This is a genomic window from Rhodococcus sp. NCIMB 12038 (genome assembly GCF_002165735.1).
In the GTDB taxonomy this organism is placed as follows: Bacteria; Actinomycetota; Actinomycetes; order Mycobacteriales; family Mycobacteriaceae; genus Rhodococcus_F.
Genome location: NZ_NHML01000006.1, coordinates 285,542 through 343,212, shown reverse-complemented (window position 1 = coordinate 343,212; position 57,671 = coordinate 285,542). Strand labels below are relative to the sequence as shown.

The following is a 57,671-nucleotide window of genomic DNA, read 5'->3' as shown; positions in this document are numbered from 1 at the left end:
AGCGTCACCTCACCGCTGGGGTGCGCGGGCATCGGCCCGAGATCCAGCCCGATGCGGTGCAGGATGCTGCCGACGACCTCCCCGGGGCCGGTCGGCACCTGACCGATGCAGGCCGAGAACACGGCGGCGACGGCGAGGGCGATCAGCAGACCGCCGAGGACGGCACCGGTCCGGGTGCGTGACGAGGGCTTGGAAGGAGCGTCGAGGTCTTCGACCGTCATGGAGTGGCGGCCGGGTAGACGGCGTCGGCCAGGGCGCCGAGGACGCGACCGGTGTTGGGGCCGAAACTCAGCAGCACCCCGTCCTGCATGTCCACGACCCGCTGGTTCCGGCCCGCCGGCGTCTGCGCCACCCCGGGGATCTTCTCCAGGCCGTCGATCCCGCCGATCGATTCGAGCCCACCGGTCATCATGAGGAGCACGTCGGGAGCGGCGGCGATCAATGCCTCGCTGGTGATCGGGGCGAACTGCTGGGTGATCCCCGAGGCGGTACCGGCGTCGACGGCGCCGAGCGCGTCGATCAGGGAATCGGCACCCGATCCCGGGCCGCCGATCATGGTGATCGCGGTGCCGCGCAGATAGAGGAATGCGATCTTCAGCGGATTCTCGCCCTGGGGGGCGCGACTGCGGGCCGCCGCGATCTCGCTCTCCGTGCGGGCCGCGAGTTCCCGGCCCTGCTCGGGCACCCCGAGCGCATTCGCCACCGCGGTGATCTGGCCGGGCACACCGTCGAGGGTGCGCGTCGGATCGAAATAGACGACCGGCACCCCGGCGGCCCGCAACTGGTCCTGCACCGCCTGCGGTCCGATGCTGGTGTCGGTGAGGATCACCGTCGGCGCCAGGTCGAGGATGGCCTCGGCGTTGAGGGATTGGCCGCCCGGTGTGACCACCGGCACGTCCTGGGCAGCCGGGAACTCGGACGCGATGTCCCGGCCCACAACGTTGTCGCCGAGCCCGAGCGCGAACACCGTCTCGGTGAGCGTTCCGTAGCGGTCCGCGGTCACGATCCGGCTCGCGTCCGTGATCGTCACGTCCACCCCGTCGAAGCTGCGGACCGTGACGGGCAGCGCCGGTGTCGCCGAGGACGCGAGAGGCTCCGGATTCAGGTCGTCGAGGACCGCCGTGCGCGCGCCGCCCGTGCCGCCCGCGCTGTCGCCGGAACTGCACGCCGACACTGCCACCGCGGCCACCAGGAGCAGGATGAGAACGGTGAACAGCGACCTGTCCGTGCGGGCCCGGAACATCGAGCTCATCGTGCGCGATACCGGTCGATGTCGGCTTCGAGGTCGGCGAACAGGGCGCCGTTGAGGCGGTACGCGAGGTTGACCTCGTCGATCACCCGCTGCTGGTCCTCCGGAGACAGCGGCGCGGCGTCCAGTTTCGCCCGGTAGGTGTCCTTGAAGACCTTCGGTTTCGGGATGTCGTCGAAGGTGTAGAACTGCAGGCCGTCGGTGCTGTACCCATAGGCGCGTTCGAGCATGCGCCGGATGATCTGCCCACCGGACAGGTCGCCCATGTACCGGATGTAGTGGTGCGCAACGAAACCGGCGGGCGATTCGTACGCCACCTCGCGGAGCCGTTCCACGTACCGGGTGGTGGCGGGCAGCGCGGAGACGGTGTCCCGCCACGACGGCCCGCGCAGGAATGCGAGATCCGCTTCCAGCGACGGAACCCGCAACAGCTCGTCGTGGAGAAACGGCGACACGACGGGGCTGCCGGTGTGGGTGCGCCCGGCGTCCTCGAGTTCGCGGTAGACGAGGTACGTCTGCGCGAGCAGTTCGGCGTAGCCGTCCGAGGTGAGCTCGCCGGCGAGCAGGGCCCCCACGAAGCGGGACTGCTCGGTCTCCCGGTGAGCGGCGTCCGTGCCCTCCTTGATGCGCTCGGCGAAGCCGACGGTTCCGCGGTCGGCCGCGTCGGCCTCGTTCAGCGTGGTCATGGACTCTCCTGCGGATCTACGGACGTCGGCCGGTGGGCACCAGGTTAGCCTGCCCTGCACGTGAACTGCAGGTGCACGTCCGCCGGCTCCCGCTCGCGCTACGCGCTGACGTCGTCGAGTGCCGCCGCGATCGCGGCGGGCAATTCCAGCTCCTCGGCGACGAGCACTCCGGTCAGCTGGGCGATGTCCCTGGCCCCGACGACCGCGCTCGCGACGCCGGGACGGTCGCGCGCCCAGGCGAGTGCGACCGCCAGCGGGGACGTGCCGAGACCGTCGGCGGCGGTCACGACCGCATCGACCACCCGCACGGAGGAGTCGGTGAGGTAGCTCTGGACGTCCTGCGCGTGCGCTTCGTCGGCACCGCGTGAATCGACGGGGATGCCGTTGCGGTATTTGCCGGTCAGCACCCCGCGGGCCAGCGGCACGGCCGCGAACACCCCGACGCCGTGATGGGCGGCGGCCGGAACGAGTTCCTCTTCGACGCCCCGGGCGAGGAGCGAGTACTCCACCTGGGTGGCGACGAGCGTGGTGCCCCGGGACGCGCCTGCCGCGGTGGCCAGCTGCCACCCCAGGTAGCCCCTCGCCCCGACATACCGGACCCGGCCGCTCGACACCGCGAAATCGAGTGTGGCGGCGATCTCGTCGACCGGCGTGAACGGATCCCACGTGGCGACCTGCCACATGTCCAGGTAGTCGGTACCGAGCTCGCGCAGGGTCGCGTCGAGCTGGGCGACGAGTCCCCGCCGCGAGCAGTCGATTCGCGAGGGTCCCGCCGGGTTGATGCCCGAACTCGAGCTCAGGACCAGTTCCGTGCGCGGCACCACGTCGTCGAGCAGTTCCGCCAGGATCCGCTGCGCCGCACCGTCGCCGTACGCGGGTGAGGTGTCGACGAGTGTTCCGCCCGCATCGACGAACGCCGCGATCTGCGCGGCGGCCTCGTCGCCGTCGGTGTCCCGACCCCAGGTGAGCGTGCCCAGGCCGAGACGTGACACTCGCAACCCGCTTGCTCCGACCGATCTCTGTTCCATAACCGCCTGCGTCTCGTACCGTAGCTGCAACCCGGGCCTCGGCCCGAAGATGCTGGTGCCCCCCGGGAACGGCCACCACAGGAGCAGAGTAGTGGGGTTCCGCGTGGCAGGGGTCCTGCCACGCCGGATTCTGCCGGAGCACACCCACCCCGGTACCGTGGCGCCGGTGAATTACGAACGCGACATGGGAAATTGGCGTCAGAGCGGCACATTCGGCCTCGGGACCGGTGAGTGATGGGCGAGGCGATGACCTGGCTCCAGGCGATTGTCCTCGGTGCCGTCCAGGGATTGACCGAATTCCTGCCCATCTCCTCGTCCGGCCATCTCCGGATCGTGTCGGAGGTCTTCTTCGGTGACGACGCCGGTGCCTCGTTCACCGCCGTCACCCAGCTCGGCACCGAAGCCGCGGTGCTCATCTACTTCGCCCGCGACATCGGACGGATCATCGCCGGCTGGTTCCGGGGACTGTTCCACGCCGAGCATCGCAGTGATCTCGATTACCGGATGGGCTGGTATGTGATCATCGGCACGATCCCGGTGGGTGTGCTCGGGTTCCTGTTCAAGGACCAGATCCGCACCGGCGCCCGCAACCTGTGGCTGATTGCCACCATGCTGATCGTGTTCGCGTTCGTCATCGCGGCCGCCGAGTACTACGGGCGGAAAGTGCGTCCCGTCGAGGACCTGCGCGCCAAGGACGGCATCATCATGGGTTCGGCCCAGGCACTCGCGCTGATCCCGGGGGTCTCGCGGTCGGGCGGCACGATCAGCGCCGGCCTCTTCCTCGGACTCACCCGTGAAGCCGCGGCCCGCTATTCGTTCCTCCTCGCCATCCCCGCGGTCGTCGCGTCCGGGCTGTTCAGCCTGCCGGACGCGTTCGAACCGGCCGGTGAGGGTCTCAACGCGAGTGGCCCGCAGCTCCTCGTCGCGACCGCGATCGCCTTCGCCATCGGCTACGCGTCGATCGCGTGGCTGCTGCGTTTCGTCGTCGACCACTCCATGTACTGGTTCGTCGGCTACCGCATCATCCTCGGCGTCATCGTCCTGTCGCTTCTCGCGACCGGCGTCGTGTCGGCCACCTGAGATCGGGCGGTCGGGGAGTGCGCGACACTAGGCTGGGCCAATGACAGTTGTGCTGCTGCGCCACGGGCGGTCGACCTCGAACACTGCACACACGCTTGCCGGCCGGTCACCGGGAGTCGAACTCGACGACCGCGGCCGCGAGCAGGCGCAGGCGATCGTGGCCCGGCTCGCGGACGTGGTGATCGAAGAGATCGTGCACTCACCGCTTGTGCGGTGCGAGCAGACGGTGGAACCGCTCGCCCGGGCACGGGGCCTGACCCCGGTGGTGGAACACCGGCTGGTCGAGGTCGACTACGGCGAGTGGACGGGTCGGGAGCTGAAGGTCCTGCTCGAGGAGCCGCTGTGGAAGATCGTGCAACAGCACGCGTCCGCCGCCGTGTTCCCCGGCGGCGAAGGGCTCGCCCAGGTGCAGGCGCGGGCCGTCGCCGCGGTCCGGGAGCACGACGCCCGGCTCGCGGAACTCCACGGCCGCGACGTCGTGTGGGTTGCCTGCTCGCACGGCGACGTCATCAAGTCCGTCCTCGCGGACGCCCTCGGTGCGCACCTCGACGGATTCCAGCGGATCGTCGCGGAACCCGCCTCCATCAGCGTGGTCCGGTACACCGCCACCCGCCCCTACGTGCTGAAGATGAACGACACCGGGGCCGATCTGTCGGGGGTGAACGTGCCCCCGGCGTCGGGAGACGGCGCCCGGGCCGAAGTATCCGGATCGGTGCCCGGCGGGGAGGTCCGGTTGTGATGATTGGGCGGACATCGCCGGTAGCGATTAGGCGGACCCCGCCGGTATCGATTGACGGATAATGAACGCAGCATGCTGCGAGGAACAGTCCGAGACGGAACAACGAGTGGGCAGCGCCGCAGTAGGGCCCGGCTCCAGCTGAAGGAGGTGCAATGTCACGCGCAATTCACGTATTCCGCACTCCTGACCGATTCATTGCCGGGACGGTGGGTGAACCCGGCGACAGGTCGTTCTATCTCCAGGCAGTACACGAGGCGCGAGTGATCAGCGTCCTGCTGGAGAAACAGCAGGTACAGGTACTGGCCGACCGGATGGGACTTCTCCTCGAGGAAGTGCACCGCAGGTTCGGCACGGACGTACCCCCGGAAGGGGCCGAACTCGACGACGCCAGCCCACTCGTCACCCCGATCGACGCCGAGTTCCGCGTCGGGACGATGGGCCTCGGCTGGGACGCGGACGCCGGAGCCGTCGTCGTGGAACTGCTCGCCGTCAGCGAGACGGAATTCGACGAGTCCGTGGTCCTCGACGACTCCGAGGACGGACCGGACGCCGTGCGCGTGTTCCTCACCCCGCTGCAGGCGAGGGACTTCTCCCTGCGGTCCGAACGGGTCATCGCAGCCGGTCGCGCACCGTGTCCACTGTGCGGCGAGCCGCTCGCCCCGGAGGGGCACATCTGCATCCGCACCAACGGGTACCGCCGCGGCCAGAGCTTCGGACTGACCCCGGAAATGGACGAGGAGGACTGACGGTTGCCTGCCGAGGAGTCCGATCCACTGGAGTCCGGCGAGCTGACCCTCATCGGCCAGATCACCCACGCCAGTAACGCCACCCTGGTCTGCGACGCGGTCGCGGGTGAGAACACCGTTCGCTGCGTGTACAAGCCGGTCCGCGGGGAACGACCGCTGTGGGATTTCCCGGACGGCACGCTCGCCGGACGCGAGGTCGCGTCGTATCTCGTGTCCGAGCAACTCGGGTGGGGCGTGATTCCCCGCACTCTGCTGCGGGACGGTCCGTTCGGCCCGGGGATGGTGCAGCGGTGGATCGACACCCCCGACCGGCACGCCGACGACACCGGCGGTCTCGACCTGGTCGACATCTGCGCCCCCGACGCGGTCCCCGAGGGGTGGTTCGAGATCCTGCGCGCCACCGACATGGACGGCGAACCGGTCGCGCTGATCCATGCGGACGATCCGCGGCTGCAGCGGATGGCGGTCCTCGACGTGCTGATCAACAACGCCGACCGCAAGGGCGGCCACGCGCTCGAGGGTCTCGACGGTTCCGTCTACGGCGTCGACCACGGCATCTGCCTGCACACGGAGAACAAACTGCGGACCGTGCTGTGGGGGTGGGCCGGGACGGAGGTGCCGGGCGCCCTCGTCGTCGACATCGCCGAACTCATCTCCTCGCTCGAGGGCGACTTCGGTGCGCGGCTCGGTGAGCACATCACGTCCGACGAGGTCGCCGCGCTGTACGAGCGCGCCGTGGATCTGCTCGCCGCACCGGTGATGCCCCGGCCGAACGGTCACCGGCCCATCCCGTGGCCCGCGTTCTGAGCGACCCGTTCGGAGCCCGGCGGGCGGCGGCTCCCTCCGAGGCGGAAACGCGGGTCCATTAGGCTCGCTGTCATGCAGTCTTGGTCCGAAACCGCTGTCCCGTCCGTTCCAGGCCAGGGGCCTCCGCTGCGGTTGTTCGACACCGCCGACCGGCAGGTGCGCCCCGTCACCCCCGGACGCACGGCCACGATGTACGTGTGCGGTATCACCCCCTACGACGCGACCCACCTCGGTCACGCCGCCACGTATCTGACGTTCGATCTGGTGAACCGGATCTGGCGTGACGCGGGGCACGACGTGCACTACGTCCAGAACGTCACCGACGTGGACGACCCGCTGTTCGAGCGCGCCAACCGCGACGGCGAGGATTGGGTCGTCCTCGGCATGCGTGAGACGGCACTGTTCCGCGAAGACATGGAAGCCCTCCGGGTCATTCCCCCGCGCGACTACATCGGCGCGGTGGAATCGATCGGCGAAGTGATCGAGATGGTCGAGAAGTTCGTGGCGTCCGGCGCCGCCTACGTCGTCGACGACCCCGAGTTCCCCGACGTCTACTTCCGCGCCGACGCGACGGAACAGTTCGGGTACGAGTCCGGCTACGACCGCGCGACGATGGACAAGTTCTTCGCCGAACGCGGCGGCGACCCCGACCGCCCCGGCAAGCAGAATCCTCTCGACGCGCTGGTGTGGCGTGCGGTCCGGCCGGGTGAGCCGTCTTGGCCGTCGCCGTTCGGTCCCGGGCGTCCCGGCTGGCACATCGAGTGCTCGGCCATCGCACTCAACCGCATCGGTTCGGGTTTCGACGTCCAGGGCGGCGGCAGCGACCTGATCTTCCCGCACCACGAGTACTCCGCGGCGCACGCCGAGTCGGCAACCGGGGACCGTCGCTTCGCACGCCACTACGTGCACACCGGCATGATCGGTCTCGACGGCGAGAAGATGTCGAAGAGCCGCGGCAACCTCGTGTTCGTGTCGAAACTGCGCGGCGAGGGCGTCGACCCGGCCGCAATCCGCCTCGGACTGCTGTCCGGGCACTACCGGCAGGACCGTCCGTGGACCGAGCAGGTTCTCGCCGACGCCCACACCCGGCTCCAGTTGTGGAAGGACGCCGCCGCGCTCGAGTCGGCGCAGTCGGCCACCGACACGATCGCCCGGCTTCGCCAGCATCTCGCGGACGACCTCGACACCCCGAAGGCGCTCGACGCCCTCGACGGCTGGGCCCGCCGCGCCCTCGACAACGGTGGCACTGACACCAACGCGCCGAGCGAATTCGGCGCGGCGGTGGATGCCCTTCTCGGTGTGCGGCTTCGCCGCCCGTGAGTACTTCTTAACCGCCCGCGGTTAACAAGTACTCACGGGTCAGGCGAACTCGAACGCGCCCTCCGCCGGCGTCGGGACGCGCCGGCGCAGGGGCGAACCGAGCGCCTGCGCCAGGTCGGTGCCGTCGTGCTCGGCGAGTAGTTCACCGTCGGACCACACGAGCAGGGTGGCGCTGACGCTCTGCTCGGCCGTCGAGTGCGCCAGGTCGTAGTGCGCGCAACCCGGGACGCCGCCGTACGTGATCCACAGGTCGAACCCGGTCATGAACAGGTCGAGGTCGAATTGCACGCTGAGGCCGAGCAGTTCGGCCCGGCCGTTGTCGTCGACGCCGGCGAACGCCTCGTCCAGCGCCAGCAGTCGCGGGGCGTGCGGGTCGGCCGAGTCGAGCATGACGTGTGCTGCGGCGAACAGCGGCAGGTGCAGTGAGACGGACTGCTCGCCGCCGGAGAGTGCGCTGTGCCGGGCGACCGTCAGCCTGTCCTCGTTGCCGTTCCCGCTGATCAGGGTGAACGAGAACACCCGCCACCGCCGGTAGTCGAGGGCGGACGCCAGGATCTCCGGGTACGACCGTTCCGGGTGGGCGGCGCGGGCGGTCCTGATCTGGTGGGCGAAGTGGGCGCGCATCGTGGCGAGTTCGTCCGGGCCCAGCGCCGAGGTGTCGCGCTCGAGCAGCTTGGAGATGGCCTTCGCGCTGTCGTCGAGGTTGTCGGCGAGAACCCAGTGGACGCCGATGGTGTTGCCGGACGACATCCGCCGCTCCCGCATCTCGGTGCCCATCCGGGCGATGAGTTCGCGGGCGTCGACGGTGCGCTCGTGGATCTGCTGGGCGAGACCGGTGAGCAGCGCGTCCTCCAGGATGCGACGCTCGGATTCGGTGAGCAGCAGTTCCTGGTCGGAGCGCGCGGACGCGATGCGGGCCGCGAACTCGCCGATCGACGAGTACCCCTCGTCGTCCTGTACCTGGACCACCGTCAGGCCGTCCGGCGCGTCCCACTGCAGGCGGTAGTCCTGGCCGGCGGCCGCGAGTTGTGCGTCGAAGTCCTGCAGCGCGGTGGTGAGTGCCGTGCGCGTCGACTTGCGTGCCGAGTCGCTGACCCGCACCGATTCGGTGGCGCCGTCCAGTGCGCGGAACAGCGCGTCCGCTTCGGGCGGCAGGATCGGGGTGTCCTGGTCGGCGTTCTGGATGCGATACACCAGCTGTTCGGCGCTCATCCACGCGGCCGCGCTGGCCGGCCAGGTGTGGCCGCCGTCGACGCCGAGGAGTTCGAGCAGGTCGCGCCTGGCGTACGGCGCGAGGTGGGCGGCGTCCGCGTGGGTTTCGGTGAGCGCCAGCCGGAGCGTCTGGACGGCGGTGTTGTACGCGCCCTCGGCCTTACCGATCGCCTCGCCCGCATCCTTGTCCGCTTTGCGGGCGTCGCGCTGCTCCTTCTTGCACGCCTCGATCCGCGCATGCGCCTCCTCGAGTTGCCGGTCCAGTTGCTCGGCCCCCGCGCCCAGCGTGTCGCGGAGCGTCTCGAGGCGCTGGATCTGTTGCGCGAGCACCTCTTCGGCGATGGCGGCCTCCTCCGCGAATTCCTCCGCGTTGCCGCGCGCCTCGTGCAGCCGAGCCTCCGACTGGCGTGTGTGCTCCACCTCCTTGCCGTGTTCGCGCCTGCAGCGCTGCACCATCTCGCCCTGCTTCTCGAAATGCCGCACTGCCGCGGCGAGCGAGTCGATCTCTCGGGCGATGTGGGGAGTCCGGTGCGTGGATGCGGTGGCCCGGAGTTGTTTTTCCTTCGCGGACAGGTCGGCGATGGCCTGGTCGAGTTCGCGGCCGACGGCTGTCGCGGTGTCGGTGCGGCTGCGGAGCGCGCCTGCCGATTCAGTGACCTTCTTCAGCGCGGCGAGGATCGATCCGGTTCGGGGCAGGGCCTGCGCTGCCGCGGTCGTCCGCGTCAGCAGCGCTGCCACCGCATCCGCGGATGCCCTCGTGTCGTCGAGCCGCGCCCGTGCTTCTTCCAGCGTCCTGTCGAGTTCGGTGATGCGAGCGGCACGCCTGCGGGCCCGCGCCGTGGTTCCGATGTACTCCGCATCCGATTTCGTGTGGCGTCCCCGCTGGATCCCCTGGCGGTACGCCCCGTCACCGGCGACTCCGACCGGACCCTCGGCGAGATCGAGGGATTCGAGGGCGATGGATTCGAGGATTGCGCGCACGCGCTCGTCGGGGACCCCCGTGTCCTGCTCGACGTCGAGGACATCGGCGAGAGTTCTGCCGGCCGGCCGCGCTTCGGAGGGGAGGGCCACGAGGAAGTGTTCGGATACGACGTCGGGGAGCGCGTCGTCGACGGTCACCCAGCCGTCGAGGAGATTCGCGGCCTCCAGTGCGGCCTCGATTCCCGCCGCGACCGTGGCGTCGACACCGTCGGCGAACCGGACCAGACGCCACAGCGGCGCACCGGTCAGCCCGGACCGCGTGTCGTGCCTGCCTGCCGGGAGCGGCGGGGCGTCGTCGTGCTCGGATTCGATTGACGCGCGCGCCGACTCGTGTTCGGCGATCGCCGCGGCCGCGGCGGCGCCGTCCCGGTCGTATTGCTGACGACGCATCCGGAGTGCGTCGACGGCGTCCGTGGTCTGCTCCGTCAGCGTCTCCGACAGCGTGGCGGCGTCGTCGTCACCGATCCCGCGGAGGGCGGTGTCCAGTGCGTCGAACAATGCAGCGGGCGCCTCGATCTCGGCGTAGAGAGACGAGTGTTCCGTCCACCAGGAGCGGAGTTCGGTGGCGCATCGGCTGCGGGCCGATTCGACCGCGGTCTCGGCTTCGAGGACGGCCACCTTCGCGGTGTCGAGTTGCTCCTGGCCGCGACGTGCTGCGTCGTCGGCGCGGGTCCGCTCGGTGGCGGCCCTCTCGACGGTGGCGAGCGCGGCCCGGACCGCGCGCAGGTCGCCGTCGCGTTCCTCGGCGTGACCGCGCAGCGCCGCGGTCAACTGGTCGGCGCGCGCGTCGTCGGGGAGTGCGGTCCAGGTGATTCCGGCGTCCTCGGCGGCGGCGTGAAGTTCGTCCTCGGCGTGGGCGAGCGCCTCGACGGCGCGGGTGACGGCGTCGCCCGCCTTCGCGTGCTCCTCGGACCGCTGTTCGAGGGCCGCCTTGGCCTTGCGTGCCTTCTCGGCCTGCAGTTCCGTCGACTTCTCGAGCGTCGACACGGCCTGCGCCAGGTCGTCGAGTTGCGTCCGCCCCTCGTAGGCGGTCGAGCGCTTCAGCGCGTCCAGGGTGGCGTTGGCCTGGTCGAGTGCGCGGTCGGCGGCGGTGAAGCGTTCTTCGGCGGCCTCCCGGCTCGCCTGGCTGCGCGCCCGGTCGGCCGCCGCCCCGTGGAGGGCGGTGATGCCGGACCGCACCGCGTCGAGACGGGTCGCGAGTTGGTCGACGTCCGTACGCGCCTGCTGGCGAAGGTATTTCGCGTACACGCCGACGAAGCTCTGCGCCGCCTGGTCCGCCGCCGCCAGCCCCTCGAGTGCCCGGCCGACCTCCTCCATGTCGCTGAACGAGCGCGCCGCCTCGAGGACCAGTTGTTCGTCGAGGGGGCGCAGACCGTCGGTGAGTGCCTGCGACAGTCCCTTGGGGTCGAGATTCTTCGCGAGCTGTGGGCGGCGCAGGGTGAGGATGAGGTTGATCAGCTGGTCGTAGCGCTGGACACCGAGCCCGAACATGCGGGCGTCGATGGCGGCGCGGTAGTCGAGCGGCCGGTCGGTGATGGAGTCGGTGCCGATCTGCTCGCCGAGTTGCTTCTTCGTGAGCGGACGGTCGTCGCTGCCGAGCAGGGAGAAGTCGACGCCGACCCGGCCGTCGGCCACGAAGTACCAGCGCGTGACCTTGTCGTTGGTGCGGGAGGCGCGCATGCCGATGCCCACGGTGACGGCCTCGGGGTCGTCCTTCGCGCCGCGGCAGAACTCCATCCAGACGTACGAGTACGCGCTCTCCTGTCCGCGGTACAGGAGGTTCGACTTCATGGTCCGTTCCTCGCCGGCGAACGGGTTGAGACGACGCGGTTCGATCCTGCCGTCGAGGACGAACGGGAACAGCACCTCGAGCGCCTTGGTCTTGCCGGAACCGTTGGGGCCGCGGAGAACGAGGCGGCCGTCGGCGAAGGAGAACTCCTGATCCCGGTAGTCCCAGAGGTTGATGATCCCGGCGCGGGTGGGCCGGAAACGCGCACTCGTCATGCTGTGATTTCCTCGCTGTCGTTCGCTGAGCTCTGGAACAGGTCGATCTCCGGTGTGCGGTCGCGGATCGTGACCACCACACCCCGGTAGCGGGCGAGCGCCGGGAGCGCGAGCACGCCGCCCGGCACCGCCGCGGTCAGGCGCAGCCGCTCGAGCAACGCCAGCGCGGCGCGGCCCAGGCCATCCGGGTCTGCCTGCCACCCGGCGGCGAACGTGCGCCCGAATCTTTCGGTCAGGGTCCGGACGGTGCCGGTGATCCACTCGTCCTCGACGAGGGGGAAGTGCCGGTCGGCGGGGGCGGGCTCCGCGGGCTCGACTCCGTCGTGGCCTGCCAGGCTGTCGAAGATCCCGGACTGCGGAATCGCGCTGTCGACCTGTTCGACCAGGTCCTCGGACCGGCCCCGCGGCAACGGCATCCGGTCGATGTCCGGCGTGTCGGGATCCAGGACACGATCGGCGATCTCCCCGGCGAGCAGCAGCGCGACCTGCGCGACCGTCCCCGTCCCGGGGAACCGGACGTCGGAGAGCCGCCCGGACGAGTCGATCATCGCGACGCCCTCCTCGCGCCGTTCCGCGACCAGTCCGGTGAGCAACTCGACATCGGTTGCGGTGCGGGGGAGCGCGAGCTGCACCAGTTCGTGGTCGTCCAGGTCGGCGGCGTAGACGACGGGCCGTTCGACGAGAGCCCGCCGGACCCGCCGCGTCGTCTCCTTCACGTCGACCGTCCGGGACGTCCCGAACTCCGCCGTGTCGTCGTCGGTCACCGATTCCGCGCCGGCGAGCAGACCGCGAATGGAGCGGAGATGCTGCAGCGCGCGCGGCGGTCGGAACAGGGCGATGACGACGGACCGGTCGATGTCGTAGAGCGCTTCGCCCGCATCGGGATTGGCCGCCCAGCCGCCCGCGTCACCGTCGGCGAGTGCGATCGCGCCGCGGGCCGCGAGCCAGCCGACGGCGTCGACGAACGCGTCCCGGTCGGACGCGCGTTCGGTGGACAGGTCCACCCCGTCGACCTGCGCGGCGTCGGCGGCGACGTGATCGGCGAGTTCGGACAGGGTGATTTGGTTGCCGGCACGACCGAGTGCGGCCAGCGCCAACGCGAGGTAGGCGTAGCGGTACCGGTCAAATGTGCGGTCGGTGGCCGTCTTGGCCGGGGTCCCGGCGTCGAGTCGGTCGCTGACCGTGAACAGGCGGGCGGTCGTCTCGGTGACCTCGAGCCGGTACCCGAAGAGCGTCATCAGATCTTCGCGTAGTTCGGTGGCCCACCGGCGGAGCAGGGGAAGCGCGATGCGATCCGGATAGGTCTGCGTCACCAGATGATTCGACAGGATGACGCGGGCGGCGCGCTGATACGAATCGAGGGCGAGCGGTGAGATCTCCCGTGCCTTCACCGAACGCTCACCTGCAGTCCGTCGAGGTGCAAACGTCCGCGGGCGGTGTGCACCACCGTCGATTCGCTGTGCGGGCTGAGGGTGAGCTTCACGCCGTTCTCCGATCCGGTGCTGCTCTTGACGCGGCCGCTGACCGGTACCCGCGCCGTCAGTGCGGCGTTCAGCAGGCTCAGCAGCACGTCGGTTTCGGCCTCGTCGAGTTCCCGCTCGTAGACTCCGCCCCTGGCGAGCGACTGGGCGGCGGCCGCGCGATTTCGTTGTGCGGTCAGCTGTTCCTCTCGCAGACGGCGCACGCTGCCCTCGTTGCGCTGCACCCGCGCGGGCAGGCCCGGGGACGGGGGACGTCCGGTCTCGGCCAGCGTGCGGGAGATCTCCACGGGCTGGGCCTCCCACCACGACCGGGTGTCGGGAATGATGTCGGCGTCCGGATGCACCATCGAGAGATGGCGCGGACGCCCGAGGTCGAACACGGCCTGGAACAACGCGTGCGCGGCGTCCTCGTTCGGAGTCGCGGCGAACCAGCCTGCGAGGTGCCGCAATTGGCTCTCCCTGCTGACGCCGCCCTTGCGGGTCTCGGTGACGCGGCGCAACAGCGACAGGACGGCGGCGATGGCGCTCATCGTGCCCTCGCGCAGGCGTTCCGACTCGCTCGGACCCGCCTCGCTCCCGACGAACCAATGCGTCAACCCGGCCCACCGCGCGCGCCAATCGGCTTTGCGCTCTTCGACATCGAGGAACATCCGCTCGTCGCTGGCGGCGGCCCGCGTCACCATCGCCTCGACGTCGGTGCCTTCCACGAGCGCAATGGCCGCGGCGAGCTTCGGCGCATACCTCGACAGGTCGGAGCTGAATTCGCGCATGTGCGTGAGGAGAGCGTCCTTGTGGGACATGAACGTCTCAGGGGTGATCTCCGTGGTCCGGACGAGATCGCCCAGCGTCAGATAGAACTGGGCCGCCCGTCCGGCCATGTCGGACAGCGTCGCATCGAGACGGTTGAGTTTCCGGTACACCAGGTCGTTGTCGGCGGCGCGATTCGCCGCGGCCAGGTCGTTCATGTCGGCGAGGAGGTCGGGAAGCGCCAGCCGGGACAGCGACGCGTCGTCGAGGCGGGCCGCGAGTGCGTCCTCGACGGCCCGGAACACCTGGTAGCCGGCCTGACTGAACTGGTACACGAAGTGCCGGTTCCGGTATTCGGCGAGCGTCGCGGCGCGCGTTCCGTCGTAGCTGCGCTCGAGCACTTCCCAGACGTGGAGTTGCTCGAGCAGGGGAGTGACGTCGCCGGCCCCGAGCTGCCCGGCCGGGTCCTCGGTGGCGAGGCCGTCCAGGATGCGGGCGACGTCGCCCGCGTGGAGCAGCACGATGTAGTTGGCGCGGGCGTGGTCGAAGGCCCTCAGCACCCACAGGTACTCCGCCCGCTTCTCCGCGGTGGCGAAGGAGAACAGTTTCAGCCGGTCGTCCCGGAGCGGGGGAGCGACCGCCGGACGCGGGGCGCGCAGCCCCGACGGGGACCGACCTGGATCGCTGCCTGATTCACTCACCGTGACAGGTTATGCGGTCGTGCAGTGGTCGAGCGAACGCCGTGCCGACCTGTACCGACATCTCCCGACGACGAGCGGCGGGCAATCAGAGGACGAACAGCACGAAGACGATCGCGACCAGCACGAGCGCCAGCCCGACCGCCGCGGCGACGAGCCAGGACGCCCGGGAGGCACTGTCGGAATCGTCCCCGGACTGCTCGACGGCGCGCGGTTCCGGCGGCGTCGCGACCGCCGTTCCGCCCGACGCCCGTGCGGGGGAGGTGCCCACCGCCGCGGCGGGCGCGGGGTTCTGCGTGCGGGGGGCGGGCCGGTTCGGGGTTGTGGAAGTCGACGGCACGGGCTCGCCGACGACGGCGTCGATCACCTCGGTGACGTCGTACGACGGCGGCAGGCCGATCGGGGTGACCCGGTGGGTGGTCGGATTGAACCCGGCGGCGCGGATGGCGGCGCCGAGCGCCGAGGTCTGCTCGGGGCCCGGGCCGACGACGCACCGGACGTCGAACTTCTCGCCGATCGTGGCCGCGAATCCGTGAACGGCCGCGGAGTCCCTCGCGATCAAGCCGTCGCCCGTGACGACCACGGCATCGAGGTTGCCGGGCAGCCAGCCGAACGCACCGAGCGCGGTGGCGATCTGGGCCGTCGGAGAGCCCCCCGAGGAGAACCGGAACGCCTTGCCTGCCTCGACACCCGAGCGAATCAGCGCGACCGTCGATCCGGTGTCGTCGACGTGATAGATGCCGACCAACTGCCCGGGGCGCTCGGCGATCTCGGATTCGAACCAGGCCGCGGCCGCTTCGGCGTCCGAGACCAGGGACAGGTACGACATGTCGGCGTAGTCCAGCGCGTCGCGGAGCGCTGCGACCGCGGCCGAGTCCCAGCGGGTCGGATAGGTGGCCATGATGTCGGGCGCGCCGCCCGTCCGGCCACCGTGGTCGGGGAGAGGTTCGCACTCGCGGAGCAGGCAGCGCATCGCACCCGCGACCAGGTCTTCTGCGCGATACCGCGATCCGTCGCCCACGGCGACCCCGGCCGGGTCGCCGACGCGGGGAAGAAACCCCGACACGGTGTGGGTGTCGCCGATCGTGTGCGGCGCCGATCCGCCGAGAATTGCGGTGCCGTCCGGGCACATGTGCAGGACGGTGTCGCGGACGATGACGACCGGATCCGGGGATCCTGGATCGTTCGACGCCACCACCGCGGTGGACACGACACTGCCGATCCTGAGCCCGACTCCCATGGACATGCAAGAACCCCTATTCGTGTTGCGAACGGATTGCGACTTCCGTCAGGCCCGTCCGACTCGGTCGGTGAGGCCACAAGATGTACATCCTGCTACTCGAGGGTGCTTGTGCGCGCCATCACGCGCGGCGTGGCGTGGTCGTATTGCACACAGTCGGCGAGTTTCCGCCTGCGGCGAGTGATCGGTCAGGTCACCGTCGGCCGATCCAGGCCGTCCGGCTGCCGCGAACCGTCAGGTCGCCGCGGTGCAGGACGCTGTCGGGGCCGTCGTCCGAGAGGAGGCGATCGAGAGTGTCGCGGTCGTCGGCGGCGAGTTGTCCGTCGAGGGCGGAGCGAACACGGCTCAGAAAGGTGCGTGCGTAGCGTCCGGCGTTCGGCGGCGCCGGAGTTGCCTCGCTGGTGAAATTGCGTTCCTCGACGTCGACGAAACCGGCCCGCTCGATGTGGCCCCGCCAATTCGGGTGCGCGTTCCAATCCATCCGCGCCAGGGCCTCGTGGCAGCGCGACTCCAGGCCTGGACGGCCCATGCCCAGGTTTTCGGGCAGGAGGCGGGGCAGAGCGTCCATCTCGACGACCACCAGCACGCCGTCGGGGTTCAGTGCGGCGTACATGTCGCGGAGCACCCGGTCGGGGTCGGCGACCTCGTGCAACGAGGAAGCCGCCCACACGACGTCGGCGGCCTCGACCGCGGGCCATCCGGCATCCAGATCGGCGTGCACGACGCTCACCCGGTCGGCCGGGCCCTGCTCGCGCGCGGCTGTGCGGATGCGGTCGAGCATCACCTCCGACCTGTCGATCGCGATGACCGCGGCGGCGGGGAACCGCCGAGCCAGCGTCAGGCTGCCGACGCCCGTTCCCGCGCCCACGTCGACGACCCGGCGCGGGGTCTCCCGGACCCGCAGCTCGGCCCAGTCGGCCACCTGGTCCAGATAGGAGCCGAAGATCTCGGCGTCCAGATCGAGGAGGTCCGGCAGAGCGGCTTCGTGGGCCGATGTGTGCCCGTCGTGGTGCCCGCCATGGTGATGCGAATGCTGTGTCATGGCTCCAGGCTAGCCGCGTTCTGCTCTATGCGCATACACTCTTGCGTATGACGCAAGAACTGGGTTTGGACAGTGTGATCCGGCAGCGCATCCGGGGCCTACGGCTGGCCCGCGGCTGGTCCCTCGACGCGCTCGCCGCCCGCTGCTTCCTCAGTCCGTCCACCCTGAGCCGCATCGAGACGGGTCACCGAAGGATCGCCCTCGACCAGCTGGTTCCGATCGCGAGGGCTCTCGGCACCACGCTCGATCAGCTCGTCGAGTCCGTCGACGACGAGGACGTGGTGATCCGGCCGATGCCCGAACAGACGCGCGGCCTCACGACCTGGCTCCTGTCCCGCGAACGCGCCCTCCACGGCGCGACCGTGGCGAAGATGCGTATCACCCCCGAACGGCCCGCGGGCCCGGACCACGTGTGCGTGCACCCTGGGCACGAGTGGTTCACGGTTCTGTCGGGGACGGCCCGCCTGCAACTGGGTGAGCGGACCATCCTGATCGAAGCGGGTGCCGCAGCGGAGTTCTCGACCATGGTGCCGCATTCCATCGGCGCCCACGACGGTCCGGTGGAGATCCTCACGATCTTCGACCACGACGGGGAGCGGGCACACCTGCACGCCGCGGACGACGCGCCGCCGGCGTGACGTACGCGCCGGCGACGCACGGCCCCATACGATGTGGGCGGCATCGGCGCACGCCGAGGAGAAAGGACGGACATGTCGTCTTCCGACACCGCGGGCGAGACGGAGTTCCCGGCGAGCATGGGGAAGGTCTCCCGTCGTGAGCTCGCGTCGCACGGCTACACGCGTTTCGATCAACTGACGACGGTTACCGCCGAGGAGCTGTTGAAGATCCACGGCGTCGGACCGAAGGCGATCCGGATTCTCGGGGAGGAGCTCGCGGAGCGGGGTCTCGGCTTCGCCGGCTGATCGGCGGAGGCGCTACAGCAGGCCGTGCGCGCGCTGATACGTGGCGGGCGGTGTGCCGACGACCTGCGTGAAGACCCGGGTCAGGTGGGCCTGGTCGCTGAACCCCAATTCGTAGGCGAGCGCGGACCAGTCGATCCTCTCGCCCGAGTGGGCGGCCGCGGCCGCGTCGAGGATGCGAAACCGCTGGATCACCCATTTCGGGCCGATGCCGACGTATTCGGTGAACAGCCGTTGCAGGGTGCGCAGGCTACAGCCGGCGTGTGCGGCGAGCTGGTCTGCGCGGACGACGTCCCGGCGGCGCTGGGCGTCGCCGACCAGGGCCGTGACCTCCCGTCCCGTGGGATCCGGAACCGGATCGGTGCGCAGAAGGTACCGCTCGAAGGCGTCGATCATTTCCGCGCTGTCGGTGCCGGCGAGGATTCGTTCCGCGACCGGGCGATCGTCACCGGTGAGCAAATCCCGTCCGGGCTGGACGGTTCCCGAGATCGCGCCGAGACTGCCCTTCAACAGCGGCCGGAAGCCGCCGGCGTGAAAGGCGGCTCCCAGCACGTGGCCGTGCCCCGTCAACGTGCGGTAGAACGGCGACCGGGAGATCCCGTGCACCAGCAACTGCCCGTCCTCGGCGGCGATGTGAACGCGAGGCTGAGGCACGACCTGCTGCCGATGGGGTTTCGGCACCGACCACCTCACCAGCCAGTGGTAGTCGACGAACTCGGCCAAATCTGCTCGGGGAGCGACCCGTTCGACCTCGAACCCCGGTGCGGCGGCGGTCGGGCGGATGATCGCCTCGGGATGTCCTGGCACGTTCGGCACTCGACCATCCTAGTGTCGCGAATGTTCAAGAACGCCATGCCGTCGTGTACCTAGAGTCTCCTGACATGAGCTACTCACACACTGCTCGAAGCAAATTCACCATCGCCGCGTGGTCCGAATCGGTGATCACCGACATCGACGGCGAAGGTACGACCGCCGGCGACACCTACTACCCCGCACGCGGCGCCACCCGAGCGGCCGTCGAATATTCGTACTCCGGGGACATCGAGGGAACGAGCACCGTGGCCTACCTGATCGCGTACAAGGCCGATGCTGCCCCGGTGCTCGGCCTCGAGCGCTTCGAGGGTTCGATCGGCGGGCACGACGGAACGTGCGTGTTCCAGCATCTCGGCAGCCAAGACCAGGGTTCCGTGTCGGCACGGATCGAGGTGGTGCCGGGTATGGGCACGGGCGGTCTGACCGGCCTGCGTGGCAGCGCGGACCTGTCCATCGCCGGACCCGGCGAGGGCGGCTACGAATTCGTCCTGTCCTACGACGTCGGCTGAGTTCGGGTCGTCGGGCGTTCGCTCAGTGGTTTCAGGCCACACGACGCCGCGAGGCCCTGCGACTCGATGCCCATCGCGGTGTTGGAGCGGGTCATGAAGTTCGTCAGTGCGATGAACGCGGTCAGTTCCACCATCGCGGCCGGGCCGAGCGCCTCCAGGAGCCTGGCCGACAGTTCGTCGGTGACCGTCGGCGGGGTCAGCGTCATCGCCTCGGCGTACTCCAGCACGTCACGCTCCAACGGGGTGAAGACGTCGGACTCACGCCATCGGGGCACCTCGCCTGCCTTCGTCTCGTCCAGCCCCTTGTTGTGGGCTTGGAAGTAGCCGTAGTCCAGGCAGAAGGCGCAGCCGACCATGCTCGCGACCGCCATGTGGGCGAACGATTTCAGATTCTCGTCGCACCGGTCCCACTTCTGTACCTGCCGGCCGACGCTGAAGCTGAAGTTCGTCACCTTGCGGTTGTGCCACACGACCCCCACCCCCTCGGGCACGTCCCCGAGCATCTTGCGGGACATCCGCTTGACGACCGCACCGTAGACGCCGGTCAATTCTGCCTGCGGGATTCTGGCCATGATTTCCTCCTCGGTTCGAATGTTCTCGGCATAGAGACACCGGCCACGCGCCGAATGTGACATCCGAACCGGAAATTTTTTCGTCGGCCGCCCCTCAGCCCTGCGCGAGTGCGCGGTCGGCCAGCGCGGCGATCACGGGGGAGAGTGCCTGCGCGTGTTCGAGCGTCAGGTGGTTGTCGTCGCGGTACACGAGGTCGTTGCCGACGACCACCGGGCAGCGCTCGGTGGTGCAGAACAGGGTGGTGAGATCGGCGTACCGTCCGCCGCCTGCCGCGGTGGCCGCCGCCTCGGCCGCGACCCCGGCGTCGTTGACCGCGACCGGCCGCGGCGGCGCGCAGGCAGTCGCGTCGTCGAGGTGCGCGGACAGGCACGTCGGCACTGTCGACTGCGGATCCGGGACGGGCCCGAGGACCAGGACGGCCGCACCCGTGGCCCGGAGTTCCGTGACCAACCGGGTCAGGCTGTCGAGCCAGGGCCCGCCATAGACGCTGAAACCGAAATCGGCGCCGTACCGCCGGGACATGTTCAGCACGACCAACCGGGGCCGCTCGGTCCGCAGCCGGTCGAGGATCTCGCCGCGCCACTGCTCGCACTCACTGTATTCCCGCCCGAGGTAGGGGCTGGTGAGGGGAAGGTCGAGGAGTGGGCAGGTGACCTTGCCCATCGTCTCCAGCCGCCAATGATGCTGTTCGGCTGCCGTTTCGAACGCCGGCGCCCACATCGCGGCATGCGAATCACCGACGAGCGCCACCGTCGTCGCAGATGTCACGTCACCCGATGCGCACTCGTCCTGCCCCACCTCGAGCCACGACCGTACGCAGCCGTTGACGAACACGGCAGGCTTGTCGGCCGTTGCGTCGGCGAGCGGTGGCGACAGGTTCGACGGAACCGCCTGCAGTCCTGCCGATTCCGCAACCGCCGCCTGCACCTGCGTGGTCATGTCGTGCACTGCCGCGTCGCGCGGATCGACTGCGGGAGTGGCCGATTCGACCGGTGCCGTCACGGTGAGGGCCGCGGCCGCGGCGCCGTGTCCGACCGGGACCGGCCGGGCCACCAGCAGTACCAGTGCCGCGCACACGGCGACGGCGGTGACGGCGCCGCCGAGGACGAGGCTGCGTGAGGCCGAGCGACGCAGCGGAGCCGCGAAGCGGACCGGGTTCTCGACCAGGGCCAGTGTCAAGCCGGCCAGACCTGCGGACACCATGACCATCGCCAGCCGATCGGTCAGATCGAGAGAACGGCCGAGCACGATCGGCGCGAGCAGCAGCACCGGCCAGTGCCAGAGATACCAGGAATAGGACACCCGACCGACCGCCCGCATCGGTGGCAGGGACAGGCCCCGGCCGACTCCCAGCCGCGGTGTGGCACAGCCCGCACCGATCACCAGCACCGTGCCGAGAACGGGCAGCAGCGCGGCGGTGCCGGGGTAGGGCGTCTTCTCGCCCAGCCGAAGACAAGCGAAGACGATCAGTGCGAGACCCGCCCATCCGGCGGCTGCGGCGACCACCGGCGGCAGCCGCCGCCAGTGCCGAACCGACAGCGCGACCAACCCGCCCGCGGCCAGTTCCCAGGCGCGGGCGGGCAGGGAGAAGAACGCCCACGGCGGCAGCGTGCGGGTCCAGTCGAGCGAGAGCGCGAACGACACCGCCGCGACCAGCGCGAGGATTACCAGATACGGGGTCGTCGACGGTGCGTGGTCCGGGCCCCGGTGTCGTGTTCTGCGCCGCACGAGCCAGGCGACCCCGATGATCAGCGCAGGCCACAGCAGGTAGAACTGCTCTTCGACGCCCAGCGACCAGTAGTGCTGGAACGGTGACGGGGGTGTGTCGGCGGCCAGGTAGTCGGTGCCGTGCAGCGCGAGCCGGTAGTTGCCGACGTAGAGCGCGCTGGCGATGCCGTCGCCGAGGACCGCACGGGCCTGCAGCGGGGGAAGGAGCAGGGCGGCGCCTACTGCGGTGGCCACCAGCACGACGCACCCGGCGGGCAGCAGCCGCCGGGCACGCGCACCGTAGAACTCGGCCAGCCCCACGCGGCCGGTGGCCGCCACGTCCCGCCACAGCACCCCGGTGATGAGAAACCCGGAGACGACGAAGAAGATGTCGACACCCGCGAATCCGCCGTCGATGCCGGGCACACCCGCGTGAAAGAAGACCACGGCCAGCACCGCGACGGCCCGCAGACCCTCGATGTCCGTACGGAACACGGTTCCCGCGGCCCGGTTACGGGCCTGAGGGTGGTCACCGGATCGGCCCCGTTGTTCCGGACTGGCGACGGTACTCATTCGATCTGCGATCTGTCCACGCGACGAGCCCCTTCAGCTGCAGCACTGGCCTCATGATGACAGCGGTGCCGCAACTTTCCCGAAAGGCACGCCGTACCAGGGCAGAGCGCAATCGGGCGAACTTTCACACGTGCACGACGACCGACCCGTCGCGGACCGAGGCGGGGTACGTGCGGACCGAGCCCACACCCTCGGATCCGCAGGCGCCCGTGTCGAAGGCGAACGCGTACTGGTGGAGCGGACACATCACGCCGGTGGCGTCGATCTGTCCGTCGGCGAGGGGACCGCCCTTGTGCGGGCACACCGCGTCCATTGCCCGAACCGTGCCGTCCGACAGCAGGAATACGGCCACCTGCCGATTCTGCACGACGTACGTCCGGCCCTCGCCCGGTGTCAGGTCGCTGACCGGTCCCACCGCGACCTCGGCCGGACCCTCGATCAGGGCGGTCATCGGACCGGCACCTGGGGGAGCGGCAGCAGCGGAAGCGAGGGAGCGAACTGTGCGGGTGATTTCGGCGCGCTGCGCTCCTTCCAGGGATCCCGGTAGCCGTCGACCGCCGTCTGGATCCGCTCGTCCAATCCCGTCACGATGTCCTCCTCGTCTCGGACCAGTAGCGCCTGAAGATGTTCGAGCCCCACCCGCGGCACGAAGTCGTAGGTGCGTTCGAGCCATTTCGCGTTCTCGCGGTAGTACTGGATGAATCGCCCGCCGAGTTCGATCACGGCGTCCGGTGATTCGACCGTGGCCAGCAGATCGCCCTTGCGGATGTGGGCGCCGGCGGCGCCGCCGACGTAGATGTCCCAGCGGCCGTCGCCGACCGCAACCACACCGAAGTCCTTGCACAGGGCCTCCGAGCAGTTGCGGGGGCAGCCGGCCACCGCGAGCTTCAGCTTCGCGGGCGTCTCCAGGCCCTGGAACCGCTCTTCGAGTGCGATGCCGAGGCTCGTCGAATCGCCGAGACCGTAGCGGCAGAAATCGGTTCCGACGCACGTCTTCACCGTGCGCATGCTCTTGCCGTAGGCGAACCCGGACGGCATGTCGAGGTCGCCCCACACCTTGGGGAGATCCTCCTTCTTGATGCCGAGCAGGTCGATGCGTTGCCCGCCAGTGACCTTCACGAGCGGCACACCGTACTTGTCGGCCACGTCGGCGATCTTGCGGAGCTGATCCGGCGTGGTGACGCCGCCCTTCATCTGCGGGACCACCGAGAACGTGCCGTCGCGCTGGATGTTGGCGTGCACGCGGTCGTTGATGAACAGGGCGCCGCGCTCGTCCACCCAGTCGGGACCCCAGATCGTGCGGAGCAGGGACGCGAGCGGCATCTTCGCGGACGCGTCCTCCTGCGCGTCCGTCGCGAGTTCGGCGAACACCTGGGACACGGCCCGCAGATCGCGGTCCCGGATGGTCGCGATGAGTTCGGGCTTGCTCATCGGGATGCACGGCACGTACCAGTCGGCGGAGGGATCGGCTTCGAGTTCGCCGCCGGCGGCGCAGGCCACGATGTCGGCGACGAGTCCCTTGCACGACCCGCAGCCCTTGCCCGCGCGGGTCTGGGCGCAGACGTCGGTGAGGGTCTTGGCGCCGGAGTGGACGCAGGCCACCAGGTCGCCCTTGCTCACGCCGTTGCAGTTGCACACCTGCAGGTCGTCGGGAAGGTCGGCGACACTCGTCGCGGCGCCCGGCGCCCCGACGTCGAAGAGCATGCTGATGCGCTCCTCGGGCAGCGGCACCTTGCCGTCGAACGCCTGCGTGAGGAAGCCGGCCTTGCTGATGTCGCCCATCAGGGTGGCGCCGATCAGCTTTCCGTCCCGGACGACGAGGCTCTTGTACGTGCCGCTGCGCGGTTCGTAGTACTGGACGAACTCGTCGTCCGCGGTCTCGGGTCCCTTGACGCCCATCGCGGCCACGTCCACCCCGGCGACCTTCAGCTGGGTGGTGGTGCGCGAACCGACGTAGGCCGCTTCCGGATCGGAGCCGGTGAGCACGTCCGCGAGGATGACCGCCTGCTCCCACACAGGGGCGACCAGGCCGTACGTCTCTCCGCGGTGCTGCGCGCACTCGCCGACGGCGTACACGGAACCCTCGTCCTCGCAGCGCATCTGGTCGTCGACGACGATCCCGCGCTCGACCACCAGGCCGGCGGCCCGCGCCAGTTCGGTGTTGGGCCGGATTCCCGCGGTGACGACCACCATGTCGGCGTCCAGTGTGGAGCCGTCGACGAACGACACCCCGGTCACCAGGCCGGCGTCGTCGCGCAGCACGGCGGTGGTCCGCATCGAGGTGTGGACGCCGACGCCGAGTTTCTCGATCTCGGCGCGCAGGACGCTGCCGCCGCGTTCGTCGAGTTGCTGGTTCATCAGGTGCCCGGGGGAGTGCACGACGTTGACGCTGAGTCCCTGGGTCCGCAGCCCGTACGCGGCCTCGAGCCCGAGCAGCCCGCCGCCGATCACCACCGCGGACACGTCGTCGCGTGCCTGCGCCATCTGCAGCATGCCGTTGGTGTCGGCGATGTTGCGGAATCCGAACACCCCGCGGGCCAGGCGTCCGTCGTGCTCCCGCAGTCCGTCCATGTTGGGAAAGAACGTGTTGCTTCCCGTGGCGACGATCAGCACGTCGTAGTCGACGACGCGGCCGCTCTCGCACGTGACGGTCTTCGCGAACCGGTCGAGTGAGACCGCCCGGTCACCGGCGTGGAGTTTCACACCGTTCGCCGTGTACCAGCCCATGGGGTTGAGGATCAGGTTCTCGTCGTCGACGGCCGCCTCCCCGGACAGCACGTGCGAGAGCATGATCCGGTTGTAGTTGCCGTACGGCTCGTCGCCGATCATGGTGATCTCGAACCGCTCGCGCCCGCCACGGTTCAGGATCTCCTCGACGGTGCGGGCGCCGGCCATACCGTTGCCGACGACCAGCAGCTTGCTCGAACTCGGTGTGTGGGCCATGCAAAGAGGCTGCGCCCCGGGAGTGTCGTAACGGCTGCGTGCACGTTACGTCGGAATCAGGAACACCTCACAGCGTTCCCGGAAAGCGTGTCAGACAGGTGGTCGGTCGCGGGGCATCAGCAGTGGGGCCAGCACGGCGAGGAGCAGGGCCGGCAGAAGGAACCCGGCCGCGGGCGACACCGCGTACACCGGGGTGAGGGTGATCGGCGCGAGCGCGTTGCCGGTGAACCGCAACGCCTGCACGACGGACACCGCGCCGCCCCGGTTCGGGCCCGGCGATCCGAGGACGGCGGCGTTGACGCCGACCAGGATGAACTGACCTGCGGTTCCGGCCGCGAACCACGCCACGGCGACGACGGCGAGGAGCGATACGGTCCCGGCGACGGCGACCAGAGCCGCCCCGACGAATGCGCCGATCAACACGGCGGCCCGGGCTCCGATCTTGTCGATGACACCGCCGACGAGTCGTGCGGTGAGGATGCCGGCAATTCCGAACCCGGTGAGCAGCAGGCCGCGCTGGGTGGGGCTCAGACCGAACACGTCCTCGGCGCGGAAGGCGACCAGGAAGCTCAGCCCACCGAGTGCGCCCCAGCCGAGCAGTGCAACCACCCCGATTCTCAGCACCGACGGGGTGAGGGCGTCCCGCAGTCGCGGGCGCGCCGCCCCCGGCTCGGCGGGCGGGCTGTCGGGAACGCCGACGAGACCCAGCACCGCGGCCACGAGGGCGATGACGAGGAACGCGAGTCGCCAGTCGACCTCCGCCGCGAGGCCGCCGACGAGCGGGGCACTCGACTGTCCCGCGGCCTGGAAGGCGCCGAAGATCCCCAGCGCGCGGCCGAGGTGCTTCTTCGGCGTCGAGGCGGCGAGCGCGGCCAGCAGCAGCGGCGTCGTGAACGAGTTGGAACAGCCCTGAAGCACGCGGGCGCCGAGGAAGAGCGGCAGCGTCGGCGCCGCGAAGCAGGCCAGCGACGACAGCAGGTAGACTCCGTACGCGATCCGCACGGTCCGCATCTGTCCCCACCGGGCGCCCAGCGTGCCCGACACCAGCATCAGCAACGCGAACGGCAGCAGGTACGCCGTCAGCGACCCCGCCGCGGCGGATGCGCTCACGCCGAGGTCGTCACCGATCTCGGGGAGGATCGAGGCGACCACACCGCCGCCGAAGGGGCCGAGGAAGCCGCCGGCGTAGAGCGCCGTGCGCTGGAGCGAGGAACGAAGCGAATCGGACGAGTTCTTCGTCACAGCCCGAAGCTGCCGGGCCCACGCCTGCGGAGATACCGTTCGAACTCGGCCGCGAGCGCGTCACCGTCGATCTTCGAGATGGCGTCGGAGATGTCGGTCTCGGCGTCGCCGCGCTCCTCGAGGGAGCGGACGTAGTCGCCGATCTCCTCGTCGTCCGCGGTCATCTCGGTGACGGCTTCCTGCCAGTCGTCGGCCTGAGACGGGAGTTCCCCGAGGGGCACCTCGATGTCCAGGACGTCCTCGACGCGCTGCAGCAGTGCCACCGTCGCCTTGGGGTTCGGTGGCTGGGACACGTAATGGGGCACGGCCGCCCAGAACGACACGGCAGGCACACCCGCCCGGACACACGCGTCCTGCAGCACCCCGGTGATCCCGGTCGGCCCCTCGTAGCGGGTCTGCTCCAGCTTGAACCGCTCGGCGGCCTCGCTGCTGTACGCGCTGCCCGTCACCGGGACCGGCCGCGTGTGCGGGGTGTCCGCGAGCAGGGCCCCGAGGATCACCACGGTGTTGATCTGCAGTTGATCGATCAGCTCGAGAAGATCGTCGCAGAAGCTGCGCCAGCGCATGTTCGGTTCGATTCCGCGTAGCAGCACGACGTCGCGGTCGCTGCCGGGGGGCGAGCACACCGACAGCCGGGTGGCCGGCCACACGATCTCCCGGGTGACACCGTCGACCTGCCGGACCGTGGGGCGATTGACCTGGTAGTCGTAGTATTCCTCGGAGTCCAGCTCGGCCAGCGGCTGGGCGTCCCAGGTCAGTTCGAGGTGCTCGACGGCTCCGCTCGCGGCGTCGCCGGCGTCGTTCCAGCCTTCGAAGGCGGCGACGAGAACAGGGTCACGAAGTACGGGCACGGCGCTGTCGATAGCACCGTCGTCGGCGGTGTCGGGGGTGTCGTCGTCGGGGCCCGCAGGCGTGACGGGGAACTCACTGGAACTCACCCACCCAGCCTACGGCCAGCATTGGTTCGCGCGCCCACTAGTCTGGACGGCATGTCTGCGCCATTTCACTCTGCCCTGCTCGATGCGTTGAACCAGCGCGTTGTCATCGGCGACGGCGCCATGGGCACCATGTTGCAGGCCGCGGACCTCACGCTCGACGATTTCCTCGGGCTCGAAGGCTGCAACGAAATCCTCAACGACACCCGCCCTGACGTGCTGAAAGAGATCCACCGCGCGTATTTCGAGGCCGGGGCCGACGCCGTCGAGACCAACACGTTCGGGTGCAACCTCCCCAACCTCGCCGATTACGACATTTCGGACCGTATCCGGGAACTGGCCGAGAAGGGCACCCGGCTGGCGCGTGAGGTCGCCGACGAGATGGGGCCGGGACGCGACGGCATGGGCCGGTTCGTCCTCGGTTCGATGGGGCCCGGAACCAAGCTGCCGACGCTCGGCCACGCTCCGTTCGCGATCCTGCGCGACGCCTACGCGGAGGCCGCGATGGGCATGATCGACGGCGGCGCCGACGCGATCCTCGTCGAGACCTGCCAGGACCTGCTTCAGGTGAAGGCGGCCATCCTGGGAAGTCAGCGGGCGATGGAGACGCTCGGGTCGCGGCTGCCGATCATCACCCACGTCACGGTCGAGACCACCGGCACGATGCTGCTCGGTAGCGAGATCGGTGCCGCGCTGACCGCGCTCGAGCCGCTCGGCATCGACATGATCGGACTCAACTGCGCGACCGGTCCCGCCGAGATGAGCGAACATCTCCGCCACCTGTCCAAGTACAGCTCCCTGCCCGTGTCGGTGATGCCCAACGCCGGACTGCCGCAACTCGGCCCGAACGGCGCCGAGTACCCGCTCACCGCCGAGGAACTTGCCGAGGCGCTCAGCGGCTTCGTCACGGAGTTCGGTCTCGGTCTGGTGGGCGGCTGCTGCGGCACCACCCCGGAGCACATCCGGCAGGTGGCCGAAGCGGTCCGCCTCGTCGAGAAGGCCGCGCGCAACCCGGTGCACGAGTCGGGGACGTCGTCGCTGTACTCGGCGGTGCCGTTCGAGCAGGACGCCAGCATCCTGATGATCGGCGAGCGCACGAACTCCAACGGCTCCAAGGCATTTCGCGAGGCGATGCTCGCCGAGGACTACCAGAAGTGCCTCGACATCGCGAAGGATCAGACCCGCGACGGCGCCCACATGCTCGACCTCAACGTCGACTACGTCGGGCGCGACGGCGCCGCCGACATGGCCGCCCTCGCGAGCCGGTTCGCGACGTCGTCGACGCTGCCGATCATGCTCGACTCCACCGAGCCCGCGGTTCTGCAGGCCGGCCTCGAACACCTCGGTGGCCGGTGCGCCGTCAACTCCGTCAACTACGAGGACGGCGACGGACCGGACTCGCGGTTCCAGAAGATCATGCGGCTCGTCAAGGAGCACGGTGCCGCCGTCGTCGCGCTGACCATCGACGAGGAGGGCCAGGCACGCACCGCCGAGCACAAGGTCCGCATCGCGGAGCGTCTGCTCGACGACATCACCGAGAACTGGGGCCTCGACGAGTCCGACATCATCATCGACGCATTGACCTTCCCGATCTCCACCGGTCAGGAAGAGGTCCGCCGCGACGGCATCGAGACGATCGAGGCGATCCGCGAACTGAAGAAGCGGCACCCGCGGGTGCACTTCACCCTCGGCGTGTCCAACATCTCGTTCGGTCTCAACCCCGCCGCCCGGCAGGTGCTGAACTCCGTGTTCCTGCACGAGTGCACCGAGGCGGGCCTGGACACGGCCATCGTGCACGCGTCGAAGATCCTGCCGATGGCACGGATCCCCGACGAACAGCGCGAAACAGCCCTCGACCTGGTCTACGACCGTCGGCGCGAGGGTTACGACCCGCTGCAGAAGCTGATGGAACTGTTCGAGGGCGTCTCCGCGGCGTCGGCGCGCGAATCCCGCGCCCAGGAACTGGCGGCGCTGCCGCTGTTCGAGCGGCTGGAACGGCGCATCGTCGACGGTGAACGCAACGGCCTCGACGACGACCTCACCGCGGCGATGGAAGAGAAGCCGCCGCTCGCGATCATCAACGAGACCCTGCTGTCCGGCATGAAGACCGTCGGCGAACTGTTCGGGTCCGGGCAGATGCAGTTGCCGTTCGTGCTGCAGTCCGCCGAGGTGATGAAGGCGGCCGTGGCGTACCTCGAACCGCACATGGAGGCCACCGACGAGGACGGCAAGGGCCGCATCGTCATCGCCACCGTGAAGGGCGACGTCCACGACATCGGCAAGAACCTCGTCGACATCATCCTGAGCAACAACGGGTACGACGTGGTGAACCTCGGCATCAAGCAGCCGATCGCGACGATCCTCGACGCGGCGATCGAGCAGAAGGCCGACGTCATCGGCATGTCCGGTCTGCTCGTGAAGTCGACCGTGGTGATGAAGGACAACCTGCAGGAACTCAATTCCAAGGGCGTCGCGGAGAAGTTCCCCGTCCTCCTCGGCGGTGCCGCGCTGACCCGCTCGTACGTGGAGAACGACCTGGCCGAGGTGTACGAGGGCGACGTCAGCTACGCGCGCGACGCGTTCGAGGGCCTGCACAAGATGGACGAGATCATGGCCGTCAAGCGCGGCGGCGGGCCCGACCCGGACAGTCCGGAAGCGATCGCGGCCCGGGAGAAGGCGGCCGAACGCAAGGCCCGCCACGAACGGTCCAAGCGGATCGCGGAGAAGCGCAAGGCCGCCGAGACGCCGGTCGAGGTGCCGGAACGGTCCGACGTGGCCACCGACATCGTCGTCCCGAGCCCCCCGTTCTGGGGAAACCGGATCGTGAAGGGGGTCTCGCTGTCCGACTACGCCGGGCTGCTGGACGAGCGCGCCCTGTTCCTCGGGCAGTGGGGTCTGCGCGGGCAGCGTTCCGGCGACGGTCCCACCTACGAGGAACTGGTGGAGACGGAGGGTCGCCCCCGCCTGCGGTACTGGCTCGACCGGCTGAGCACCGAGGGAATCCTCGCCCACGCCGCCGTCGTGTACGGCTATTTCCCCGCGGTGTCCGAGGGCGACGACGTGGTCGTGCTCGCCGAACCGGCGCCCGACGCGGAGGAAAGCTTCCGGTTCACCTTCCCGCGCCAGCACCGGCACCGGTTCCTGTGCGTCGCGGACTTCGTGAGGTCCCGCACCGAGGCGAAGGAGACCGGTCAGGTCGACGTGTTCCCGATGCAGCTGGTCACCATGGGGCAGCCGATCGCGGACTTCGCGAACGAACTGTTCGCCGCCAACTCGTACCGCGACTACCTCGAGGTGCACGGCATCGGCGTGCAGCTGACGGAATCGCTGGCCGAGTATTGGCATCGACGGGTCCGTGAGGAACTCGTGCTGCCCGGCGGCCACAACGTCGCCGAGCAGGACCCGTCCGAGGTGTCCGGATTCTTCGACCTCGCCTACCGCGGCGCCCGCTACTCCTTCGGGTACGGCGCCTGCCCCAACCTGGAGGACCGCGCGAAGATGGTCGCTCTCCTCGAACCGGAACGGATCGGTGTGAAGTTGTCGGAGGAACTGCAGTTGCATCCCGAGCAGTCGACGGATGCGTTCGTGCTGCACCACCCCGAAGCCAAGTACTTCAATGTCTGACGCATTCGACGGTCTCGCAGGCGTGCTGTGGGACATGGACGGAACGCTGCTCGATTCCGAGAAGATGTGGGACGTCGCGGTCCGAGAGTTGTCGCTGAACCTCGGCGGGCCGATGACCGAGGAGACCCGGCTGAAGACGATCGGTGCGTCCAGCGCCAACGCGCTCGGTGTCATCTTCGACGCCCTCGGACTGGACCGGGATCCGGCCGCACTCGCCGAGGCCAAGGAATGGATGTTCACCCGCGTCGAGGAACTGTTCGGCGACGGCATCCCGTGGCGGCCGGGCGCCCACGACGCACTGCGGACCGCCCGGGCCCACGGCCTGAGGTCGGCGCTGGTGACCAACACCGAGCGCCGCCTCACCGAGCGGGCACTGGAGACGCTCGGCAGGCACCACTTCGACCACTCCGTGTGTGGCGACGAGGTGCCGGCAGGCAAACCGCATCCCGACCCGTACCTGCGGGGCGCCGAACTGCTCGGGCTGCATCCGTCGCAGTGCCTCGCCATCGAGGACTCGCCCACCGGCGCGGCGTCCGCGCAGGCCGCGGGATGCGTCGTCCTGATCGTCCCGTGCGAGATCCCGGTGGCCGACGGCCCGGGGCGGGTGTTCCGGGACAGTCTCGAAGGTCTCACCGGTTCCGATCTCGCCGAGGCCTGGGCGCAGCCGAGCGGTGTGCGTCTCTAGGTAGTCTGGATTCCCGTGGCTGTCCCGAAAATCGTGCTGTTCTACGTGTTCACCCCGCTCGCCGATCCGGAGGCCATCCGGCTGTGGCAGTACACGCTCGCCGAGGCGCACAACCTGACCGGACGGATCCTCGTCTCCGAGGACGGCATCAACGCGACCGTCGGCGGCGACATCCGCGACGTCAAGCGGTACGTGAAGGGGACACGAGGCTACGCGCCGTTCAAGGACGCCGACATCAAATGGTCGGACGGGCTCGGGGACGACTTCCCGCGGCTCAGCGTGAAGGTGCGGTCGGAGATCGTGACGTTCGGTGCGCCGGGCGAGCTGAAGGTGGACGCGGACGGCGTCGTCGGCGGCGGTACCCACCTGGCGCCGGAAGAAGTGCATCGATTGGTCGAGGGGCGCGGCGACGATGTCGTCTTCTTCGACGGACGCAACGGCTTCGAGGCGGAGATCGGCCGCTTCCGGGACGCCGTCGTGCCGGACGTGTCCACCACCCGCCACTTCGTGCACGAACTCGACAGCGGCAAGTACGACCATCTCAAGGACAAGGCCGTCGTCACCTACTGCACCGGGGGAGTGCGGTGCGAGGTTCTGTCCTCGCTGATGCGCTCGCGCGGGTTCGGCGAGGTCTACCAACTCGACGGCGGCATCGTCCGCTACGGGGAGGCGTTCGGTGACACAGGTCTGTGGGAGGGGTCGCTGTACGTCTTCGACAAGCGGATGACCATCGAGTTCAGTGATCAGGCCAAGACCCTGGGACGCTGCACCCGTTGCGGCGGTCCGACGTCCCGGTACGAGAATCTGCCGGACGACCGGGGCCGCGAACTCGTGCTCGTGTGCGCGGGTTGCACCGAGAACCGGGCCGGCTGAGGTGGCCGGGGCGCCGCTGCCCGTCCGCAACGGTCTCGGTCCCGATCGCATCCGGATGCCGGCCGGGCTCGGCGCGAAGACCGTCGCCGAATTCCTGGTCGACACGTACCCGGACGAGCGGGCGCACTGGCTGTCGCTGATCGACGGTGGGGAAGTCGTCGACGAACACGGCCGGGTCGTCGACCGCGCCACCCGCTATGCGCCGACCCGATTCGTGTACTTCTACCGCGACCCCGCACCCGAGATCCCGGTTCCGTTCGAGATCGACATCCTCCACCGTGACGACCACCTCGTGGTGATCGACAAGCCCCATTTCCTGGCGACCATCCCGCGGGGCGCGCACATCACCGAGACGGCGGTCGTGCGGTTGCGGCGCGCACTCGACCTCCCCGATCTCACGCCGGCGCACCGTCTCGACCGGATGACGGCTGGTGTGCTGGTGTTCCTGATCCGGCCGGAAGACCGAAGGCCGTATCAGGAACTGTTCGTCTCCCAGCAGGTCACCAAGGAGTACGAGGCCGTCGCCGGGCACGATCCCGCGCTGGAGTTTCCGCGCACCATCCGCAGCCGCATCGTCAAGGAACACGGGATCATGACGGCGACGGAGGAACCGGGAGAGCCGAACAGCGAAACCGCCGTCGACCTGATCGAGACCCGAGATGGCCGCGCCCGCTACCGGCTGCTGCCGAAGACCGGCCGGACGCACCAACTGCGGCTGCACATGTCGTCGCTGGGGCTGCCGATCGAGGGCGACAACTACTACCCGGACTTCCGGCGATCCGAGCCCGGCGACTTCTCGACGCCGTTGCGGTTGCTGGCGCGGGCCATCGAGTTCACCGATCCGCGTTCGGGCCGGGTCCGCCGGTTCGAGAGTCGCCGCACACTCGGGTGGTGACCGGTTCGGAGAGGTCCGCGGCGGCGTGAAACAATGGGTCCTCGTGAAGACCTTCGAATCCCTGTTCGCCGAGCTGACCGAGCGTGCCGCTACCCGCCCCGAGGGGTCCGGCACCGTTGCCGCCCTCGACGCCGGCGTCCATTCGCAGGGAAAGAAGATCCTCGAAGAGGCGGGTGAGGTGTGGATCGCCGCCGAGCACGAAAGCGATGAGGCGCTCGCCGAGGAGATCTCCCAACTGCTGTACTGGACGCAGGTGCTGATGGTGGGTAAGGGCCTGAAACTCGAGGACGTCTACCGACATCTGTGATCGGTGATCGAGACTCCTCCACCCGCTCCCGAAAGGAACCCTCAGCCATGCTGCGCGTCGCAGTCCCGAACAAGGGCTCGCTGTCCGAGTCCGCCGCCGAAATCCTCTCCGAGGCCGGCTACCGCCGTCGCACCGACTCTCGCGACCTGACCGTCCTCGACCCGTCCAATCAGGTCGAGTTCTTCTTCCTGCGCCCCAAGGACATTGCGATCTACGTCGGATCCGGCGAACTCGATCTGGGCATCACCGGCCGCGACCTCGCCCGTGACTCGGGCGCCCCGGTCGCCGAGCGGCTGTCGCTCGGCTTCGGCCGCTCCACGTTCCGGTACGCCGCCCCCGCGGGCAAGGACTGGAAGGTCGAGGACCTCGCCGGGCTCCGGATCGCCACGTCCTACCCCAACCTGGTGCGCGACGACCTGTCCGCGCGCGGGATCGAGGCGTCGGTCATCCGTCTCGACGGTGCCGTGGAGATCTCCATCCAGCTCGGGGTCGCCGACGCCATCGCCGACGTCGTCGGGTCCGGCCGCACGCTGCGCCAGCACAACCTGGTCGCGTTCGGTGACACCCTGTGCGACTCGGAGGGTGTGCTCATCGAGCGCGCCGGTTCGCCCGCCGACGATTCCGCTCGCAACCAGTTGGTCGAGCGGGTGCGCGGCATCGTCTTCGCGCAGCAGAATCTGATGCTCGACTACGACTGCCCGAAGACGATCCTCGACGACGCGCTGAAGATCACCCCCGGACTGGAGTCGCCGACGCTGTCCCCGCTCGCCGACGAGAACTGGGTCGCGGTCCGGGCGATGGTGCCGATCAAGGGTCACAACGGAGTGATGGACGAACTCGCGGATCTCGGCGCGAAGGCCATCCTCGCGTCGAACATCCGGTCCTGCCGCGCACTCTGATCTCGTTCCGCCGCAAGACGATCCGCGCCCGTTCCGATCAGGAGCGGGCGCGGACCTGTACGGTCTGGGCGATCCGGCCGACCGCACCGGTCTCGTCGTACAGCACGCCCGCGCACATTCCCACGCCGTCGGGGCCGATGGACGTTTCGGAACCGACGCCGACCCACTCGCCCTCGGGGACCCGGAAGATGTGCACGGTGAGGTCGGTGTTGAGGAACGTCCAGTCCGCCGGGTCCAGTTTCGATCCCACACCGTTGGCGACGTCCGCGATGGAGAAGAGCCGCTCGAGCGGCGTCATGGTCTCGCCGAGGACCAACGCGGGCCGCGGCCTCGCCCACAGCTTGCCGGGACCCTCGCACCCCATCTCGGCGATCCACCGCCAGTCGAGGGTCGTCAGATAGCCCGAATTCCAGCCCTCGCTGAACTTGCCCTCCCGGCCGGTGGACCGCGGTTCGAGTGGCGGGTCGACGACGTGGACGGCGTCGCCGGTGTCGACGGTCTCCATCCGCCACGCCGAGCCCCGCGCCACGGCACGCGGCCGGTCGCCGACGGTCCACAGTTCGGCGACCACCAGTTCCACCCGGCGGCCCGGCCGCTGCACCCAGGACCGGACCTCGAGTTCGGCGATCGGGATCGGGCCGAGGATTTCGACCACGACCCGCGTGATGCGCGCGTCGTCACGAGGGGCGCACCGTTCGAGTGCCCGCACGAGCAGCGCGGACGGGGGAGCACCGTGCTGCATCGTCTCGGCCCACACGCTGATCGTCAGGTCCGTGCTGTCGAATCGCTCGACCGTGACCTTCTGGTCCGAGTCCACTTCCGACGCACCCAGTGCTTCCGAACCGAGTGGTACGTAGTAGGACTCGGAACTCATTCGACAATCTCCTCGAAACCTGGTGCGTCTTCGGCGGGCCCCTCCGGCCATCCCGGGTAGGGAGGCGGCGTTCCTCCGAACGAGGGGCACAGGGACTTATGATCACACCAGTCGCAGAGCCGGCTCGGCTTGGGTCGGAAATCGCCGGTGACGCCCGCCGCCAGGATGGCCTTCCAGATCGCCGACAGCGTGCGCTCGAACCGCAGCAATTCGTCCTCGTCGGGCGCGTAGGTGAGGACCGTCCCGGACGCGAGGTACAGCAGCCGCAGCTGCGCGGGGACGATGCCGCGGGTGCGCAGCAGGACCAGCGCGTAGAACTTCATCTGGAACAGCGCCTTGGACTCCGACATCTCGCGGGGTGCGCGACCGGTCTTGTAGTCGACCACCCGCACCTCACCGGTGGGGGCGACGTCGATGCGGTCGACGAATCCGCGGAGCAGCACCCCGTCGGCGAGTTCGGTCTCGACGCGCTGTTCGCACGATTCGGCCTCGAACCGGGTGGGGTCCTCCAGCTGGTAGTAGGCGGTGACGAGCGACCGTGCCTCGTCGAGGAACGACTCGCGCTGGTCCTCGGGGACCAGGTCGATCAGGTCGGGAGCGTCGGCCAGGAGGCGCTCCCAGGACGGGAGGATCAGCTCGACCGCCTTCTGCGGGACCCGCTCGGCTGCGGGCAGCCCGAACAGGGATTCCAGGGCGGCGTGCACCACCGTGCCCTTCACCTGCGCGCGCGACGGCGCCTCGGGGAGCCGGTCGACGGCGCGGAAGCGGTAGAGGAGCGGGCACTGCTTGAAGTCGCCGGCCCGGGACGGTGACAGGGCGGGGCGCCTGCGGGTGACCGAAGTGTCGCCGGGCTGTGACGGGGAACCCTTTGTGACGGGGGCTGGCGACTCTGAGATGCTCACACCTGGCAGGGTAGGCCCCCGGTCCGACAGTCGTGTCGGGGCTGCGGGGCGGGCGCCGGACGGCGCCGGACGAACAGGCTGAGGAGTCGGTGACGATGGTGGGACGCGAAACGCGACCGAGTGGACCGTTTCGGGTGGGCGATCGCGTCCAGTTGACCGACAGCAAGGGTCGGCATTACACGGTCAACCTGGAGGCGGGCAAGGACTTCCACACGCACCGCGGCGGAATCCTGCACGACGACCTGATCGGCACCGACGAGGGCAGCGTGGTCAAGTCGACCAACGGCACCCCGTACCTCGCGTTGCGTCCGCTGCTCGTCGACTACGTCCTGTCGATGCCCCGCGGGGCGCAGGTCATCTACCCGAAGGACGCCGCGCAGATCGTCCACGAGGGCGACGTCTTCCCCGGCGCCCGCGTTCTCGAGGCCGGCGCCGGCTCGGGCGCACTGACGTGCTCCCTGCTGCGCGCGGTCGGGCCGGAAGGCCGGGTCATCTCGTACGAGGTGCGCGACGACCACGCCGAACACGCGGTGCGGAACGTCGAGACGTTCTTCGGGGAACGCCCCGCGAACTGGGACCTGACCATCGCCGACGTCGCCGAGTTCGATGCCGACGCGGCGGGCGGCCAGGTCGACCGGGTGGTCCTCGACATGCTGGCCCCCTGGGACGCGCTGCCCGCGGTGTCCAAGGCGCTGGTGCCCGGCGGTGTGCTCGTGGTCTACGTCGCGACTGTGACGCAGCTCTCCAAGGTCGTCGAGGCGATGCGCGAGCAGGAGTGCTGGACCGAGCCGCGGTCCTGGGAGTCGATCGTCCGGGGCTGGCACGTCGTCGGGCTCGCCGTGCGGCCGGAACACCGGATGCAGGGCCACACCGCGTTCCTGGTGAGCGCCCGGCGTCTCGCCGAGGGAACCGTCACACCCAAGCCGCAGCGCCGGTCGGGTAAGGGCTGAGACACGCCTTCGGCGGCGCCCGGAGCGGGCGCCGCCGAAGGACGAAGAGTCAGCTGCAGCTCGCGCGTGCCATGCCGAGGAGGGTGCACGTGCTCTCGTCCGACACCTTCCACACGCCGTCGACGTTCTCCCACGTCCACGCCGTCGGAGCGGCCGTGCCGTGCGGGCTCACGATCGCGACGTTCGCCGTCGCCGTATCGCCTTCCACCTGCACGTCCGTGACCGTGAAGGAGACCGGGTAGTTGGCCATGGCGGCGGTCATCGCCTCGAGATTCGGGCGGCGTTCGTCGCCGTCGACGACCACTGCCGTCTTGTCGTCTACCGGCCGCGCCGGGTCCACGAGCAGCTGGAGCGTACCGAGCAGTTCCTCCGGCGTGGGGGCGGCGGCCGCGTCTGCCTGGGACGACGTGGCCGCGGACGTCGCCGCGGCGGTGTCGGAACCGTCGTCGGACGAGCACGCCGACATCCCGAGCGCGAGAACCACCGCGCCCACGGCAATCACGGACCTACCGGTGAAGGATGTGCCGTTCAGGGACTTGCGGATTATCACGACGAACCCTTTCGTTATACAGAATAGAGAGGAAACTGCTCGACAGGTAGGTAAGGCTAACATGAGAGTTTCGGAGGCCCTGGGTGTCGCGTATGCCGATTCGCAATCGGCAGAATCCGTGTCACGGCGCAGAATTCGGGGAGTGCCGGTAGCGTTGATAGATCTCATTGGGAGGAGACGCACATGAGCTCGACAGAGAACCCCGATTCGGTTGCGGCCGCACGAGAGCTCGAGGCGTTGCGCGCAGAGGCGTCGGCACTGCGCAGGCAGCTCGCGGAGTCGCCGGAACAGCTTCGTGAGATGGAATCGCGAGTGGACTCGCTGTCCATCCGGAACACCAAGCTGATGGACACCCTCAAGGAGGCCCGTCAGCAGCTCATTGCGCTTCGAGAGGAAGTCGATCGCCTCGGCCAGCCGCCGAGCGGATACGGCGTGCTGCTCGGAGTGCACGACGACCAGACCGTGGACGTGTTCACCTCCGGACGCAAGATGCGGTTGACCTGCTCCCCTAACGTCGACGCCGAGACCCTCAAGCTCGGCCAGACCGTGCGCCTCAACGAGGCACTCACGATCGTGGAAGCGGGCACTTTCGAGCGCGTCGGTGAGATCAGCACGCTGCGCGAGGTCCTCGACGACGGTCATCGCGCCCTCGTGGTCGGCCACGCCGACGAGGAACGGATCGTCTGGCTGGCCGAACCCCTCGCCACCGTGTACGCGGACAGCGAGAGGGAGTCGGTCGCGTACGACGCCGAATCGCCCACCCGCAAACTGCGGCCGGGCGACTCCCTCCTCGTCGACACGAAGGCCGGGTACGCGTTCGAGCGGATCCCCAAGGCCGAGGTCGAGGATCTCGTCCTCGAAGAGGTCCCCGACGTCCACTACGACGACATCGGCGGCCTCGGCCGGCAGATCGAGCAGATCCGCGACGCCGTCGAGTTGCCGTTCCTCCACAAGGACCTGTTCCACGAATACGAGCTCCGCCCGCCGAAGGGTGTTCTCCTCTACGGTCCTCCCGGGTGCGGCAAGACGCTCATCGCGAAGGCGGTCGCCAACTCGCTCGCGAAGAAGATCGCCGAGGCCCGGGGGCAGGACAGCAAGGAAGCCAAGTCCTACTTCCTCAACATCAAGGGCCCCGAGCTGCTGAACAAGTTCGTCGGCGAGACCGAGCGGCACATCCGGCTGATCTTCCAGCGGGCCCGGGAGAAGGCGTCCGAGGGCACCCCGGTGATCGTGTTCTTCGACGAGATGGATTCGATCTTCCGCACCCGCGGATCGGGTGTCTCCTCCGACGTCGAAACCACCGTCGTGCCGCAGCTGCTCAGTGAGATCGACGGTGTCGAGGGACTCGAGAACGTCATCGTGATCGGCGCATCCAACCGCGAGGACATGATCGACCCCGCGATCCTGCGTCCCGGCCGCCTCGACGTGAAGATCAAGATCGAACGCCCCGACGCCGAGTCGGCGCAGGACATCTTCTCGAAGTACCTCGTCGAGACGCTGCCGGTGCACGCCGACGACATCGCGGAGTTCGGTGGCGACCGCACGGCCTGCATCCGGGTGATGATCGAACGGGTCGTCGACCGCATGTACGCCGAGAGCGAGGAGAACCGCTTCCTCGAGGTCACGTACGCGAACGGCGACAAGGAGGTCCTGTACTTCAAGGACTTCAACTCGGGGGCGATGATCCAGAACATCGTCGACCGCGCCAAGAAGTACGCGATCAAGTCGGTGCTCGACACCGGTGCCCCGGGCCTGCGCGTCCAGCACCTGTTCGACTCCATCGTCGACGAGTTCTCGGAGAACGAGGACCTGCCGAACACCACCAACCCCGACGACTGGGCCCGGATCTCGGGCAAGAAGGGTGAGCGGATCGTTTACATCCGCACGTTGGTCACCGGCAAGAACGCGAGCGCGAGCCGCGCCATCGACACCGAGTCCAACACCGGCCAGTACCTGTAGGCCGATCGGCACGACCCGCGCGGCGGGAACCCGGATGCGGTTCCCGCCGCGCGGGTCGTCGTGTCAGCGGTCCCGTGCGACGAGGTAGTCCTCGAGGAGTGCCCTCGTGTCCGGGACGAACGGCCACTGCGGGTCGCGCAGATGCGTCACCAGTTCGTGGGGTGTCCACCACCAGCCCGAAGCGATCTCGCTGGCCTGGTGGACGACGGGCCCGTCCCAGTGCGTCTCGTAGGCGTACAGGTGGCAGCGCAGTCGCAGGCCCTGCCACTCGCCGTCCCACGCCACCCTCGCGATGGGGCTGAGGCCGACCCCGGTGATGCCCAGTTCCTCCGCCAGTTCCCGCGCTGCGGCCTCCTCCGGGGTCTCCCCGGGATCGACCACCCCGCCCGCCAGGCAGTCGTGGTGTCCGGCGAACACCGTCTTCGTGTCCGACCGCCGGTGCACGTAGAGGCGCTGTTCGTCGCCGGATCGGACGAGGACCCCGGCGCTCGCGTGCCACAGTCCCTCGGCGTAGACGCGGGAGCGCGCGGCGGACCCCACCGGCCGCCCGGAACTGTCGAACACCGCCACCACTTCGTCCGTGCCGGGTGGGGTGTGCGGTGCGGAATCCATGAGTCGATCCTGCCAGCACCCCGGCGAACGTCGGTACTGTCGAGGTCGGTTGCTCGTGCCGGTGCCCAAGGGGTGAGAGTTCATGGCGTTGCCGCGTTCGATCGCCCGATTCAACCGGGTCGTCACCAACCGGGTGAGCCGCCACGTCGCGACATTCCTGCCCGGTTTCGCCATCGCCGAGCACCGCGGCCGTACGTCGGGCAAGACGTACCGCACACCCGTCAACGTGTTCGTCGTGGACGGCCGCTACCGGTTCGCCCTCACGTACGGGGCGCACAGCGACTGGGTGCGAAACGTGGTGGCGGCGGGCGGATGCACCATCGTGACGCGCCGCCGGACGGTGCACCTGACGGACCCTCGAATCGGCACCGACGGCACCCACTCCTGGGCGCCGCCCGGGGTCCGGACCGTGCTCGAGGCGATCTCGGCGGACCAGTACCTGGAGTGCTCGCCGGGCTAGTCGCGGGACACCGACGGCTCGCGCGGCAGGAGTGTGCCGCCGGGTGACGTGGGTGATCGCATAGGCTCGGCAGCATGCAGCGGATCATCGGTGTCGAAGTCGAGTACGGAATCTCCTCACCCAGCGAGCCTTCGGCCAATCCGATCTTGACGTCCACCCAGGCGGTGCTGGCCTATGCGGCGGCAGCGGGAGTGCCGCGCGCCAAGCGCACCCGATGGGATTACGAGGTGGAATCCCCGCTGCGGGACGCCCGCGGATTCGACCTGGGCCGGCTCAGCGGCCCGGCGCCGGTGATCGACGCGGACGAGGTCGGCGCGGCCAACATGATCCTCACCAACGGCGCCCGGCTGTACGTCGACCACGCGCATCCCGAGTACTCGGCCCCGGAGGTCACCGACCCGCTGGACGCCGTCATCTGGGACAAGGCCGGTGAACGCGTGATGGAGGCGGCCGCCCGGCACGCGTCGAGCGTGCCCGGCGCCCCGCGACTCCAGCTGTACAAGAACAACGTGGACGGCAAGGGCGCGTCGTACGGCACCCACGAGAACTACCTGATGTCCCGGGCCACGCCGTTCTCCGCGGTGATCAACGGGCTGACGCCATTCTTCGCGTCCCGTCAGGTGATCTGCGGGTCGGGCAGGGTGGGCATCGGCCAGTCCGGTGACGAGGCCGGCTTCCAGCTGTCCCAGCGGGCCGACTACATCGAGGTGGAGGTCGGGCTCGAGACCACACTCAAGCGCGGCATCATCAACACCCGCGACGAACCGCACGCCGACGCGGACAAGTACCGGCGCCTGCACGTCATCATCGGCGACGCGAACCTCGCCGAGATGTCGACGTACCTCAAGGTCGGGACGACGGCGCTGGTCCTCGATCTCATCGAGGCCGGTGTCGACCTCACCGACCTGCAGCTGGCCCGACCGGTCACCGCCGTGCACCACATCAGCCACGACCCGACGCTGCGCGCCACGGTCGCGCTGGCCGACGGCCGGGAACTGACCGGGCTTGCGTTGCAGCGGATCTACCTGGACCGGGTCGACAAGTTCATGTCCGCCGAGGGCAACGACGACCCCCGCGTGGCCGACCTGCTCGAGAAGTGGGCGATGGTGCTCGACCTCCTCGAGCGGGACCCGATGGAATGCGCCCACCTGCTGGACTGGCCTGCCAAGTTGCGCCTGCTCGAGGGTTTCCGGAACCGGGAGGGCCTCAACTGGTCCGCGCCGCGACTGCATCTCGTCGACCTGCAGTACTCGGACGTGCGCCTCGACAAGGGGCTCTACAACCGGCTCGTCGCCCGCGGGTCGATGGAACGCCTGGTGTCGGAGCAGGCGGTGCTCGACGCCGTCGACACCCCGCCGACCGACACCCGCGCCTACTTCCGCGGCGAGTGCCTGCGCAAGTTCGGCGCCGACATTGCGGCTGCGAGCTGGGATTCGGTGATCTTCGATCTCGGTGGAGACTCGCTGGTCCGCATCCCCACCCTGGAGCCGCTGCGGGGCAGCAAAGCGCACGTGGGGAGGCTGCTGGAGTCGGTGGAAACCGCGAAAGAGCTCGTCGACGAGCTCACGAACTGACATCTCCGCCGTTCCCGGACAGATCTGCCCCGAACTCACCGTCGCGTCGGCACACGTGGGGCGGCGACGCTCGGTAGGGTGAAGGTCCGAGCGGATGATGTAGTCAGACTGCTTGGCAGGACAGGACGCTCGGAAGAAGAGCTCCCTTCACACAAGGAGGTCGGCGGCGATGGCACAAGAGCAGACCAAACGAACTGGCGGCGGCGACGAGGACGACACCCCGGGCGGTGACGGTGCCGCTGGTCAGGAACGTCGCGAAAAGCTGGCCGAGGACACCGACGACCTTCTCGACGAGATCGACGACGTGCTCGAGGAGAACGCCGAGGACTTCGTCCGGGCCTATGTCCAGAAGGGCGGCCAGTGACGGCGGATCGACCGGCATTGCGGACAGGCGACGGTGACACGAGGCTCAGTTTCGGTTCGAATCTGAGCTCGTTCACCGAGTATCTGCGTGGTCACGCACCAGAATTGCTGCCGGAGAATCGGATCGGCCATCGTTCGCACTCGACACGGGGTGGTGACGGGATGGAGAGCGGTGATCTCGCACCGCACGGAACGACGATCGTGGCGCTCACCTACAAGGGTGGCGTCCTGCTCGCAGGCGACCGGCGCGCGACCCAGGGCAACCTGATCGCCAGTCGGGACGTCGAGAAGGTGTACGTCACCGACGAGTTTTCGGCGGCCGGTATCGCCGGCACCGCGGGCATCGCCATCGAACTGGTGCGGCTGTTCGCCGTCGAACTCGAGCACTACGAGAAGATCGAGGGCGTTCCGCTGACCTTCGACGGCAAGGCCAACCGGCTTGCGTCGATGGTGCGGGGCAACCTCGGGGCGGCGATGCAAGGTCTCGCGGTCGTCCCGCTGCTGGTCGGCTACGACCTCGACGCGGACGACGAGGCACGGGCGGGCCGCATCGTCTCGTACGACGTCGTCGGTGGCCGGTACGAGGAACGCGCCGGATACCACGCGGTCGGTTCGGGATCGTTGTTCGCGAAGTCGGCGCTGAAGAAGATCTACTCGCCGGACAGCGACGAGGAGACCGCCCTGCGGGCGGCCATCGAATCGTTGTACGACGCGGCCGACGACGACTCGGCCACCGGTGGGCCCGACCTGACCCGCGGCATCTACCCGACCGCGGTCACGATCACCCAGGCCGGTGCCGTGCACGTGTCGGAGGAGACGACGTCCGAGTTGGCTCGGCGCATCGTCGCCGAGCGCACCGAACAAGGGGGGTCTGCGCGATGACCATGCCGTATTACGCCTCCGCCGAGCAGATCATGCGGGACCGCTCGGAACTGGCGCGCAAAGGAATTGCCCGGGGACGCAGCGTCGTGGTGCTCACGTTCCGCGACGGCGTGCTGTTCGTCGCGGAGAATCCCTCGACCGCCCTCCACAAGGTCAGCGAACTGTACGACCGGCTCGGCTTCGCGGCCGTCGGCAAGTACAACGAGTTCGAGAACCTGCGGCGCGCCGGGATCGTCCACGCAGACATGCGCGGCTACTCCTACGACCGCCGTGACGTGACGGGCCGATCGCTCGCCAACGCGTACGCGCAGACCCTGGGCACGATTTTCACCGAGCAGCCCAAGCCGTACGAGGTGGAGATCTGCGTCGCCGAGGTCGGGCGGGTGGGCAGCCCGAAGGCTCCCCAGCTGTACCGCATCACGTACGACGGATCCATCGTCGACGAACAGCATTTCGTGGTGATGGGTGGCACGACCGAGCCGATTGCGACCGCCATGCGCGAGTCGTACCGTGCCGACCTCGACCTCGAGGCGGCGGTCGGCATCGCGGTCAACGCCCTGCGTCAGGGCGGCGCCGGGGAGGGCGAGAAGCGGAATGTCGACGTGGCCAGCCTCGAGGTGGCCGTGCTCGATCAGTCCCGTCCTCGCCGCGCATTCCGGCGGATCGCCGGGCCCGCGCTCGAACAACTCGTTCCCGCGGCGCCGGCGGCCGCCTCGGAGTCCGCTCCGGAGCCGAAACCGGACACCGAGACGAAGCCGGCCGACACTCAGGACTGAGGTCGGTATACGGCGATCGCTCCGGGTTCCGTCCGGAACTCGAACCGCCGCGCGTCGGCCACCACTTCACCGTCGGTGGCCAGCGCCACCGGCGCCCCATTCACCCGCACGGTGAGCCGGGGCACGAGGGATCGCACGTACACCCGGCTGCTTCCGAGCGTTCCGGTCGCGGCGGCGAACAACAGCCGCGGCCGGGACGCTCGCCGGTCGGCTCGCACATACCGGACGTCGAGCAGTCCGCCGGTGATCGCGGGACGGGACATCGGAACCTGATCGGCGGGGGAATACCGACCGTTCCCCACGAACAGCATCCAGACCTTCACGGGGCGGCCGTCGATGGTGATGGCGAGCGGTGTTGCCGCGGAGAGAATCCGGATCATCGCAGCAGCGGCCGCGGGCCACTTCCCGTACCGGGGCTGCCACTTCTCCCGCAGCCGGACCGCGTCGGGATAGCCGCCGAGACTGGCGGTGTTGAGGAACGGGGCGGGATCCGCGACGTCGGTGTGGACGACGGCCTGGTCGACGAGAACCGCATGTCCGGACTCGACGGCGTTCGCCGTGTCCGAGATGTCGGCGACGCCGGCGTCCCGCGCGAAGTGGTTGAGGGTTCCGCCGGGGAACACCGCCAGCGGCAGAGAATGACGTGCGGCCGCGGACGCCACGGCGACCACGGTCCCGTCCCCACCGCACACTCCGAGGGCACGCGGATTCGTGTCGGCCACCCAGGCGTCGAGTTGCGCGGCGAAATCGTGATCGGTGTCGAGGGCGCGCACGTGCGCCTTCGGGAGAGCGGTCGCGATGTCCTCGCTGGGATCCACGCTGTCCGGCCCGGACTCCGGGTTCACCACCACGAGCAGGTCCTCACCGCTCGGCAGGGCCGGCGCGTCGACGGTGCGACCCAGTTCCGCCGGGTCCTCGGTGCGCACCGCCCACCAGCGGCGGGTTCCTGAAGCGACGGCCCCGCCGAGCACCAGCCCGGTTACGACGTCCGACGGCCAGTGGACGCCGTTGTGCACCCGGGAGTACGCCACCGCGGCGGCGAGGGGAGCCAGTACGGCGCCGGCCGCGGGCGATTCCAGAGCGACGCCTGTGGTGAACGCTGCCGCCGACGCCGAATGTCCCGATGGGAAGGACGAGGACCGGGGGATCGGCACCCCGCGCAGCACGTTCGTCCACGTGCGGGCGGGCGGGCGGCGCCGCGGGAACAACGGTTTGAGGATGCCGTTGGCCAGACCGCTCGCCATCGCGAGGGACAGCAGGCCGCGCACGGCGCCGCGCCGGGCGCGCCCGCCGGCCAGTCCCAGCAGTGCCGCCACACACCACCACAGGACCCCCTTGTCGGCGGCGTGACTGAGGAAGCGCATCGCGCGGTCGACCTCGGAGGGGCGCAGATCGGCGCTGCGGCCGAACACGATCTCGTCGGCCCGGTGGATGCGGTGCAGGTGTCGGTTCACCGTCTCAGCGTAGGCGCGGAGTGTCGCCGCACGGTTTTCCCGCTCCGCCGGGTGATCGGCGTTGTACTGTCGAGGTGTGCAGCGACGAATCATGGGAATTGAGACAGAGTTCGGTGTGACCTGCACCTTCCATGGTCACAGGCGACTGAGCCCGGACGAGGTTGCGCGCTACCTGTTCCGGCGGGTGGTGTCGTGGGGCCGGAGCTCCAACGTGTTCCTCCGGAACGGTGCCCGCCTGTATCTGGACGTCGGCTCGCACCCCGAATACGCGACCGCCGAGTGCGACAACCTCATCCAGTTGGTCAACCACGACCGGGCGGGTGAGCGCGTTCTCGAGGAGTTGCTGATCGACGCCGAGCAGCGGCTCGCCGAGGAAGGCATCGGCGGCGACATCTACCTGTTCAAGAACAACACGGACTCGGCGGGCAATTCGTACGGCTGTCACGAGAACTTCCTCGTGGCCCGGGCCGGCGAATTCTCGCGGATCTCGGACGTGCTGCTCCCGTTCCTGGTGACGCGGCAGCTGATCTGCGGTGCGGGCAAGGTGCTGCAGACGCCGAAGGCGGCCACGTTCTGCCTGTCGCAGCGCGCCGAGCACATCTGGGAGGGCGTGTCCTCGGCGACCACCCGGTCGCGGCCCATCATCAACACCCGTGACGAGCCGCACGCCGACGCGGAGAAGTACCGCCGCCTGCACGTGATCGTCGGCGACTCGAACATGTCCGAGTCCACCACGATGCTGAAGGTGGGCACGGCGGCGCTCGTGCTCGAGATGATCGAGGCCGGGGTGTCGTTCCGCGACTTCGCGCTCGACAACCCGATCCGCGCCATCCGCGAGGTCAGTCATGACGTCACCGGACGCCGTCCCGTGCGGCTGGCAGGCGGCAGGCAGGCCAGCGCCCTCGACATCCAGCGGGAGTACCACGCCCGCGCCGTCGAACACCTGCAGAACCGCGACCCCGATCCGCAGGTCACGCAGGTGGTCGAACTGTGGGGCCGCATGCTGGACGCCGTCGAGACGCAGGACTTCGCGAAGGTCGACACGGAGATCGACTGGGTGATCAAGCGCAAGCTGTTCCAGCGCTACCAGGACCGGCACGGCTTCGAACTGGCCGACCCGAAGATCGCGCAACTCGACCTGGCGTACCACGACATCAAACGCGGGCGCGGCGTGTTCGACGTGCTGCAGCGCAAGGGTCTGGTGAAGCGGATCACCGAGGACGAGACGATCGAGGCTGCGGTGGACACGCCGCCGCAGACCACCCGGGCGAAGCTGCGCGGCGAGTTCATCACCGCCGCGCAGGAGGCCGGACGCGACTTCACGGTCGACTGGGTGCATCTCAAGCTCAACGACCAGGCGCAGCGGACCGTGCTGTGCAAGGACCCGTTCCGGTCGGTTGACGAGCGGGTGGAGCGGCTGATTGCCTCGATGTAGCGGCGCTCGGGGAGTCCGTAACGGGCTCACCCACTAGGCTTCCGGGCGTGCCGACTTCCAAGATCGAGCGCTTGATGAACCTGGTGATCTGTTTGCTGTCCACCAGACAGTTCCTCACCGCCGAGAAGATTCGCGAGAGCGTTGCCGGGTACGCCGACTCCGCCAGCGACGAGGCGTTCAGCCGCATGTTCGAGCGCGACAAGAACGAGTTGCGGGATCTCGGTGTTCCGCTCGAGACCGGGCAGGCGTCGCGGTTCTCGACGGTCGAGGGCTACCGGATCAACCGCAATGCGTACGAGCTCCCCGACATCGACCTCAACCAGGAGGAGTCGGCGGCGGTCGCGGTGGCCGTCCAGTTGTGGGAGTCGCCGGAGTTGACGTCCGCGGCGCAGGGGGCGCTGCTCAAGCTGCGTGCGGCGGGTGTACAGGTGGATCCGGATTCGGCGGCCACCCCGATCACCGCGGTGCCCGCCCGCACCCGGGGCTCCGAACCCGCGCTCGGCAAGCTGCTGGCGGCGGTCGACGCCGGCCGAGCCGTGCATTTCCCGCACCGCGGTGCTCTCAACGAGCCGTACACCGAGCGCACCGTGGAGCCGTGGGGTGTCGTCACCGCCCACGGCCGGTGGTATCTCGTCGGTCACGACGTCGACCGGGGCGCCGTCCGCACGTTCCGGCTGTCGCGGATCGGCGACGACGTGAGGGAGTTCGGACCGTTAGGGGTAGTCCACAAACCCGCGGGCGTCGACCTCCGGGACATCGTCGACCGAGTCACCGGTTCGGGAGAGGTCACCGGCACCGCCACCGTGTGGGTGGCCGAGGGCCGAGCCCAGGAACTGCGCCGACTGGCGACCACGGCGGGGGAGAAGCGGGTAAACGAGCGCAGCGGCAGCGTGCTCCAGATCCCCGTCCACTCCCGGGACTGGATCGCGCGGCTGGTCGCGGGGCACGGGGCGGACGCGCTGGTCCTCGATCCGCCCGAATTGCGACACGATGTGCTGACCAAGCTGAAGGACGCCGCAGGGGAAGGGGGAACGTCGTGAGCAACAGGCTGTCGTCGCGGCTGTCCCGGCTCCTCAACCTGGTGCCGTATTTCATCGCGAACCCCGGGATGAGTGCCGCCGAGGCCGCCGCCGAACTGGGCGTCACCACCACCCAACTGATGTCCGACCTCAACCAGCTCTGGGTGTGCGGACTGCCCGGCTACGGTCCGGGTGACCTCATCGACCTGTCGTTCTCCGAGGAGAGCATCGAGGTGACGTTCTCGGCGGGCATCGACCGTCCACTCCGGTTGACGTCCACCGAGGCGACCGCCCTGCTGATTGCCCTGCGTTCGCTGGTCGAGATGCCGGGCATGGTCGACCCGTCCGCGGCGCACAGCGCGATCGCCAAGATCGAGGACGCCGCGGGCACGGCGGCGGCCCGCGCGGCGGTGACACCGGTGTCCGAGCGGGACGCGGTGGAGGACGTGGCGGAGGATCCCATCGCCGCCGTCGTGCGATCCGCGCTCCATCGTCGCCGCGCCCTCGACCTGACGTACTACTCGGCGTCCCGGGACCGGGTCACCGAGCGCACCGTGGACCCGGTGCGGATCGTGCTGGTCGACAATCACAGTTACCTGCAGGCGTGGTGCCGGCAGGCCGAGGGGGTCCGGCTGTTCCGGCTCGACCGGATCGACGCCGCCACCGAACTGGACGAGCCGTCCACCCCGCCGGCGCAGGCACTCGTGCGGGACTCCAACCTGGAGTTGTTCAGTGGGGACGCGTCCCTTCCACAGGCACGGTTGCACATCGGCGCCGACTGCGTGTGGGTGCTCGACTACTACCCGATGGACGTCGCGACGGTCGCCGCCGACGGGTCGGTCGAGGCGACCATGAGTTACGGGGCGCTGGAGTGGATGGCCCGACTCGTGCTCGGGTTCGGTTCCGGAATCAGGGTGCTCGAACCGCCCGAACTGGTCGACGAGGTGCGCCGCCGGGCCGTGGAGGCGCTGTCCGCGTACGAGGCCGTCGAGGCATGAGCGGCGACCCGCGTCCGCGGCGGATCAGCGTGTTCGGCGCGGGCAGCATCGGCTGCTATCTCGGGGGCCGGCTCGCCGCGGCCGGCGCCGAGGTGACCCTGATCGGCCGGGAGCGGGTCGGGGCCGAGATCCGCGACCACGGGTTGCGGTTGACGGACCTGCACGGATCGGACATCCGCGTCGGTGCCTCCGACATCGCCTTCGACACCGGGGCCGAGTCGGTGGCCACCGCCGATCTCGTGGTCGTCTCGGTGAAGTCGGCGGGGACACCGGAGGCGGGTGCCACACTCGCGTCGGCGCTCGGCCCCGGAACCGTCGTGGTCAGCGCCCAGAACGGGCTGGGCAACGCGGACACCCTGCGCGCCGCACTTCCGGGTCAGGTCGTTCTCGCGGCGATGGTGCCGTTCAACGTGGTGCACCGCGGCCACGGGCACTTTCACCAGGGTTCCGAGGGCGACCTCGAGATCGAGCAGCATCCGGCGGTGCCCGCTTTCGCGTCGGTGTTCGCCGACGCCGGACTGCAGCTGCACCCCCACGACGATTTCCGTTCGGTGCAGTGGGCGAAGCTGCTGCTCAACCTGAACAATCCGGTCAACGCCCTGTCCGGACTGCCCCTCCGCGAGGAGTTGTCGCGGCGGCCGTTCCGCCGCGCCCTCGCGCTGGCACAGCGCGAGGCCCTCGCACTCCTGACCGCCCGCGGTATCGCTGTCGCCCAGCTCACACCGCTGCCGCCGCAGTGGATTCCCCGATTGCTGACCGTCCCGGACGGGGTGTTCCGGGTGGCGGGCAGCCGGATGCTGGCCATCGACCCGCACGCGCGATCATCGATGTGGGACGACCTCGAGGCGGGCAGGCGCACCGAAGTGGACTGGATCAGCGGGGAGATCGTACGGCTGGCCGAAGCATCGGGGACGGCCGCGCCGGTGAACGCGAGGCTCGTCGCACTGATCCGCGAGGCCGAGGCTGGCGGGAACCGGCAGTGGTCGGGAGATGCTCTGCTCGCCGATCTGCGCTCACAGCGGGGACCCGGGAAACCTGCAGGGAAACGGCAGCGCAGCTAGCCGGTTTCGACCGGGCTGGTGCCGTGTATGTCCGGTAGCATCGGGGTCACCTGATCTTTTGGAGGTTTCATCATGGGAGCCATGAGCCCCTGGCACTGGGCCATCGTCGCGCTGGTCGTCGTCATCCTGTTCGGTTCCAAGAAGCTGCCCGACGCGGCTCGTGGACTCGGCCGTTCGCTCCGCATCTTCAAGAGCGAGGTCAAGGAGATGCAAAACGACAACGCCGCGCCGGCGCCCACCGCGCAGCAGAGTGCGCCCGCCGAGCTGCCCGTGGCGGACACCACCACCGCACCGGTCACCCCTCCGGCGCCGGTGCAGCCGCAGCCGCACCCGCAGCACACCGAGCCCAAGTCGGCGTAGCCCGAGCCGCCTGACAACCGGGGTGACTCTTCACCCCGGTTGACTGCTGACCAAGACTAGGGCGAACAACAGTGCGAATTCCGTTCGATCCGCGCCACAGCAAGCGGAGGACCAACCCCGACGGCACGATGTCGTTGGTCGATCACCTCTACGAGCTGCGCACGCGACTGCTCCTGTCGGTGCTGGCCATCGTGGTCACCACCGCGGTGGGCTTCTTCTGGTACTCCCACGAGATCTTCGGCATCGAGAGTCTCGGCGAGCTCCTGCGCGGGCCGTACTGTTCGCTGCCGGAGTCGAGCCGCGCCGACCTGAGCCACGACGGGTCGTGCCGCCTCCTCGCGACCGGACCGTTCGAGCAGTTCATGCTCCGCTTCAAGGTCGCGTTCACGGCAGGTGTCGTCCTCGCCTGCCCCATCTGGCTGTACCAGCTGTGGGCGTTCATCACGCCCGGCCTGTACGCGAAGGAACGCCGCTACGCGATCGGCTTCGTGGTGTCCGGCGCGGCGCTGTTCATGGCCGGCGCCGTCCTGGCGTACGTGGTCGTCGCGAAGGCTCTGCACTTCCTGCTGACGATCGGCGACAACGTCCAGATCACCGCACTCGGCGGCGCGGAATACTTCGGGTTCATCATCAACCTGCTGATCATCTTCGGCGTCAGCTTCGAGATCCCGCTGCTCATCGTCGCCCTGAACTTCGTCGGCATCCTGCCCTACACGAAGCTCAAGGCGTGGCGCCGCGGCCTGATCTTCGCCCTGTTCGTGTTCGCCGCGATCGCCACACCCGGTCAGGACCCGTTCTCGATGCTCGCGCTCGCATTCGCGCTGACCCTGCTGTTCGAGATCGCCGTGCAGATCGCCCGCGTCAACGACCGCCGCAAGGCTCGCAGCACGGAGCAGGAGTGGGGTGCCCTCGACGACGACGAGGCGTCGACGATCGCCGCGCCGTCGGACCTGAACGAGTCGTTCGACGTCGCCGCCACCGCGGTCCCCGAGCCCGCGGGCCGGTTCCGGCGTTCACGCAAGTCCGGGAAGTCCGGTGCAGTGAACAAGAACGACGACGCGAGCACGACCGGCAGCAACACACCGGGTCAGGACTTCTCCGACACCCTGTGACAATCTGACGGGGTGGCAGTGACAACAGGTGACACGACCGGCGGCACCGAACTCGATGTGTTCTCGGCGCAGCTCGGCTTCGTGCTCGACCCCTTCCAGATCAACGCCTGCCGCGCGCTCGAGGGCGGCCACGGCGTCCTCGTCTGCGCCCCGACCGGCGCGGGAAAGACGGTGGTCGGCGAATTCGCCGTGCACCTGGCGCTCGCGGCCGGTCGCAAGTGCTTCTACACCACACCGATCAAGGCGCTGAGTAATCAGAAGTACGCGGAACTGGTGCGGCGGTACGGCAAGGACACCGTCGGGCTGCTGACCGGAGATTCGAGCATCAACTCGGGCGCCCCGGTGGTCGTGATGACCACCGAGGTGCTGAGGAACATGCTGTACGCCGATTCCGCGGCGCTGCGCGGGTTGTCGCACGTCGTCATGGACGAGGTGCACTTCCTGGCCGACCGGTTCCGCGGGGCGGTGTGGGAAGAGGTGATCCTGCACCTGTCGGAGGACGTGCGGCTCGTCAGTCTGTCGGCGACGGTCAGCAACGCCGAGGAGTTCGGTGCGTGGATGGAGACGGTGCGCGGCGACACCACCGTGGTGGTCGACGAGAACCGCCCGATCCCGCTGTGGCAGCACATCATGGTCGGAAAGCGGCTGTTCGACCTGTTCGACACGAGGGCGCGCACTGAGGACGCCCGCAAGGATCTGGTGGTCGACCAGGATCTGGTGCGTCACGTCAAGCAGCGTCAGGCCCTCGAGCGGGCCGATTCGTGGGAACCGCGGGGCAGGGGGCGACGCGGCGGCGGCCGCGGGTATTCCAGCGACTTCCGGCCGCTGCCCCGGCCGGAAGTGATCTCCCGCCTCGATGACGAGGGCCTGCTCCCGGCGATCACGTTCATCTTCAGCCGGGCCGGGTGCGACGCCGCGCTGGCCCAGTGCCTGCGATCCCGACTCGATCTGACGACGCCGGAGCAGGTCGCCGAGATCCGGACCATCGTCGACGCCCACACCGCCGAACTGCCGAAGGCCGATCTGGAGGTCCTCGGGTACTGGGAATGGCGCAAGGCGCTCGAGCGTGGCCTCGCCGCGCACCACGCGGGAATGCTGCCGGCGTTCCGGCAGACGGTCGAGGAGTTGTTCGTCAAGGGACTGGTCCGGGCCGTATTCGCCACCGAGACGCTGGCGCTCGGCATCAACATGCCCGCCCGCACCGTCGTCCTCGAACGCCTCGTCAAGTACAACGGCGAGGCCCACGCCGAACTCACTCCGGGCGAGTACACGCAGCTCACCGGCCGGGCGGGACGTCGCGGTATCGACGTCGAGGGTCACGCCGTCGTCCTGTGGCAGCCCGGGGTGGAACCGGTGGACGTCGCCGGGCTGGCGTCCACCCGCACGTTCCCGCTGCGCAGTTCGTTCCGTCCCGGCTACAACATGACGATCAACCTGGTCGACCGCATGGGTGCGGCGGAATCGCGGGCCCTGCTCGAGCGGTCGTTCGCCCAGTTCCAGGCCGACCGGTCGGTGGTCGGCCTGACGCGCGGCATCGAACGCAACGAGGCCGCGCTCACCACGCTCAGCGAACGGCTGGGCGGCGAGGACGGCGAGTACTTCGAGTACGCGCGCCTGCGGGAGGAACTGAGCAGCCGGGAACGGTCGCTCGAACGCGCAGGCCGGACCGAACGCCGGGACGCCGCCGTCGCCTCGCTCGTCGCACTGCGGCGCGGCGACGTGATCGCGATCCCCGTGGGACGGCATTCGGGTCTGGCGGTGGTGCTCGAACCGGACCGGGACCCGACGGACCCGAAGCCGTTGATTCTCACCGAGGCGAAGTGGGCGGGCCGGGTGTCGGCGGGCGACTTCCCCGAGCCGGCACGGTCTTTGGGATCGATGCGGTTGCCGCGACGTTTCGATCACCACACGGCCCGGGTGCGACGCGATCTGGCATCGGCGTTGCGCAGCACCGGAATCGTCGCGCCGGGCCGGCGGAAGCGGAAGAAGGCGGGTGCGGCCGGCGACGACGCAGAGATCGCGCGGTTGCGGCGCGCCATCCGGCAGCATCCGTGCCACAGCTGGCCCGACCGCGAGCAGCTGAGCCGGATCGGTGAGCGCTACAACCGGTTGGCCCGCGAGACGGAGACGATGCGGCAGAAGGTCGCCGCCACGACAAACTCGTTGGCGCGCACGTTCGATCGGATCCTGTCGCTGCTCGCCGAACGCGATTACGTCTCGGCGGGTGAGCACCCCGATGTCACCGAGCACGGCACCCGGTTGAGCCGGATCTATTGCGAGAGCGACCTCTTGGTGGCCGAGTGCCTCCGGCAGGGGGTGTGGAAGGGACTCGGGCCCGCAGAACTCGCCGCTGTCGTGTCCGCCGTGATCTTCGAGTCGCGCCGTGAGGGGGACACAGTCGAGAGCGGCGGTCCGGGAGCGCTGCGGCACGCCCTCGACGAGACCGTGCGGGTGTGGCGGGAACTGCGGGCGGACGAGATCCGGCACAAGTTGCCGCCCACCCGGGAACCGGACTTCGGCTTCGCTGCCGCGATCTACCACTGGGCCAGCGACAATTCGCTCGTCGAGGCGCTGATCGCGGCGGGGGACCAGGGGCGCGCGCTGTCCGCCGGCGACTTCGTGCGGTGGTGCAGGCAGGTGATCGATCTCCTCGAACAGGTCCGGTCGACGTCGCCCGATCCGGAGGTCGGCAAGGCCGCAGGTCGTGCGGTCGCGGCGATCCGCCGTGGCGTCGTCGCCGTGGATGCTGCGTGACCCGACGCCGTGTGGTTGGATTCGCACGCCGTCCGAAGGCCCGAATCCGATGGTGGGGCGTTACGGTAGGTACAAAACTTGACACGTGAGCGGGAGGCGACGATGAGCGGCCCTTACGGACCGAACGACCCGAACGGGCAATGGGCCCAGGGACAGCAACCGGGCCAGGGTAATCCTGACCAGACCGGCGGCCAGTACGGGGCGCCGCAGTACGGTCAGCAGCCGCCCGCCCAGCCGTGGGGTCAGCAACCGGGCCAGCCTCAGCAACCCGGGCAGCCGCAGTGGGGCCAGCAGCCCGGACAGCCGCAGTGGGGTCAGCAGCCGCAGCCCGGTCAGCTCGGACAGCCGGGTCCGGGGCAGTGGGGCCAGCAGCCTCAGCAGCCCGGACAACCGCAGTGGGGTCAGCAGCCAGGTCAGCCGCAGCAGTGGGGACCGGCCCCCGGCCAGCAGCAGTGGGGGCAGCCGCCGTCCTCGGGGAAGTCGAAGCTGCCGTTGATCATCGGCGGTGTGGTGGCGCTGCTGGTGATCGTGGGTATCGCCCTGGTGCTTGCGTTCACGGTGTTCGGCACGGACACCCTCGATCAGAAGGCGGCGGAGGACGGTGTCGAGCGAATCGTCACCGATTCGTACGGCGCCGAGAACGTGTCCGGTGTCACCTGCCCCTCGGGTCAGGAAGTGAAGAAGGGCAACAGTTTCACGTGCAGCCTCACCGTCGACGGTGAGAAGAAGCAGGTCACTCTCACCTTCACCGACGACAAGGGCACGTACGAGGTGAGCCGCCCGAGCTAGTCCATCGGCTCCCAGGCGGCCCACCCCGGCCGTCACGGAACCCGTGCGGCGGCCACCTTTTTCATCGCCAAGGTGAGCCGTCCCACGGAGTTCTCGATTCCGAGTTCGTCCGCCAGCCTGCCGAGCCGGTCCGCGTCGACCGGTTCGGCGGGCAGCGTGTCTTCGCGGGACAGTTCGACGTCCGCGTCGCGCACCACCCGCACCACCGGCAGTGCCGCGTCGAGATAGTCGGCCGCGGCGGCGAACTTCGCGCGCGCACCCTTCGCCATGTCGGATTCCGGATCGACGGCCGCGGCCCGCAGTGCGGCGAGCGATCCGTATTGCATGATCAGGCTGGACGCGGTCTTCTCGCCGATACCCTTCACACCCGGTAGCCCGTCGGACGAGTCACCGCGCAGCAGGGCGAGTTCGGCGTAGGCCTCACCGGCCCGGTCGGCGGGCACCCCGTACTTGGCGGCCACCTCTTCGGGCCCGAGCAACTCGGCCTTGGCGAGTCCGCGCACCACGTACAGCACCCGCACCTGCACCGGGTCGTCCGTGACGACCTGCAGGAGGTCGCGGTCGCCGGTGACGACGACGACCGGGTCGCGGGTCTCGGTGGCGGCGAGGGTGCCGAGGACGTCGTCGGCTTCGAGGCCTTCCGCGCCTGCGGTCGCGATTCCGGTGGCGGCCAGGACATCCAGGATCATCGGGACCTGTGGCGACAGGGTGTCGGGGACCTCTTCCTCCGCCCCGCCGGTGTCCTCGGCGACCCGGTGCGCCTTGTAGGTGGGCACCGCTTCGACGCGGAACGCGGGCCGCCAGTCCAGGTCGAGGCACACCGCGAGCCGGGACGGCTGGTGCTTGGTGATCAGTGCGGCCACCATGTCGGTGAACCCGCGCACTGCGTTGACGGATCGACCGTCGGGTGAGGTGATCGAGTCGGGTAGCGCGTAGTACGCGCGAAACCACAGGCTGGCACCGTCGAGGAGAAGCAGAGGCCCTGTCATGACCCTCATCCTGCCAAACCGGTTTAGCCTGAAGCCATGAGTTCCCTCGGCGCATCGACTTCACGTTTCCCGACGACCATCTATGCCGACCGGATCGCCCGCGCAGGCGCCCTGGCCCGCGATGCCGGACTCGACGGCCTCCTCATCACGCCCGGACCCGATCTGCGGTATCTGCTGGGTTCGCGCGCGGAGTCGTTCGAACGGCTCACCTGCCTGGTGATTCCGGCGAACGGCGACACCGCCTCCGTGGTCGTGCCGCGGCTCGAATTGGCCGCGCTCACCGAATCCGCCACGTCCGAGCTGGGTCTGACGGTCCGCGACTGGGTGGACGGGGTCGACCCGTACGCGCTGGTGTCGGGTCTGCTGCCGTCCCCTGCACGGACCGCCGTGACGGATGCGATGCCGGCGCTGCATCTGATTCCGCTGTCGGAGTCGCTCGGGGCGCTGCCGGTCCTGGCCACCGACGTGTTGCGGGAGCTGCGGATGGTCAAGGACGACGCGGAGATCGACGCGCTGCGCCGGGCGGGTCAGGCCATCGACCGGGTCCACGCCCGGATGGGGGAGTTCCTGAAGGTCGGTCGCACCGAGGCCGAGGTGGCGGCGGACATCACCGCGGCGATCCTCGACGAGGGTCACACCGAGGCGGCGTTCGTCATCGTCGGCTCGGGACCGCACGGAGCCGACCCGCACCACGAGGTGTCCGGGCGGGTCGTCGAGTCGGGTGACGTCGTGGTCATCGACATCGGCGGACCCGTCGAACCCGGGTACAACTCCGACTCCACCCGCACCTACAGCATGGGTGAGCCCGATCCGGGTGTGGCCGAGAAGTTCGCGGTGCTCGAGGAGGCGCAGGCGGCGGCGGTCGCCCTGGTGCGTCCCGGCGTCACCGCCGAGGCGGTTGACGCGGCCGCCCGGGACCTGCTGGCCGCGCAGGGTCTCGCCGAGGTGTTCGTGCACCGGACCGGGCACGGAATCGGTCTGTCGGTGCACGAGGAGCCGTACATCGTCTCGGGGAACGCGATCGAACTGACCGAGGGGATGGCCTTCAGCGTGGAACCGGGAATCTACTTCCGCGGGGAGTGGGGTGCCCGCATCGAGGACATCGTCATCGTGACCGCGGACGGCTGTGAGCCGGTCAACTCCCGGCCGCACGGGCTGACGGTTCTCCCGGGCTGAGCACGCCGGGGGGAACGGGAGTGTGCGGGGCGGTGCGTCGCGGGTAGTAACATCTCCCATTTGT

52 protein-coding genes (1 of these 52 cut by a window edge) are annotated in these 57,671 nt (G+C 69.2%); 30 read left to right on the top strand and 22 right to left on the bottom strand.

Features of this window, described 5'->3' with window-relative positions; genetic code table 11:
• The 4 genes from CA951_RS11840 to CA951_RS11825 all read right to left on the bottom strand — a co-directional run.
• On the bottom strand, nt 1-221 hold the 5' portion of the coding sequence (locus CA951_RS11840) for an iron ABC transporter permease (protein WP_087557013.1). The gene continues 853 nt to the left of window position 1, outside the view; the window shows 221 of its 1,074 coding nt (coding positions 1-221); the start codon lies at nt 219-221; its stop codon lies off the left edge, out of view.
• Nucleotides 218-1,252 (bottom strand): hemin ABC transporter substrate-binding protein, encoded by a 1,035-nt coding sequence (locus CA951_RS11835; protein WP_087557012.1) that lies wholly within the window; start codon nt 1,250-1,252, stop codon nt 218-220. The genes CA951_RS11840 and CA951_RS11835 overlap by 4 nt, the downstream gene beginning before the upstream one ends.
• Nucleotides 1,249-1,935, bottom strand: coding sequence for a heme oxygenase (biliverdin-producing) (locus CA951_RS11830; protein ID WP_087557011.1), 687 nt, complete (start codon nt 1,933-1,935; stop codon nt 1,249-1,251). Before CA951_RS11830 ends, CA951_RS11835 begins: the two co-directional genes overlap by 4 nt.
• Nucleotides 1,936-2,033: 98 nt before the next feature.
• Nucleotides 2,034-2,963, bottom strand: coding sequence for an aldo/keto reductase (locus CA951_RS11825; protein ID WP_087557010.1), 930 nt, complete (start codon nt 2,961-2,963; stop codon nt 2,034-2,036).
• Between the two features lie 234 nt (nt 2,964-3,197).
• Here CA951_RS11825 and CA951_RS11815 point away from each other — a divergent pair, with 234 nt between their 5' ends.
• The 5 genes from CA951_RS11815 (at nt 3,198) to mshC (ending at nt 7,655) form a co-directional block, all read left to right on the top strand.
• On the top strand, nt 3,198-4,043 hold the full coding sequence (locus tag CA951_RS11815) for an undecaprenyl-diphosphate phosphatase (protein ID WP_072941787.1): 846 nt from the start codon (nt 3,198-3,200) through the stop codon (nt 4,041-4,043).
• A 40-nt stretch (nt 4,044-4,083) separates the two neighbouring features.
• Complete coding sequence (locus CA951_RS11810; RefSeq protein ID WP_087557008.1) at nt 4,084-4,782, top strand: histidine phosphatase family protein; 699 nt, start codon at nt 4,084-4,086, stop codon at nt 4,780-4,782.
• Nucleotides 4,783-4,934: 152 nt separating this feature from the next.
• Entirely contained in the window at nt 4,935-5,528 is a 594-nt protein-coding gene (locus CA951_RS11805) for a DUF3090 domain-containing protein (protein ID WP_087557007.1), read from the top strand.
• A gap of 3 nt (nt 5,529-5,531) precedes the next feature.
• Nucleotides 5,532-6,335: an SCO1664 family protein gene (locus tag CA951_RS11800; RefSeq protein ID WP_087557006.1), complete on the top strand. Its 804-nt coding sequence runs from the start codon at nt 5,532-5,534 to the stop codon at nt 6,333-6,335.
• Between the two features lie 72 nt (nt 6,336-6,407).
• Nucleotides 6,408-7,655 (top strand): cysteine--1-D-myo-inosityl 2-amino-2-deoxy-alpha-D-glucopyranoside ligase, encoded by a 1,248-nt coding sequence (gene mshC, locus CA951_RS11795; RefSeq protein WP_087557005.1) that lies wholly within the window; start codon nt 6,408-6,410, stop codon nt 7,653-7,655.
• Between the two features lie 39 nt (nt 7,656-7,694).
• Here mshC and CA951_RS11790 read toward each other — a convergent pair whose 3' ends face one another.
• The 5 genes from CA951_RS11790 to CA951_RS11770 form a co-directional block, all read right to left on the bottom strand.
• Nucleotides 7,695-11,852 (bottom strand): TIGR02680 family protein, encoded by a 4,158-nt coding sequence (locus CA951_RS11790; RefSeq protein WP_087557004.1) that lies wholly within the window; start codon nt 11,850-11,852, stop codon nt 7,695-7,697.
• Entirely contained in the window at nt 11,849-13,243 is a 1,395-nt protein-coding gene (locus CA951_RS11785; RefSeq protein WP_087557003.1) for a TIGR02678 family protein, read from the bottom strand. Before CA951_RS11785 ends, CA951_RS11790 begins: the two co-directional genes overlap by 4 nt.
• On the bottom strand, nt 13,240-14,691 hold the full coding sequence (locus tag CA951_RS11780) for a TIGR02677 family protein (protein WP_087557042.1): 1,452 nt from the start codon (nt 14,689-14,691) through the stop codon (nt 13,240-13,242). The genes CA951_RS11785 and CA951_RS11780 overlap by 4 nt, the downstream gene beginning before the upstream one ends.
• 175 nt (nt 14,692-14,866) lie before the next feature.
• On the bottom strand, nt 14,867-16,024 hold the full coding sequence (locus CA951_RS11775; RefSeq protein ID WP_087557002.1) for a hypothetical protein: 1,158 nt from the start codon (nt 16,022-16,024) through the stop codon (nt 14,867-14,869).
• A gap of 187 nt (nt 16,025-16,211) precedes the next feature.
• Complete coding sequence (locus CA951_RS11770; protein ID WP_087557001.1) at nt 16,212-17,060, bottom strand: trans-aconitate 2-methyltransferase; 849 nt, start codon at nt 17,058-17,060, stop codon at nt 16,212-16,214.
• 47 nt (nt 17,061-17,107) lie between these two features.
• Here CA951_RS11770 and CA951_RS11765 point away from each other — a divergent pair, with 47 nt between their 5' ends.
• Entirely contained in the window at nt 17,108-17,698 is a 591-nt protein-coding gene (locus CA951_RS11765; protein ID WP_087557000.1) for a helix-turn-helix domain-containing protein, read from the top strand.
• A 72-nt stretch (nt 17,699-17,770) separates the two neighbouring features.
• Nucleotides 17,771-17,983 (top strand): hypothetical protein, encoded by a 213-nt coding sequence (locus tag CA951_RS11760; protein ID WP_087556999.1) that lies wholly within the window; start codon nt 17,771-17,773, stop codon nt 17,981-17,983.
• A 12-nt stretch (nt 17,984-17,995) separates the two neighbouring features.
• Here the strand turns inward: CA951_RS11760 and CA951_RS11755 are convergent, their stop codons facing one another.
• Nucleotides 17,996-18,796, bottom strand: a complete 801-nt coding sequence (locus tag CA951_RS11755) for an AraC family transcriptional regulator (RefSeq protein WP_087556998.1) — start codon at nt 18,794-18,796, stop codon at nt 17,996-17,998.
• Nucleotides 18,797-18,861: 65 nt separating this feature from the next.
• On the opposite strand from CA951_RS11755, the gene CA951_RS11750 reads away from it, so the two are divergent.
• A complete protein-coding gene (locus CA951_RS11750) occupies nt 18,862-19,302 on the top strand; it encodes a DUF3224 domain-containing protein (protein ID WP_087556997.1) in 441 nt (146 codons plus the stop codon).
• Here CA951_RS11750 and CA951_RS11745 read toward each other — a convergent pair.
• The 6 genes from CA951_RS11745 to CA951_RS11720 form a co-directional block, all read right to left on the bottom strand.
• Nucleotides 19,287-19,874 (bottom strand): carboxymuconolactone decarboxylase family protein, encoded by a 588-nt coding sequence (locus tag CA951_RS11745; RefSeq protein ID WP_087557041.1) that lies wholly within the window; start codon nt 19,872-19,874, stop codon nt 19,287-19,289. The genes CA951_RS11750 and CA951_RS11745 overlap by 16 nt on opposite strands.
• 94 nt (nt 19,875-19,968) lie before the next feature.
• On the bottom strand, nt 19,969-22,155 hold the full coding sequence (locus tag CA951_RS11740) for an acyltransferase family protein (protein WP_087556996.1): 2,187 nt from the start codon (nt 22,153-22,155) through the stop codon (nt 19,969-19,971).
• A gap of 124 nt (nt 22,156-22,279) precedes the next feature.
• Entirely contained in the window at nt 22,280-22,606 is a 327-nt protein-coding gene (locus CA951_RS11735) for a nitrite reductase (NAD(P)H) small subunit (protein ID WP_087556995.1), read from the bottom strand.
• Entirely contained in the window at nt 22,603-25,098 is a 2,496-nt protein-coding gene (gene nirB, locus CA951_RS11730; protein ID WP_087556994.1) for a nitrite reductase large subunit NirB, read from the bottom strand. The genes CA951_RS11735 and nirB overlap by 4 nt, the downstream gene beginning before the upstream one ends.
• Before the next feature lie 90 nt (nt 25,099-25,188).
• Nucleotides 25,189-26,340, bottom strand: coding sequence for an MFS transporter (locus tag CA951_RS11725; RefSeq protein ID WP_087556993.1), 1,152 nt, complete (start codon nt 26,338-26,340; stop codon nt 25,189-25,191).
• Complete coding sequence (locus tag CA951_RS11720) at nt 26,337-27,278, bottom strand: PAC2 family protein (RefSeq protein ID WP_087556992.1); 942 nt, start codon at nt 27,276-27,278, stop codon at nt 26,337-26,339. Before CA951_RS11720 ends, CA951_RS11725 begins: the two co-directional genes overlap by 4 nt.
• Nucleotides 27,279-27,329: 51 nt before the next feature.
• Between CA951_RS11720 and metH the strand changes: the two genes are divergently transcribed.
• Genes metH through hisG form a run of 6 tightly spaced genes read left to right on the top strand, consistent with a single transcriptional unit; the run spans nt 27,330 to nt 34,558 of the window.
• The gene (gene metH / locus CA951_RS11715) at nt 27,330-30,899 is read left to right on the top strand and encodes a methionine synthase (RefSeq protein WP_087556991.1); all 3,570 of its coding nucleotides are present in this window, start codon (nt 27,330-27,332) and stop codon (nt 30,897-30,899) included.
• Nucleotides 30,892-31,584 (top strand): HAD family phosphatase, encoded by a 693-nt coding sequence (locus tag CA951_RS11710; protein WP_087556990.1) that lies wholly within the window; start codon nt 30,892-30,894, stop codon nt 31,582-31,584. The genes metH and CA951_RS11710 overlap by 8 nt, the downstream gene beginning before the upstream one ends.
• A gap of 15 nt (nt 31,585-31,599) precedes the next feature.
• Nucleotides 31,600-32,457: a rhodanese-related sulfurtransferase gene (locus CA951_RS11705; RefSeq protein WP_087556989.1), complete on the top strand. Its 858-nt coding sequence runs from the start codon at nt 31,600-31,602 to the stop codon at nt 32,455-32,457.
• Nucleotide 32,458: 1 nt separating this feature from the next.
• Nucleotides 32,459-33,352, top strand: coding sequence for a pseudouridine synthase (locus tag CA951_RS11700; protein ID WP_087556988.1), 894 nt, complete (start codon nt 32,459-32,461; stop codon nt 33,350-33,352).
• 25 nt (nt 33,353-33,377) lie between these two features.
• Nucleotides 33,378-33,659 (top strand): phosphoribosyl-ATP diphosphatase, encoded by a 282-nt coding sequence (locus CA951_RS11695; protein ID WP_009473527.1) that lies wholly within the window; start codon nt 33,378-33,380, stop codon nt 33,657-33,659.
• A 47-nt stretch (nt 33,660-33,706) separates the two neighbouring features.
• A complete protein-coding gene (gene hisG, locus CA951_RS11690; RefSeq protein ID WP_012687844.1) occupies nt 33,707-34,558 on the top strand; it encodes an ATP phosphoribosyltransferase in 852 nt (283 codons plus the stop codon).
• Between the two features lie 37 nt (nt 34,559-34,595).
• On the opposite strand, the gene CA951_RS11685 is transcribed toward hisG, so the two are convergent.
• Nucleotides 34,596-35,432, bottom strand: coding sequence for a thioesterase family protein (locus CA951_RS11685; protein WP_087556987.1), 837 nt, complete (start codon nt 35,430-35,432; stop codon nt 34,596-34,598).
• Nucleotides 35,429-36,334 carry a RecB family exonuclease gene (locus tag CA951_RS11680; RefSeq protein ID WP_087556986.1) on the bottom strand — a complete coding sequence of 302 codons (906 nt, stop codon included), beginning with the start codon at nt 36,332-36,334 and terminating at the stop codon, nt 35,429-35,431. The genes CA951_RS11685 and CA951_RS11680 overlap by 4 nt, the downstream gene beginning before the upstream one ends.
• 95 nt (nt 36,335-36,429) lie before the next feature.
• Between CA951_RS11680 and CA951_RS11675 the strand changes: the two genes are divergently transcribed.
• Nucleotides 36,430-37,284: a tRNA (adenine-N1)-methyltransferase gene (locus CA951_RS11675; RefSeq protein ID WP_087556985.1), complete on the top strand. Its 855-nt coding sequence runs from the start codon at nt 36,430-36,432 to the stop codon at nt 37,282-37,284.
• Nucleotides 37,285-37,333: 49 nt separating this feature from the next.
• Here CA951_RS11675 and CA951_RS11670 read toward each other — a convergent pair whose 3' ends face one another.
• Nucleotides 37,334-37,834: a hypothetical protein gene (locus tag CA951_RS11670; RefSeq protein WP_087556984.1), complete on the bottom strand. Its 501-nt coding sequence runs from the start codon at nt 37,832-37,834 to the stop codon at nt 37,334-37,336.
• Between the two features lie 183 nt (nt 37,835-38,017).
• On the opposite strand from CA951_RS11670, the gene arc reads away from it, so the two are divergent.
• Nucleotides 38,018-39,793 (top strand): proteasome ATPase, encoded by a 1,776-nt coding sequence (gene arc, locus CA951_RS11665; protein WP_087556983.1) that lies wholly within the window; start codon nt 38,018-38,020, stop codon nt 39,791-39,793.
• 63 nt (nt 39,794-39,856) lie between these two features.
• On the opposite strand, the gene CA951_RS11660 is transcribed toward arc, so the two are convergent.
• The gene (locus CA951_RS11660) at nt 39,857-40,405 is read right to left on the bottom strand and encodes an NUDIX domain-containing protein (protein ID WP_087556982.1); all 549 of its coding nucleotides are present in this window, start codon (nt 40,403-40,405) and stop codon (nt 39,857-39,859) included.
• A gap of 82 nt (nt 40,406-40,487) precedes the next feature.
• Here CA951_RS11660 and CA951_RS11655 point away from each other — a divergent pair, with 82 nt between their 5' ends.
• From CA951_RS11655 to prcA, 5 genes are all read left to right on the top strand, one after another.
• Nucleotides 40,488-40,865, top strand: coding sequence for a nitroreductase family deazaflavin-dependent oxidoreductase (locus CA951_RS11655; RefSeq protein WP_087556981.1), 378 nt, complete (start codon nt 40,488-40,490; stop codon nt 40,863-40,865).
• Between the two features lie 74 nt (nt 40,866-40,939).
• Nucleotides 40,940-42,439 (top strand): depupylase/deamidase Dop, encoded by a 1,500-nt coding sequence (gene dop, locus CA951_RS11650; protein WP_087556980.1) that lies wholly within the window; start codon nt 40,940-40,942, stop codon nt 42,437-42,439.
• Nucleotides 42,440-42,608: 169 nt separating this feature from the next.
• A complete protein-coding gene (locus tag CA951_RS11645) occupies nt 42,609-42,803 on the top strand; it encodes a ubiquitin-like protein Pup (RefSeq protein WP_005242990.1) in 195 nt (64 codons plus the stop codon).
• Nucleotides 42,800-43,684, top strand: coding sequence for a proteasome subunit beta (gene prcB, locus CA951_RS11640; protein WP_087556979.1), 885 nt, complete (start codon nt 42,800-42,802; stop codon nt 43,682-43,684). Before CA951_RS11645 ends, prcB begins: the two co-directional genes overlap by 4 nt.
• Nucleotides 43,681-44,460: a proteasome subunit alpha gene (gene prcA / locus CA951_RS11635; protein WP_087556978.1), complete on the top strand. Its 780-nt coding sequence runs from the start codon at nt 43,681-43,683 to the stop codon at nt 44,458-44,460. Before prcB ends, prcA begins: the two co-directional genes overlap by 4 nt.
• Here prcA and CA951_RS11630 read toward each other — a convergent pair.
• A complete protein-coding gene (locus CA951_RS11630; RefSeq protein ID WP_087557040.1) occupies nt 44,451-45,914 on the bottom strand; it encodes a phosphatase PAP2 family protein in 1,464 nt (487 codons plus the stop codon). The genes prcA and CA951_RS11630 overlap by 10 nt on opposite strands.
• A 76-nt stretch (nt 45,915-45,990) precedes the next feature.
• On the opposite strand from CA951_RS11630, the gene pafA reads away from it, so the two are divergent.
• The 8 genes from pafA (at nt 45,991) to CA951_RS11590 (ending at nt 55,442) form a co-directional block, all read left to right on the top strand.
• Entirely contained in the window at nt 45,991-47,349 is a 1,359-nt protein-coding gene (gene pafA / locus CA951_RS11625) for a Pup--protein ligase (protein WP_201453095.1), read from the top strand.
• Between the two features lie 47 nt (nt 47,350-47,396).
• The gene (locus tag CA951_RS11620; protein ID WP_179220175.1) at nt 47,397-48,389 is read left to right on the top strand and encodes a YafY family protein; all 993 of its coding nucleotides are present in this window, start codon (nt 47,397-47,399) and stop codon (nt 48,387-48,389) included.
• Nucleotides 48,386-49,366 (top strand): YafY family protein, encoded by a 981-nt coding sequence (locus CA951_RS11615; protein WP_087556975.1) that lies wholly within the window; start codon nt 48,386-48,388, stop codon nt 49,364-49,366. The genes CA951_RS11620 and CA951_RS11615 overlap by 4 nt, the downstream gene beginning before the upstream one ends.
• The gene (locus CA951_RS11610) at nt 49,363-50,427 is read left to right on the top strand and encodes a 2-dehydropantoate 2-reductase (RefSeq protein ID WP_087556974.1); all 1,065 of its coding nucleotides are present in this window, start codon (nt 49,363-49,365) and stop codon (nt 50,425-50,427) included. The genes CA951_RS11615 and CA951_RS11610 overlap by 4 nt, the downstream gene beginning before the upstream one ends.
• A 72-nt stretch (nt 50,428-50,499) precedes the next feature.
• Nucleotides 50,500-50,787 carry a Sec-independent protein translocase subunit TatA gene (gene tatA / locus CA951_RS11605; protein WP_087556973.1) on the top strand — a complete coding sequence of 96 codons (288 nt, stop codon included), beginning with the start codon at nt 50,500-50,502 and terminating at the stop codon, nt 50,785-50,787.
• 71 nt (nt 50,788-50,858) lie between these two features.
• The gene (gene tatC, locus CA951_RS11600) at nt 50,859-51,899 is read left to right on the top strand and encodes a twin-arginine translocase subunit TatC (RefSeq protein WP_087556972.1); all 1,041 of its coding nucleotides are present in this window, start codon (nt 50,859-50,861) and stop codon (nt 51,897-51,899) included.
• Between the two features lie 18 nt (nt 51,900-51,917).
• Complete coding sequence (locus CA951_RS11595; RefSeq protein WP_087556971.1) at nt 51,918-54,653, top strand: RNA helicase; 2,736 nt, start codon at nt 51,918-51,920, stop codon at nt 54,651-54,653.
• Between the two features lie 102 nt (nt 54,654-54,755).
• Nucleotides 54,756-55,442, top strand: coding sequence for a DUF4333 domain-containing protein (locus tag CA951_RS11590; protein WP_072941705.1), 687 nt, complete (start codon nt 54,756-54,758; stop codon nt 55,440-55,442).
• A gap of 32 nt (nt 55,443-55,474) precedes the next feature.
• Here CA951_RS11590 and CA951_RS11585 read toward each other — a convergent pair whose 3' ends face one another.
• Nucleotides 55,475-56,431, bottom strand: a complete 957-nt coding sequence (locus CA951_RS11585) for a 5'-3' exonuclease (RefSeq protein ID WP_087556970.1) — start codon at nt 56,429-56,431, stop codon at nt 55,475-55,477.
• Between the two features lie 36 nt (nt 56,432-56,467).
• Here CA951_RS11585 and CA951_RS11580 point away from each other — a divergent pair, with 36 nt between their 5' ends.
• A complete protein-coding gene (locus tag CA951_RS11580; protein ID WP_087556969.1) occupies nt 56,468-57,607 on the top strand; it encodes a Xaa-Pro peptidase family protein in 1,140 nt (379 codons plus the stop codon).
• Nucleotides 57,608-57,671 lie beyond the last annotated feature (64 nt).

What these genes read in the sequence shown, in the direction of transcription:
- CA951_RS11655 (WP_087556981.1), top strand. Translation starts at nt 40,488, where the DNA reads ATGGCGTTGCCGCGTTCGATCGCCCGATTCAACCGGGTCGTCACCAAC.
- prcA (WP_087556978.1), top strand. Translation starts at nt 43,681, where the DNA reads ATGACCATGCCGTATTACGCCTCCGCCGAGCAGATCATGCGGGACCGC.
- CA951_RS11585 (WP_087556970.1), bottom strand. Translation starts at nt 56,431, where the DNA reads ATGACAGGGCCTCTGCTTCTCCTCGACGGTGCCAGCCTGTGGTTTCGC.
- tatA (WP_087556973.1), top strand. Translation starts at nt 50,500, where the DNA reads ATGGGAGCCATGAGCCCCTGGCACTGGGCCATCGTCGCGCTGGTCGTC.
- CA951_RS11745 (WP_087557041.1), bottom strand. Translation starts at nt 19,874, where the DNA reads ATGGCCAGAATCCCGCAGGCAGAATTGACCGGCGTCTACGGTGCGGTC.
- hisG (WP_012687844.1), top strand. Translation starts at nt 33,707, where the DNA reads ATGCTGCGCGTCGCAGTCCCGAACAAGGGCTCGCTGTCCGAGTCCGCC.
- dop (WP_087556980.1), top strand. Translation starts at nt 40,940, where the DNA reads ATGCAGCGGATCATCGGTGTCGAAGTCGAGTACGGAATCTCCTCACCC.
- mshC (WP_087557005.1), top strand. Translation starts at nt 6,408, where the DNA reads ATGCAGTCTTGGTCCGAAACCGCTGTCCCGTCCGTTCCAGGCCAGGGG.
- CA951_RS11825 (WP_087557010.1), bottom strand. Translation starts at nt 2,963, where the DNA reads ATGGAACAGAGATCGGTCGGAGCAAGCGGGTTGCGAGTGTCACGTCTC.
- CA951_RS11830 (WP_087557011.1), bottom strand. Translation starts at nt 1,935, where the DNA reads ATGACCACGCTGAACGAGGCCGACGCGGCCGACCGCGGAACCGTCGGC.
- CA951_RS11760 (WP_087556999.1), top strand. Translation starts at nt 17,771, where the DNA reads ATGTCGTCTTCCGACACCGCGGGCGAGACGGAGTTCCCGGCGAGCATG.
- CA951_RS11810 (WP_087557008.1), top strand. Translation starts at nt 4,084, where the DNA reads ATGACAGTTGTGCTGCTGCGCCACGGGCGGTCGACCTCGAACACTGCA.
- CA951_RS11790 (WP_087557004.1), bottom strand. Translation starts at nt 11,852, where the DNA reads ATGACGAGTGCGCGTTTCCGGCCCACCCGCGCCGGGATCATCAACCTC.
- CA951_RS11735 (WP_087556995.1), bottom strand. Translation starts at nt 22,606, where the DNA reads ATGACCGCCCTGATCGAGGGTCCGGCCGAGGTCGCGGTGGGACCGGTC.
- CA951_RS11590 (WP_072941705.1), top strand. Translation starts at nt 54,756, where the DNA reads ATGAGCGGCCCTTACGGACCGAACGACCCGAACGGGCAATGGGCCCAG.
- CA951_RS11685 (WP_087556987.1), bottom strand. Translation starts at nt 35,432, where the DNA reads ATGAGTTCCGAGTCCTACTACGTACCACTCGGTTCGGAAGCACTGGGT.
- CA951_RS11805 (WP_087557007.1), top strand. Translation starts at nt 4,935, where the DNA reads ATGTCACGCGCAATTCACGTATTCCGCACTCCTGACCGATTCATTGCC.
- CA951_RS11645 (WP_005242990.1), top strand. Translation starts at nt 42,609, where the DNA reads ATGGCACAAGAGCAGACCAAACGAACTGGCGGCGGCGACGAGGACGAC.
- CA951_RS11770 (WP_087557001.1), bottom strand. Translation starts at nt 17,060, where the DNA reads ATGACACAGCATTCGCATCACCATGGCGGGCACCACGACGGGCACACA.
- CA951_RS11775 (WP_087557002.1), bottom strand. Translation starts at nt 16,024, where the DNA reads ATGTCCATGGGAGTCGGGCTCAGGATCGGCAGTGTCGTGTCCACCGCG.
- CA951_RS11610 (WP_087556974.1), top strand. Translation starts at nt 49,363, where the DNA reads ATGAGCGGCGACCCGCGTCCGCGGCGGATCAGCGTGTTCGGCGCGGGC.
- CA951_RS11675 (WP_087556985.1), top strand. Translation starts at nt 36,430, where the DNA reads ATGGTGGGACGCGAAACGCGACCGAGTGGACCGTTTCGGGTGGGCGAT.
- nirB (WP_087556994.1), bottom strand. Translation starts at nt 25,098, where the DNA reads ATGGCCCACACACCGAGTTCGAGCAAGCTGCTGGTCGTCGGCAACGGT.
- CA951_RS11660 (WP_087556982.1), bottom strand. Translation starts at nt 40,405, where the DNA reads ATGGATTCCGCACCGCACACCCCACCCGGCACGGACGAAGTGGTGGCG.
- CA951_RS11710 (WP_087556990.1), top strand. Translation starts at nt 30,892, where the DNA reads ATGTCTGACGCATTCGACGGTCTCGCAGGCGTGCTGTGGGACATGGAC.
- CA951_RS11815 (WP_072941787.1), top strand. Translation starts at nt 3,198, where the DNA reads ATGGGCGAGGCGATGACCTGGCTCCAGGCGATTGTCCTCGGTGCCGTC.
- CA951_RS11580 (WP_087556969.1), top strand. Translation starts at nt 56,468, where the DNA reads ATGAGTTCCCTCGGCGCATCGACTTCACGTTTCCCGACGACCATCTAT.
- CA951_RS11750 (WP_087556997.1), top strand. Translation starts at nt 18,862, where the DNA reads ATGAGCTACTCACACACTGCTCGAAGCAAATTCACCATCGCCGCGTGG.
- CA951_RS11740 (WP_087556996.1), bottom strand. Translation starts at nt 22,155, where the DNA reads ATGAGTACCGTCGCCAGTCCGGAACAACGGGGCCGATCCGGTGACCAC.
- arc (WP_087556983.1), top strand. Translation starts at nt 38,018, where the DNA reads ATGAGCTCGACAGAGAACCCCGATTCGGTTGCGGCCGCACGAGAGCTC.
- CA951_RS11765 (WP_087557000.1), top strand. Translation starts at nt 17,108, where the DNA reads ATGACGCAAGAACTGGGTTTGGACAGTGTGATCCGGCAGCGCATCCGG.
- metH (WP_087556991.1), top strand. Translation starts at nt 27,330, where the DNA reads ATGTCTGCGCCATTTCACTCTGCCCTGCTCGATGCGTTGAACCAGCGC.
- CA951_RS11835 (WP_087557012.1), bottom strand. Translation starts at nt 1,252, where the DNA reads ATGAGCTCGATGTTCCGGGCCCGCACGGACAGGTCGCTGTTCACCGTT.